This window comes from Streptomyces sp. NRRL S-87, assembly GCF_000719335.1.
In the GTDB taxonomy this organism is placed as follows: Bacteria; Actinomycetota; Actinomycetes; order Streptomycetales; family Streptomycetaceae; genus Streptomyces.
The window spans coordinates 1-55,550 of record NZ_JOGB01000039.1; the positions used below are offsets into that span (position 1 = coordinate 1).

Below are 55,550 nucleotides of genomic sequence, written 5' to 3' on the forward strand. Positions count from 1 at the left end.
CAGGGCGAAGCCCCAAAGCCCTCGGGGTGGGCCTGCCGCAGGGCCTGCAGGCCGCCCCTGTCAAGCGCCGAGGGGACCCACACACCACGGGACCCACCCTCGAAGCGAGCCGCCCGAAGCCCCCGCCCCACCCCACGCAGCCACCCCACCCGCCCCCGGCACCACCCACAGCCCGAGGTACCCCGAGACCCCCAAGGCCCCAAGGCCCGCAAGGCCCCCAAGGCCCGCAAGGCCCCCAAGACCTCCAGCATCGGTATCCGGACAGCAAGTAGCGCTGGGCGGCCATCTTCGCCACCGCCCCCTGCCGGTAGCCCACCTTCCGCGGGACGCTCCCCCTCGCGCACGCCCCCCACGGCTCAGCGAAGGAGACCCCGTGTCCTCCCAGTCCCCCGCCTTACGCACGGGCACGACCCCCCGCGGCCGGACCCGAGCACTGCTCGCCCCCGCCGCCCTCACCGCCCTCACCGCCCTCACCGCGCTCACGGCCCAGCCGGCCCTGGCCGTCACGAACAGCCACGCCTCGACCTACCCGAGCACCCCAGCACCCGCAGCGGTCCCCACCGCAGTCCCCACCGCGCTCAGCACCGCCGGCACGGGATACAGCCAGTACAGCGGCACCGTCACGCTCGGCACGTTCTTCAACGGCACCCTGTACGAGCTCCACGACAAGACCCGCGGCGGCCAGAAGACGTACGACATGCGCGGCAGCAGCCCCGGAGCGGCGGTGCTGTTCACCGACCCCGACAACACCTGGGGCGACGGCACCGCCCGCAACCGCCAGACCGCCGCCGTCGACGCCCACTACGGCGCCGCCGTGACCTGGGACTTCTACCGGGCCGCGTTCGGCAGGAGCGGCCCCCGGGGCGACGGCAGGGGCGTGAACTCCCGCGTCCACGCGGGCCTGGGCGGCGGCAACGCGTACTGGTCCGACGCGTGCGGCTGCGTCACGTACGAGGACACCCCCGACGGGCGCCCGTTCATCTCGCTCGACATCGTCGGACACGAGATCGCCCACGGACTCACGGCCGCCACCGCGAACCTCCTCTTCTCGGGAGAGCCCGGCGGCCTGAACGAGGCCACCTCCGACATGCTCGCCACCGCCGGGGAGTTCTTCGCCGACAACCCCGCCGACCCGGGCGACTACCTCATCGGCGAGCAGATCCACGGCAGCGCGCTGCGCAGGATGGACCGCCCCAGCAGCGACGGCCACTCCCCCGACTACTGGTCCAAGGACCTCGGGGGCATGGACCCCCACTACTCGTCCGGGCCGGCCGTGCACTTCTTCTACCTGCTCGCCGAGGGCAGCGGACCCAAGGTCATCAACGGCGTGGCGTACGACTCCCCGACGTACGACGGCTCGAAGCTGCTGGGGATCGGGCGCGATGCCGCGACCCGGATCTGGTACCACGCCCTGACCACGTACATGACCTCGACGACGAACTACGCCCGGGCCCGCAGCGCGACCCTCGCCGCCGCGGCCGCGCTCTACGGCACCGGTTCGCCGCAGGTCAACGCAGTGGCCGCGACCTGGGCCGCGGTCAACGTGAAGTAGCCAGGAAGCCGGGCCCCCTCGGACGGCGCGAACCCCGGGACTCCCGCCGGACGGCCCGAACCCCAGGCCCCCGCCCCGCGGACGGCCCGAACCCCATCCCCCCGTCCCACGGACGGCCGGAGAGCCCAGGCCCCCCGTCTCACGGGCCGCGCGAGGACGGCACCGCGCGGCCCGTGACACCATCGGTACGTGCTCGACATCGGCTACTCCCTCTCCTCGCGCTTCCCGGACCCGCCGCAGACCGACTACCGGTCCGCCGACATCCGGTCGCTGCGCCACGACCTCTTCTGCGGCGACGTCTACCTCGCTGACACCAAGGAGGACCGCGAGCTGTCCACAGCCTGGGGATGGGTGCCGGTGCTCGACTTCGCGTGGGCGCTGTGCGACATCGTCGAGCAGCTCGACCAGGACCCGCGCGGCAGCCGAGCCGCCCGGAGCCAGTACGCCGAACTGGACTTCACCGAGTCCGCCGACCGCATGCTCTTCGAGCGCCGCTTCGGCTGGGTGGACGTCGAGGCCGACTGGATGCCGGCCGAGGAGCCCCCGCTGACCTTCGGCCACGCCCTCCTGCGCCGCGAGGCCCGCGACTTCCTGCACGACCTGATCGCGGACCTGACCGACATGCACGAAGGCCTGGCCGACAACCCCCACCTGTGGGCGCTCCAGGCCAAGTTCCCCCGGGTGCCCTGAGCGAACCCATCCAGCACGAGCCGGCCCTCCCCAGCCCGGCCCCAGCCGCTCAGCCCAGCTCAGCCCGGCCCCATCCCGAACACCCCGCCCTACACCCGCCCCCCGCCCCCATCCCCTACCCCCTACCCCTCCACCCGCACCCCCAGCTGTGCCGCGAACGCCGGCGCCAAGTGGATCAGCTGTCCGGGGCTGATCACCGCACCCGCCAACCGTTCGATGCCCCGGGCGATGTCCAGCTCCGCCGCCTCCCGCAGGTCGACGTCCGCCATGCGGGCGCCAGTGAAGTCGGCCCGCCGCAGCGTGCAGTCACGGAACTCGACCCGCGTCAGCTCCGCGTTCCCGAAGTCCGGCTCCACCAGCACGCAGCCCTCGAAGACGACGTCCTTCAGGGTGGCCATCCGCAGGTTCAGGTAGTCGATCTTCCCGCCGCGGACGACCACCCGCTCCAGCGTGGCGCCGTGCAGCTGCGTCCCGCCCAGTCGCGCGTCCACGACCTCCACGTCCCGCAGCGAGGCCCGGGACAGGTTCGTCCCCACCCCCCGCACGCCCTCCAACACCGAGTCGAGTACCCGCGCGCTGCCCAGACCCGCCTCGTCCAGCGCGCACCCCCGCAGCGCGCAGTCCATGAACCGCGCCCCGATCCCCTCCTGCCCGGCGAAGTCCTCGTCCAGGAACTCCAGCCCGTCGTAATCCCCGTCCGGCTGCAGCTCCCCGCCGTCCCACCGGCGCAGCTCGGGCAGGACCAGTTCCGGCCGCCGCGCGCCCCTCACCGCACCGCGACCCCCACCACCCGCACCACGCCCGCCACCACGGCCACCACCCGTACCACCACTGCGCACCATGCCCTCATGGTGGCCCGCCCCACTGACAGCCCGCCCCCGGCCGTGTCACATCCGGGCCCCCGTGGCTGTCTTCTCTGCGCACGCACCACCCGGAGACCGGACCAGTGCCAGGGAGGCAGCACATGCAGCAGCTCACCGTCATCGGCGGCGGATTCGCCGGACTCACCGCCGCCGTCAGCGCCGCGGAGGCGGGCGCCCGCGTCACCCTCTACGAGGCCCACCGCACGCTCGGCGGCCGCGCCCGTACCGCCCAGGGCCCCTACCGCGTGAACGAGGGCCCGCACGCCTTCTACCGGTGCGGCCCGCACTGGTCCTGGCTCACCGCCCGCGGCCTGACCGGCCCGCTCGCCCGGGTCCCCCTGCGCGACGCGGCCGGGCTGCGCCTCCACCACGGCGGGCGGCTCCGCGGCCTGCCCCCGCGGGCCCTGCTGCGGTTGGCGCTCCGCCCGGTCGCCGACGCGCCGGTCGACCGCGACTTCCACTCCTGGGCCGCCGGGCTGGTCGGCGCCGACGGGGCCCGGGCCGTCGCGAACCTCCTCGCCGTGGCCCTCTTCCACCACGACGTCGGCTCGCTCTCCGCCGCCTTCGTGCAGGAGCGGCTGCGCCGGGTGGCGAAGCTGCCGCCCGAGGCCGTCTTCCCGCGCGGCGGCTGGCAGTCGGTCACCGACCGGATGGCGGACCGCGCCCGCTCCCTCGGCGTCCGCATCGAGACCGGCGCACGCATCGAGGCACTGCCGAAGGGCGGCGGACCGGTGGTGGTCGCCACGTCGCTGGCCGCGGCCCGGACCCTGCTCGGGGATCCGGCGCTGACCTGGCAGAGCGGCCGTACGGTCCTGCTCGACCTCGCGCTGCGCGAGCGCCGCGGGGACCCGTACGCGATCTCCGACCTCGACGAGCCGGGGTGGTTCGAGCGGTTCACCGCCCAGGACCGCTCCCTCGCCCCCGCCGAGCAGTCGCTGGTGCAGGCGCAACTGCCGATCGCCCCGGGGCAGGACCGGGCCGTGGCCGTCGCCCGCGCCGAGCGGGTGCTCGACCTCGGCTTCCCGGGCTGGCGGGAACGCTCGGTGTGGCGCCGCGAGGCCGTCGCGGACGGCCGGACCGGCGCGCTGGACCTGCCCGGAACCACCTGGCGGGACCGGCCCGCCATCGACCGGGGCGACGGGGTCTACCTCGCCGGCGACCAGGTGTCGGCGCCCGGGGTGCTCAGCGAGGTGTCGTTCAACAGCGCGATCGAGGCCGTAGCCCTCGCCATGCGCAGCACCGCACGGACCGGCACGGCCGGATCCACCGCCCCCACCCGAACCACCCGAACCACCCGAACCACAGGAACCACCACGATCACCGAACCCACCGGCACTTGACCTCAAGCGCAGTTGAGGCTGTTGGCTCGTCACCGCACCACCCACCCACCACCCACAGCCACCCACCACCCACCACCCATCCCCCTCCCCACCCCGCACCCCCCTCTCCCCCCAACAGCCACCAGCACCGGGAGCACCCCATGCACGCCATCCGACTACACGCCTTCGGCCCTGCCGAGAACCTCACCTACGAAAAGACCGACGACCCGGTCCCCGGCCCCGGCCAGGTCCGCATCGCCGTCGCCGCCGCCGGCGTCCACCTGCTCGACACCGCGCTGCGCGAGGGCTTCCAGGGTCCGCTCCCCGCCCTACCCGAACTCCCCACCATCCCCGGTCGCGAGGTGGCCGGCACCGTCGAGGCGCTCGGCGAGGGCACCGACCCGGCCTGGCTGGGCAAGCGGGTCGTCGCCCATCTCGGCACGGTCCCCGGCGGCTACGCCGAACTCGCCGTCACCGATGCCGCCCGACTGCACGCGATACCGGAGGGTCTGGACCCGGCGGCGGCCGTCGCCATGATCGGCACCGGCCGGACGGCCATGGGCATCCTGCAGTTCACCGCCCTCGGCCCGGATTCGGTGGTGCTCGTCCCGGCCGCCGCCGGCGGCATCGGCACCCTCCTGGTGCAGTACGCCCGCCACGCCGGCGCCACCGTCATCGGCCTGGCCGGCGGCCCCGCGAAGGCCGCCGCCGTGGCGGCCAACGGCGCCGACCTCGCCGTCGACTACAACGCCCCCGACTGGCCCGAGCGGGTACGGGAGTTCCTCGGCGACCGGCACGCCACGGTCGTCTTCGACTCGGTCGGCGGCGAGCCCGGCCGCGCGGCCGTGGACCTGCTCGGCCCCGGCGGACAGCACCTCGTCTTCGGCTGGTCCAGCGGGGGCGTGCACGAAGGCGGCCCGCTGGTCTTCACCGAGCAGGAGCTGGCCGAACGGGGCATCACCTCCCGGTCCGTCCTCGGCCCGCCGATGCTCGCGAAAGCGGGCGGCGGCGACAACCCCGTCCGGGTGCTCGAGACCCGCGCCCTCGCCGAGGCCGCCGCGGGCCGCCTCGTACCGGCCGTACAGCGCTTCCCGCTCGCCGAGGCCGCCGCGGCCCACCGCGCGCTCGAGGGCCGGGCCACCATGGGCAAGGTGGTGCTGGAGCCATGAGGGACGTCTCACCCAACGGGATCCGGCGCCACCGCGCGCCCGCGGCTCCCTACCCTGGCCCCATGATCCGTACCGCCACCCCGGCCGACGTCCCCGTCATCCACGCCATGGTCCGCGAACTCGCGGACTACGAGAAGGCCCTCCACGAGGCGCGAGCCACCGAGGAGCAGCTGCACACGGCGCTGTTCGGCGAGCACCCCGCCGCCTTCGCCCACATCGCCGAGACCGACGACGGCGAGGCGGCCGGCTTCGCGCTGTGGTTCCTCAACTTCTCTACCTGGGTCGGCGTCCACGGCATCTACCTGGAGGACCTCTACGTACGCCCCGAGCACCGCGGAGGCGGACACGGCAGGGCCCTCCTCACCGAGCTCGCCCGCATCTGCGTCGACCGCGGCTACGGGCGCCTGGAGTGGTCCGTGCTCGACTGGAACGAGCCGTCCATCAAGTTCTACGAATCGCTGGGCGCCCGCCCCCAGGACGAATGGACGGTCTACCGCCTCACCGACGAGGCCCTCACCACCCTCGGCACCTCACCCGCCCGGCCCTGACCGGACCTGTCCCTGACCTGAGCCACAGCCCCACCGACGTCCTCGACACACGGACACACAGGACCACAGCACCACCCCACCACAGCACCACAGCACCACAGGCACACAGGCACACAGGCACAGGACCCCGGACACACAGACCGCTTTCCACCCCGCTTCCCCGACAGCGTGCCCGTTGGCACCACACGCCCCACCGGGGTACCAACACCCCCATGAGCACCACGAGCCCCAGCCCCAGTCCCAGCCCCAGCCCCACACCGCAGCCGGTCAACGGCGGGATCTCCTTCTGGTACGCCCAGGACGGCACGCCCCCGCCCCGCGAGCCCCTCCCCGGCGACGCGACGGCCGACGTCTGCGTCGTCGGGGGGGGCTACACGGGCCTGTGGACGGCGTACTACCTCAAACGAGCCGCCCCCGACCTCCGCGTCACCGTCCTGGAGCAGAAGTTCTGCGGCTACGGCGCCTCCGGCCGCAACGGCGGCTGGCTCTACAACGGCATCGCCGGCCGCGACCGGTACGCCCGCCTGCACGGCCACGAGGCCGCCGTCCGCCTCCAGCGGGCCATGAACGACACCGTCACCGAGGTCGTCGAAACCGCCGCCGAGGAGTCGATCGACGCCGACGTCCACCGCGGCGGCGTCCTCGAAGTCGCCTACACCCCCGCCCAGCTCGCCCGCCTCAAGGCGTTCCACGCCACCGAACTCTCGTACGGCGAATCCGACCGCGAGCTCTACGGCGCCCGCGAGACCGCCGCCCGCATCCGCGTCACCGGCGCCGTCGGGTCCTCGTGGACCCCGCACGGCGCCCGCATCCAGCCCGCCCGGCTCGTCCGGGGCCTCGCCGACGCCTGCGAGCGCCTCGGCGTCGTCATCCACGAGTCCACGCCGGTCACCGACGTCGCCCGCGGCCGCGCCACCACCCCGTACGGCACCGTCCGCGCCCCCTACGTACTGCGCTGCACCGAGGGCTTCACCGCCGCCCTCAAGGGCCACAAGCGGGCCTGGCTGCCGATGAACTCCTCCATGATCGTCACCGACCCGGTCCCGACCGCCCTCTGGGACACCATCGGCTGGTCCGGCCGCGAAGCGCTCGGCGACATGGCCCACGCCTACATGTACGCGCAGCGCACCGCCGACGACCGCATCGCCATCGGCGGACGCGGGGTCCCCTACCGCTACGGCTCCCGCACCGACAACGACGGCCGCACCCAGCCCGCCACGGTCGACGCCCTGCGCGAGATCCTCGTCCGCTTCTTCCCGCAGCTCGCCGGCACCGGCATCGCGCACGCCTGGTCGGGCGTCCTCGGCGTCCCGCGCGACTGGTGCGCCACCGTCACCCTCGACCGCGCCACCGGCCTGGGCTGGGCCGGCGGCTACGTCGGATCCGGCGTAGCCACCGCCAACCTCGCCGGCCGCACCCTGCGCGACCTCGTCCTCCAGGACTCCGGCCAGGGCGGCCCCACCGAGCTCACCGACCTGCCGTGGGTGGGACACGCCGTGCGGGGCTGGGAGCCCGAACCCTTCCGCTGGCTGGGCGTCCACGCCCTCTACGCCGCCTACCGCGCCGCGGACCGCCGGGAGGCCGCCACGCACAGCGCGGTGACGGCCCCCCTCGCCCGTGTGGCGGACCGCATCAGCGGCCGCCACTGAGCCGCCTCACAACGGGATCGGACCGCCAAGGACCCGAACCCCACTGAGGCGCCTCACGACGGGATCGGACCACAAGGACCCGAACGCCAGGCCCCGGAAAACAGGGCCTCAGAACACCAGCCCTCAGAACAGCAGGTCGCCCTTCGCCCAGCCCGAGTCGACCTTCACCCGGGCCGCGAAGGCCGCCGCGGCCCGGCCGGTCCCCTTCAGCAGCCACACCGCACCGGTCCGGTCCACGGCCACCGCGTCCGGACGCCCGTCGGAGGTCAGGTCCCCCGGCACCACCAGCGCCCCGTACGCCGACCAGCCCGTCGCCACCTTGACCCGGGCCGCGAACGGCGACGCCGCCCTGCCCGTGCCCTTCAGCAGCCACACCGCACCGGACGCGTCCCGCGCCAGCAGGTCCGCCCTGCCGTCCCCGGTCAGGTCCGAGCCGCCGACCAGGGCGTCGTAGCCCTTCCAGGAACCGGCCAGCTTCGCCCGCGGCTCGAACGGCGCCTTCGGCACCCCCGTACCCCGGTACAGCCACAGCACGCCGGCCTTGTCGCGGGCGACGAGGTCGGCCTTGCCGTCCCCGGTCAGGTCACCGGCACCGGCCAGCAGGTCGTACGCGTTCCACCCGCCGCCGACCTTCTTCGGGTCCCAGAAACCACCACCGTGCTCGGGGTCGGAGAAGTCGAAGTTCCACAGCACACCCGCGGCGTCCCGGGCCACCACCGGACCGCCCGTGCCCTGCACGGTCAGCGGCGCCAGCTTCGCGAGGGCCGTGTACTTGCCCCACTCGTCGCCGATCTCGTCCGCCCGCTCGAACGGGTGCGCGGCCCGACCGGTGCCGATGTGCGCCTTGAGCTTCCCGGCCGGATCGCGACGCAGCACCTGGTACCGCTCGCGCACCGCGGTCCCCCCGCGCACGCCGAACGTGCCGTTGCCGCCCGCGTCACCCCAACCCGAGGTGTAGACGTTGTAGTTCGCGAAGGCGTCGATCTTCCAGGCCGGGCTCTTCGCGTTCGCCGTCAGCCGGTAGGTGATCTTCACGTCACCCGGCCGGACGTTGCATACGAGGCCCTCCCACTTCAACTCGCCCCGCTGGACCACGCAGTCGGTCGCACCCGCACCGGCACGCACCGACACCAGCTCCACCTTCAACTCGTCCGGGTCCCACGGACGGAAGCCCGTGTGCGGACCGAAGCCGAGCGACAGCACGCCCTTGTCGATCGCGTGCACCGAGACGGTGTGCGTCACCGAACCGCCCGCCGGCACGTCCGGCAGCGTCAGCGTCGTCTTGTTCTTCTTGACGTGCTCGGCGGTCAGCACGGTCACGCTGTGCGCCTCGACCGTCCCCTTCACCGGCGAACGGCCCGACAACTGAGCCGCCTTGACCGCCTTCGCGATGCTCGAGCCGCGCGGCGCGTACGCCACGCCGAAGTGCAGCCTGGTCATGTCCTTCACGGACTCGGCCGCCGCGACCGCCGGCCCCACGTACCCGTTGTCCTCACTCACCGGACACAGGTAGACGCCCTTCACCGACGGCGACGCCGTACACCCGTCACCCGTCTTCACGGTCATACCGGCCGGGAGACCGCCCTTCGCCCAGGACGCGTCGGTCAGCGGCGCCTTCGACAGGGCGTACACGAGCGTGCCGTCCGGCGTGCCGCGCAGCAGATCGGGCTTCAGGACGGCCACCGAGCCGTCACCGGGCGGAACGACGTGGTCGAGATACGTGAACGAATAGGCCTCGTCGGCCCGGACCCCGCCCGCCGCGGCGGCCGGCATCGCACCGACCACCCCGGCGGCCACGAGCGCCGCACAGCTGACGAGAACTCCCCCGACGACACCGGGACGCCGCGCGCCCCGGCCTTCCTTGCGATCGCCGCGGTCCGTGCGGTCCGTGCGGTCCGTGCGACCCGTGGGATCCGTGCGATCAGTGCTGCCGATGCCGTTGATGTCTTCGCGCAATTCGCGCTCCACACATGAAGGCGACAGTGTGCCTGCCGCGGCAACGTCATGTTCCCCGCATGACGTGCGCGGACCGTACAACACCGGCTTCTGTTACAAAGTTTCAGCCCCCGCCCACCGGCCGACACCGACGGGCGAGGGTCCGAACAGCACCAACGGGCGCGTCAGAACAGCAGGTTGTACGCCTTGAACCCGCCGGCCGCCTTCACCCGGGCCGCGAGCGGCGCCGCCGCCCTGCCCGTGCCCTTGTGCAGCCACACCACTCCGGCCGCATCACGCGCCAGCAGGTCCGGCCTGCGGTCACCGTCGAGGTCCCCGAAGCCCACCAGCGCGTTGTACGCGTTGTAGCCCGTGCCCACCTTCACGGGCTTCCCGAACGGCGCCGCCGCCCTGCCCGTACCCGGGCGCACCCACAGCGCGCCCGCCCTGTCCCGCACCACCAGGTCGGCCCTGCCGTCACCGGTCAGGTCGTTGCCGCGGACCAGCGCGGTGTACTGCCACCAGCCCGAACCGACCTTCTTGCGCGGCGCGAACGGGGCACCCGGCGTCCCGGTCCCCTGGTACAGCCACAGCACACCCGACCCGTCCCGCGCGACCAGGTCCGCCTTGCCGTCCCCCGTCACGTCGGAGGTCCCGACGAGCGCGTCGTACGCGTTCCAGCCGGTACCGACCTTCACCCGGGACCGGAACACCCCGCCGTCACCGGAACTGCGGTGGTACCAGAGCACCCCCGCCCTGTCCCGGGCCACCGCACCCTGCCCGGTGCCCTGGACCGTGACCGGCGCCAGGGTCGTGATCGCCGTGTACCGGTTCCAGTCGAACGTCCCGCCCAGCGCCGTGTCGAAGAACTCGCCCTTCGCCCGGCCGTCGTACGCGATCACGTCGCCGCGGGAGTCCCGGGCGAACAGCTTGTACCGCTCCACCACCGGAACGTCGCTGCGCACCCCGAACGACGACGCGGCCCACGGGTTCCCGGTACCAAAGCCGTACACCTCGTACGACGCGATCGCCTTCAGCCGCCACGCCGGCGCCTTCGCCCCCGCCGCCAGCGTGTACGACACCGTGTAGTCACCCGGCGCGGTGATCGTGCAGCGCGCCGAGGCGCCGTACGGCTCACCGATCACGTGGTCGCAGGACGGCACCTTCCTGCCGGTCGCCGAGACCGCCGTCACCGCCACCTTGAGCTCGTCCGCGCCCATGTCCCACCAGCGGTAGCCGCGCGCGGGCTCGAAGGAGACCCCGAACTCGGCGGCGTCCACGGCGTGCAGCTGCACCGTCTGCACCACGGAACCGCCGGCCTTCACGTCCGGCGTCGACAGCTTCATCGTGTTGCGCGCCACGTGCGCCGCCGTCAGCGCCGTCACGGTGCGTGCCGCGTGCCGGCCGTCCTCCGGGCGCCCGGCCGCGGTCTGGGCCTCCCTGACGCCCTTGGCGACGCTCGCGCCGCTGGGCACGAACGCCACGCCGTAGTACGCCTTCGTGCCGTCCTTGGCCGAGGCCGCGGCCGACACGTTCGGGCCGTTCACCGCCCAGCCCTCGAAGTCGCACAGGTACACCCCGGCGACCCCGGCCTTCGCCGTGCAGCCGTTCTTGTCCACCGACAGCCCGGCGGGCACCCCGCCGGCCGCCCATGTCGGGTCGTTGAGCGGCTTCCGGCTCAGGGCGAAGACGAACGTGCCCTTCTGCTCCGCGCCGGTCTGCGAGCCGGTCGACATCCGACCCAGCTCGGCCCAGCCCTCGCCGGGCTGCACGTTCCAGTCCTGCACGCCGTCGAAGCGGAAGCTCGGGTCGTCCGCGGCCACCGCGCCCCCGGCCCCCGCCAGCAGCAGCGCCACCGCCCCGCCCACGGCCGTCATCCTGCGCACGAAAAGTCCCCCCATGTCCGGCGGCCCCACGGCCGCCCCCCACGCAACGGCTCCCCGCCGCCGCGCCGGGACGCTAACACGCCACCGACCTGCCCCTTCCCGCCACCCGCCGCATCCCGGAGGCGCTCACGCCTCGCTCTGCACGACACGCAGGCATGACGAAGGCCCCCGGCCGGAGGAGCCGGGGGCCTTCGGGAAGAGCCGCCTGTCGGAATCGAACCGACGACCTCAAGATTACAAGTCAAGCGCTCTAGCCAACTGAGCTAAGGCGGCACGTCCGTGCAGTGTACCCAGGCCCGGCAGTGCCGGTCGTTCCGATTGCCGGCGGGGTGGGCCGTACGGAATCTCACGTACCCGGGTGCTGACAGACGACGGCCGGGCGGGTAGCGTCGCGGGGAAGTCCGCACTGTGGACTAGACCCATCCTTCCTTTACTCGGATCGTCCGGCACGTTCCTGCCGGTGAAGGGACGCATCACCATGGCTTCTGTCACGTTCGACAAGGCGACCCGGCTCTACCCCGGCTCCGACAAGCCCGCGGTCGACCAGCTGGAGCTGGAGATCGAGCACGGCGAGTTCCTCGTGCTCGTCGGCCCCTCCGGCTGCGGCAAGTCCACCTCCCTGCGGATGCTCGCGGGCCTGGAGGACGTCAACGGCGGCGCGATCCGCATCGGCGACAAGGACGTCACGCACCTGCCGCCGAAGGACCGCGACATCGCGATGGTCTTCCAGAACTACGCGCTGTACCCCCACATGACCGTCGCCGACAACATGGGCTTCGCCCTCAAGATCGCCGGCGTCGACAAGGGCACGATCCGCAAGAAGGTCGAGGAGGCCGCGAAGATCCTCGACCTGGAGCCGTACCTGGACCGCAAGCCGAAGGCCCTCTCCGGCGGCCAGCGCCAGCGCGTCGCCATGGGCCGCGCCATCGTGCGCCAGCCGCAGGTCTTCCTCATGGACGAGCCGCTGTCGAACCTCGACGCCAAGCTCCGCGTGTCCACCCGCACCCAGATCGCGGGCCTGCAGCGCCGCCTCGGCATCACCACCGTGTACGTCACCCACGACCAGGTCGAGGCCATGACCATGGGCGACCGCGTGGCGGTCCTCAAGGACGGTCTGCTCCAGCAGGTCGACACCCCGCGGAACATGTACGACCGCCCCGCGAACCTCTTCGTCGCCGGCTTCATCGGCTCCCCCGCCATGAACCTCGTCGAGGTGCCGATCACCGACGGCGGCGTCAAGTTCGGCGACAGCGTCGTGCCGGTCTCCCGCGAGGCCCTGTCCGCCGCGGCCGACAAGGGCGACAAGACCGTCACGGTCGGCATCCGCCCGGAGCACCTCGACGTCGTCGAGGAGGGCGGCCTGGCCGTCACCGTGAACGTCGTCGAGGAGCTGGGCGCCGACGGCTACGTGTACGGCACCGCGCGGATCGGTGGCGGCGAGAAGGACCTCGTGGTCCGCGTGGGCGGCCGCCAGGTGCCGGAGAAGGGCTCCACGGTGCACGTGGTCCCGCGCGGCGGCGAGACGCACGTGTTCTCCACCTCGACCGGTGAGCGCCTCTCCGACTGAGGCCCAGTGAGGCGGTGTTGGACGGGGGCGGCCGCTGCGGCCGCCCCCGTCCGGCGTTCCCGGCCCCGGCCCCTGGCGCCCGGCGCGTGCGGGTCCCGCCGCGGCCCCTCGGACGGATAACCCACCACACCGGGAAGTTTCGAACCCCGCCGTCAACTCCCCATTCGAAAAGCCACGTCGAACCATCCCCCGACAGGGTGACTAAATGTCTCCAAATCTTCACCGAGCGCTACTCTCGCCCTCGTGACCCACTCTGCCCGCCGTATCGGCCGATCCCTCGCCCTGGTCCTGCCCGTCGTCCTGGTCCTGTCCGGGACCCTCGCGGTCACCATGGTCCCCTGGGCCGACAACACCCCGTCCCAGGTCCTCACGGCCTCCGCCGAGAACGTCTCCACCCGCGCCAAGCCCAGCGCCCCGCAGGACGTGCTGCGCGACAAGCTCCTCGGGGAGCTCCAGGAGACGAAGGACCCGGGTGTCGTGCTCACGCACCTCCAGCAGGAGGTCAACAAGCGCCCGTCGCTCTTCGACTACTGCGGTGTGATCGCCCACGCGATCGGCGAGGCCGCGGCGCGCCTCCAGGGACCGACCCTGGCGCAGAAGGCCGCCCGGCCGGTGTGCGACACGTCGTACGCCGCCGGCGTCGCCTCCTTCCGCTGAGCAGACAGACCGAGAGACCCTCCGGGGCCGGACCGCTCCGAGCACGGTCCGGCCCCGCCGTACGCCGTCTCCCCTCCCGCCGTACGCCTCCACCGCCCGCCCGGCGCACACGGCCGTCCCCCCTGCCGTACGCACCGGTACGGTCCCGCATAGGCTGCGGGGCATGACGGACCCCTCAGCCACCGCAGCAGCCCCGACGGCCGCGCTCGCCGCCGCCCCGACCCAGGCGGTCGTCCTGGCCGGCGGCCAGGGCTCGCGGCTGCGCCCGTACACCGACGACCGCCCCAAGCCGATGGTCGAGATCCCGGGCACGGGCGTGCCGATCATCGGCCACCAGCTGGCCTGGCTGGCCGCCGAGGGCGTCACGGACGCCGTGGTGTCGTGCGGGCACCTCGCCGAGGTCCTCCAGGACTGGCTCGCCAAGGCGGATCTGCCGCTGCGCGTGACGACCGTCGTCGAGACCGAGCCCTTGGGGCGCGGCGGCGGCCTGAAGTACGCGGCCGCGCACCTGCCGCATCCGGACCGGCCCTGGTACGCGACGAACGGCGACATCTGGACCCGGTTCTCGCTGCGCGAGATGGCTGCGTTCCACGAGGAGCGGGCGGCGACGGCCACGCTGGCGCTGGCGCGGCCGCGGATCCCGTGGGGTGCGGTGGAGACCAACGAGTTCGGGCACGTGCTGGACTTCATCGAGTCCCCGCCGTCGCCGTTCCTGATCAATGCGGGCGTGTACGTCTTCTCCGCCGAGTTCGCGGGCCTGCTGCCCGACCGGGGCGACCACGAGCGCACGACGTTCCCGCGGCTGGCCCGCGAACGGCGGCTGGCTGGCTTCCCGTTGCCGCAGGGGGCCTACTGGCGGGCGATCGACACGGCGAAGGACCTGACCGAGGCGGCGAAGGAACTGGCCGCCCAGCGGGGCGTGTAGGGCCTGTCGGGTCCCCATCCCCCGGCTGCCCGGCCCTGAGCCGTCGGGCAGCCGGAGCCTTGGGCCGTCGGGCGGGCCGGTCCTGAGCCGTCGGACGCCCCCGGCCGCTCTCCGGGGGCATGGGGCGGGGCGCCCGAGGCATGCGGAAGGGCCCGGCACGTGCGACACGTGCCGGGCTCTCCGTGCGTGCGACGGGCGTCGCGGGTCAGCCGAGGAGGCCGCCCACCAGTCCGCCGCCGCCGGCGGCGCCGCCGGGCTTCTCGGGCTCGGTCGAGCCGCCGCCTCCGGAGGAGGAGGAGCCGCCGGTGCTCGAGCCGCCCGAGGCGCTCGGGCCGCCCGAGCCCGCCGGGGTGTGCGGGGCGCTGGTGCGCGGCGCCTTGGTGCGGTGCCGTCCGGTGCCCGCCGTGGCGGTCGGGGACTCGGCGCCGACCGTGGCGGTCTCGCGCGTGGCCGGGGTGGTGCGGTGGTGCTCGGGCGACTTGGACGGCTCGGCCGAGGGGGAGCCGGAAGCGCTCGGCCGGACCCGCTTGCGGGGCTTGGCACCGGGTTCGGTGGGCAGCGGTGAGCCGGGCAGGTAGTTGCTCGGGGCGTCGCCGGGGCCGGGAACGGTCACGACGGTGGTGGAGCGGACGGCACCGCCGAGGACCGAGCCGATGAGCAGGGTGAGGCCCACGACCACGGTGGCGATGAGGGTGCCGCGGCGCAGCACCCGGCGGCGCAGCTCCCAGAGGGTGGAGCGGGGTCCGAGGGTGCGCCAGGCCTCGCCGGTGAGGCGGCCGTCGATGGAGTAGATGGGGGCGCCGGCGATGAGCAGGGGGCTCCAGGCGGCGAGGTAGATGATGTCCGGGGCGTCGTAGGCGGGGACGGTCTTCCAGCTGACGGTCATGAGCAGGGCCGCCGAGAGCAGCGCGCCGATGCCGGCGGCGAACCGCTGCCAGAGTCCGAAGACGGTCAGTACGCCGACGATGACCTGGAGGAAGGCCACGCTGAGGCCGGCCCCGACCGGGTGGGCCAGGGCGAAGTCGCGCAGCGGCTCGGCGAGGGCCCAGGGGTGGAGGGTGTGGAGCCAGGTCACCATGGAGCCGCGTTCGCCGCCGTCGAAGTAGACGGGGTCGCAGAGTTTGCCCATGCCGGCGTAGATGGAGATGAAGCCGAGGAAGACGCGGAGCGGGAGGAGGACGACGCCGAGGTTCATGCGGCGGTCCGGGTAGTACCCGTGGCGGACGGGTGGTTCGGAGCTCTGGCGGCGGGCGGCGGCGAGTTCGGCGGCGATCTCCTCGTCCGTGTAGGCCGCCCCGTCGCCGTGGGGCGCGGCCCGGTAGCCGGAGTCGTAGCCGCCGTACGCGCCGCCGCCGTAGGGTCCCGGACCGGCGGGGCCGGGGAGCGTGTCGCGTACGGGGGCGAGGAGCTGGGTGTCGTCGTCGTGGTGGCCGCGCTGCTGGCCGATGACGGCGGGGGTCGGCATGGTGTCCTGGAAGAGGTCCACGCGGGGGATGACCTGGGTGGCTCCGGCGTCCTCGCGCAGGGCGCGGGCCTGGTCGGCCTCGCGGACGGCCTGGAGGAGGCCGCCGGTGGCCGCGGCGCCGCCCGGTCCGGCCTTGCCGCTCCACACCACGGGGGTTCGCCGGCGCGTGCCCGCGGCGGCGCCGGTGGTGCCGAGGACGGGCATCCTGGGCGCCGCGGCGCTCTTCGGCCGCGGTGCGGGGGCGAGCTGCACGCGGAAGCTGGCGTGGTTGACGATGACCTGCGCGGGGTCGCACGGCACCTTGACCATGCTCAGCGAGGGCTGGTCGTCGAACCTCGGCGTTCTGGTGTCCACACTCATCTAACCGAGTGATCAGTGTTTAGGACACTGCCTTGACAGCACCGATGTGTCCATGACCCGTCAAGATCCGGCCATTCCTCCCACTGGAGAACGTCTGAGCGACCCCGGCTACCGAATCCACCCCGACAGTTCCCTTCAGGCCCACGGGCGGCCGACCGCCTTGTCGCCCAACCTGCCCGACCCTAGGGTCAATTCATGGACCTGTTGATAACGGGTGGCGCCGGATTCATCGGCTCCCATTTCGTCCGCTCCGCCCTCAGGGGTGAAATGCCGGATATCGGAAACGGCCGCATCACGGTGGTGGACAAACTGACGAGGGCGGGAAATCCGGCGAACCTCCGTGCCGTGTGCGCCGACCCGCGATTCCGTTTCGTGCCGGGGGACATCTGCGACGCCCGGCTGATGGACCGGACAGCGCCCTCAGACACTCCGTCGGACGTTTCGTCCACGTCTCCACCGATGAGGTCTACGGATCCGTCGACGAAGGATCGTGGACGGAGTCCAGCCCGCTGGCGCCCACCTCGCCCTATGCCGCTTCCAAGGCGTCCGCCGACCTCATGGCACTGGCCTACCACCGCACCCACGGCCTCGACGTCGTGGTCTCCCGGGGCTCGAACACGTACGGGTCCCGCCAGTTCCCCGAGAAGCTGATCCCGCTCTTGGTCACCAATCTGATGGAAGGCCTCCCCGTCCCCCTCTACGGGGACGGCCGGAACGTGCGCGACTGGCTCCACGTGTCCGACCACTGCCGGGCCGTCGGCCTGCTCCTGGCAAAAGGCGGGCCCGGCGAGGTGTACAACGTCGGCGGCGGTACCGAACTGACCAATGCGGACATCACCGCCCGCCTTCTGGCGGCCTGCGGCGCCGGATGGGAGATGGTCGACCGGGTGGCGGACCGCAAAGGGCACGACGCGCGCTATTCGCTCGACATCCGGAAGATATCCACCGAACTCGGATACGCCCCGCACCGGAAATTCGACGAGGCGCTGGAGGAGACGATCCGGTGGTACGACCGCAACCGGTCGTGGTGGCGGCCGCTCAAGGCGAGCGCGGCACTGACGTGACGCTCCGCCGGCTCGTCACCGGCGCCGCCGGCATGCTCGGCCGCGACGTCGTCGACGCCCTGCGGGACAAGGGGCACGAGGTCACCGCGGCAACCCGTTCCGACCTCGACATCACGGACCCGGCCGCGGTGGGCCGCAGTACGGGCATCCGACCTGGTCCGTGGCGCTCGCCCACCGGCTCGTGGCGGGGAGGCACCTGCGAGAAGTGGATGCCCCGCACGACCCCCTTCGCCGACACGGAGAGGTTGGCCTGGGCCACGGTCATGCCGTGGCCCACCACGTCGGCGAGGAGGTCGGGCCGGAACCACTCCAGGAACGTCCCCCTGGCATCGGCGTGCAGATCCGGCGTGATCTCCCAGCATCCACTGATCGACAGCTCGGCTGCCCGCACGGCGCTCAGGCCCGGCGGCGGGCCGCCTCGTAGAGGACGACGCCGGCGGCGACGCCGGCGTTCAGGGACTCGGCCCCGCCCGGCATCGGGATGCGGACGAGGAAGTCGCAGGTCTCGCCGACGAGCCGGCCCAGGCCCTTGCCCTCGGAGCCGACCACGATGACGACCGGGCCTTCGAGGGCCTCCAGCTCGTGCAGCTCGTGCTCGCCCTCGGCGGCCAGGCCGACGACCGCGATGCCGGCCTTCTTGTACTCCTGGAGGGCGCGGGTCAGGTTGGTGACCTTGGCGACCGGCGTCCGGGCGGCGGTGCCCGCGGAGGTCTTCCAGGCACCGGCGGTCATGCCGGCCGCGCGGCGCTCGGGGATGACCACGCCGTGGCCGCCGAAGGCGTTGACGGAGCGGACGATGGCACCGAGGTTGCGCGGGTCGGTGACGCCGTCGAGGGCGACGATGAGCGGGTCCTCGCCGTTCTCGAACGCCTCGGCGGTGAGGTCCTCCGGGTGGGCGTACTCGTACGGCGGGACCTGGAGGACCAGGCCCTGGTGGTTGAGCCCGTTGGTCATCCGGTCGAGTTCGGGGCGCGGGGCTTCCATCAGGTTGATGTTGCCGCGGGCCTGGGCGAGGGCGAGGGCCTCGCGGACGCGCTCGTCGTTGTCGATGAACTGCTGGACGTACAGGGTGGTCGCGGGCACGCCGTCGCGCAGCGCCTCGAACACCGGGTTGCGGCCGACGACCATCTCGCTCTGGCCCTTGGGGCCGCCGCGGCGGGGCGCGGGGCGGCGCTTGGCGGCCTGCCGGGCCATGGCGTTGGCGACCCGGTAGGCCTTGTGGCCCTTGCGGTCCTCCGCCTTGGGGGTGGGGCCCTTGCCCTCCAAGGCACGGCGCCGCTGGCCACCGCTGCCGACCGTGGCGCCCTTCTTGTTGGACGTGCGGCGGTTCCTGCGCTGGCTGTTCCCGGCCATGACCTACCTGTTTCGTTTCTACGTTCTACGGCGTACGTACGTCTGTAATGAAGTGTGCCGCCCGGAGGCCCGGGCGGCACATCACGGGCCTGCGGATCAGCGCTGGCCGAGGGTCCAGCGGGGACCGGAGGGGCTGTCCTCGATCACCAGGCCGGACTGGCCGAGCTGGTCGCGGATGGCGTCGGCGGTGGCCCAGTCCTTGCGGGCGCGGGCGGACTCGCGCTGTTCCAGGACGAGGCGGACGAGCGAGTCGACGACGCCGTGGAGGTCCTCGCCGCGGTCGCCCTCGCCGGCCCACTGCGGGTCGAGCGGGTCGAGGCCGAGGACGCCGAGCATCGCGCGGACCTCGGCGAGGCGGGCGACCGCGCCTTCCTTGTCGTCGGCGGCCAGGGCGCTGTTGCCCTGACGGACCGTGGTGTGGATGATCGCCAGTGCCTGGGGGACGCCCATGTCGTCGTCCATGGCGTCGGCGAAGGCCGGCGGCACCTCGTCGGCGGGGTCGACGGTCTTGCCCGCCATCTCGGTCACGCGCTGGCAGAAGCCCTCGATGCGCGCGAAGGCGGACTCGGCCTCGCGCAGGGCCTCCTCGCTGTACTCGATCATCGAGCGGTAGTGCGGGGTGCCCAGGTAGTAGCGCAGCACGATGGGACGCCACTGCTTGGTCATCTCGGAGACCAGCACCGAGTTGCCCAGCGACTTGGACATCTTCTCGCCGGCGAGGGTGACCCAGGCGTTGTGCAGCCAGAAGTTCGCGAAGTCGTCGCCGAAGGCCTTGGCCTGGGCGATCTCGTTCTCGTGGTGCGGGAAGATCAGGTCCAGGCCGCCGCCGTGGATGTCGAAGGCGGAGCCGAGGTACTTGTGGGCCATGGCCGAGCACTCGAGGTGCCAGCCGGGGCGGCCGCGGCCCCACGGCGTCTCCCAGGAGGGCTCGCCGGGCTTGGTGGCCTTCCACATGGCGAAGTCGCGGGGGTCGCGCTTGCCGGTGATGCCCTCCTCCGACGGCTGCTGGAGGTTGTCGAGCTCCTGGTTGGAGAGCTTGAGGTAGTCGGGGTACGAGCGGACGTCGAAGTAGACGCTGCCGTCGGCCTCGTAGGCGTGGCCGCGCTCGATCAGGCCGCGCATCATCTCGACCATCTCGGTGACGTGGCCGGTGGCGCGGGGCTCGTAGGTGGGCGGCAGGCAACCGAGGGCGTCGTAGCCCTCGTTGAAGGCGCGCTCGTTGTCGTAGCCGATGGACCACCACGGGCGGCCCTGGTCGGCCCCCTTCGCGATGATCTTGTCGTCGATGTCGGTGACGTTGCGGATGAAGGTCACGTCGTAGCCGCGGTAGGCGAACCAGCGGCGCATGATGTCGAAGTTGAGCCCGGACCGGATGTGCCCGATGTGCGGGGCGGCCTGCACGGTCGCACCACACAGGTAGATCGAGACGCAGCCCGGCACGAGCGGGGTGAAGTCGCGGATCTGCCGGGCGCTGGTGTCGTACAGGCGAATAGTCACGGCAACAAGGGTAGTGGGCCCCGGGCAGTGCCCGGAGACCCCGGCGCGACCCGGGACGGGTTTGTTGCCGAGTTGCCGCCCCCGGTCCCGGCGGGGCGGCGGCCGCTCCGGGCGGCCCCGGGGGACCGGGCCGCCGCCCCGGATGAGGACGGCCGTCGCGGAGGCCCGGGCTCCGGTCGCGGCGGGCCACGTTTTTCCGTCGGGGCGGCCCGGGCTCCGGTCGCGGCGGGGCCGAGACGGGGGCGCCGACGGCGGCGGACAGCGCCTTCTGCGCCTCCTCGCGCCGCTTGCCGACCTTGGGGCGCACGCCGATGACCTGGACGGCGACGTTGCCGATGGCGAAGCCCTCGGCGCGGACGATCCGGGCGGCCTCGGCGAGCAGGGTGACGCCGGAGGCGCCGGCCCACTCGGGGCGGGAGGTGCCGAAGTGGGCGCCGAGGTCGCCGACGCCCGCGGCGGAGAAGAGGGCGTCGCAGGCCGCGTGGGCGGCGACGTCGCCGTCGGAGTGGCCGGCCAGGCCGAACGCCTCGTCCTCCCACAGCAGACCCGCGCACCACAGCTCGCGGCCCTCCTCGAAGGCGTGCACGTCGGTGCCGATGCCGACCTGCGGCAGCAGGGGCGGCGCGGGCGCGGCGGCGTGGGACGCGGCGGCGTGGGTCGCGGCGGACTCAGTAGGCATCGGTGGCCCTCCTGCGGGCGAGTACGGCCTCGGCGAGCACGAGGTCCAACGGGCGGGTGACCTTGAAGGCCTCCTCGTGGCCGGGCACGAGGAGGACGGTGACGCCGAGCTTCTCCACCATGCCGGCGTCGTCCGTGGCGCCCTCGCCGTTGACGGCGGTCTTCTCGTGGGCGCGCAGCAGGGTGTCGAGGTCGAAGCCCTGCGGGGTCTGCACGGCGCGCAGCCGGGACCGCTCGGGGGTGGCGACGACGGGCTCGGGCTCGCCGGCGGGCCGGGGCTCGACCTCCTTGACGGTGTCCGCCAGGGGCAGGGCCGGCACGACGGCGGGGGCGCCCTCGCGCAGTGCCTCGACGACCGCGTCGACGGTGTCGACGGGGACGAGCGGGCGGGCGGCGTCGTGGACGAGGACGGAGGTGTAGCCGGCCGGCAGGGCGTCGAGGCCGAGGCGTACGGACTCCTGGCGGGTCTCCCCGCCGGGCACGACGAGGACGTCGGTCCGCTCGGGCAGGGCGTGCTCGGCGAGGAGGTTGCGCACCTCGGCGGCGCCGTCGGACGGGGCGACGACCACGACCAGGGAGACCGCCCGGGAGCGGGCCATGGCGCGGACTGCGTGGATCAGCATGGGGGTGCCGCCGAGGGTGCGCAGCGCCTTCGGGGCGCCGGGGCCCAGGCGGACGCCCCGGCCGGCGGCGGGGATGACGGCGGCGGTCCTGCCGTGGCCGTCACCGGGGGCGCCCGCGGCGCGCGCGGCGCCTTCGGGGCGCGTTTCGTCAGACATCAGTTGCTCCGGGCTGTGACAACGGGTGCTGTGACAACGAGTGGGCCAGGTTTGTGCCCTCGGCCGACGTGGGTATGGCCTGAAGGTGCCGGGCGCGAAGCCCTGACCGGGGCCCTTTCCGTGACGACCGGTCGGGTGAACTGCCCGGGCCCGGCATGCCAGGTGGGCGCCCGGCCGTACTCGGCGGCGGAGGCGGGGGGTCGTGTTCCACGGACAGGCCGGTGGACGGGCCTGCCGGGCGGGTGCGTCGTACGGCGTGTCGTGCGGCGAGGGGCGTGTCGTAGAGACAGACATGCCGCAGCGCCCGGCGACAGGGGTTCTGTCATCGGGCACCGCGGCACAACTGCTGCGTCAGGACGCGCGTCAGGACGCGAGGACCTCGTCGAGGAGAGCCTCGGCCTTGTCCTCGTTGGTGTTCTCGGCGAGCGCGAGCTCGCTCACCAGGATCTGGCGGGCCTTGGCGAGCATGCGCTTCTCACCCGCCGACAGTCCGCGCTCACGCTCGCGACGCCACAGGTCGCGCACCACTTCGGCGACCTTGATGACATCGCCGGAGGCGAGCTTCTCCAGGTTTGCCTTGTAGCGACGGGACCAGTTCGTCGGCTCTTCGGCGTACGGCGCGCGCAGCACCTCGAAGACCCGGTCCAGCCCGTCCTGGCCGACCACATCGCGAACGCCGACGAACTCCGCATTGTCCGCAGGCACACGAACCGTCAGGTCGCCCTGGGCGACCTTGAGCACCAAGTAGGTCTTGTCCACGCCTTTGATCTGGCGAGTTTCGATGGCCTCGATCAGCGCGGCCCCGTGATGGGGATAGACCACGGTGTCGCCAACCTTGAACGTCATGTGACAGGTACCCCTTCCGTGGCTATCAAGAGTAACACGAGAATGAGCTGTTCTGAATGGCGTTTCCGCAGGTCAGGGCGTATCTCGGGGCTTGACAACAGCAACCGGAACGTGCTGGGAAGGGGCCCGGGAGGGGGGTATTCGCAGGTGGGAGCCGCTGCGCGCGCGGGCTGAAACGACCACGTTACACCTCCCGGGGGACCTCCAAGGAGTGAGGTACGTCCCGTTTTGCCGGTTTCGAAGCCGCGATACCGAACTACTCCGTTCGATGCCCGACCACCCGTCCGGAGCCAATCCCGAATTGATCACGGCGGGCGATCACGCGCACTGATCGCGAACGGCTCTCCGGTACTCCGCCGCTTTTCGGGGACCGTCCACGAAATTGATCACGGCCGAAATGTGTGGCGAATGTGAAGCACCCTCGGGCCGACGTGGGGGAATGCGCCCCGGGGGTGGTCGCCGGGTCCCGGCGGGGGCTTCCGGGCCGCCGACCGGGCCGACGGGCGGAGGAGGCCGGGGCGGCCGGGGTGGACGGGGCCGGGCGGCTGGGCGGAGGAGGCCGCGCGGCCGCGCGGAGGGTCGGGTGCGGGGGCGGGGCGGCGGCTCGGTAACCTAAGCCCGCTGACACACCCTTAGGGCGGCTTTACCTGTCCAGGCAGAGCCCCCCGTTCCGCCTCCGACCGTCCTTACGTCCAAGGAGTTGCCGCCGCCGTGAGCCGCAGCCTTCGACGCGGCGCCCTTGCCGCCGCCGCCACCGTTCTCTCGATCGGATCGCTCGCCGCCTGCGGCGCGGGCAGTAACGCGCAGACGCTGGAGATCAAGCCGGACAACGCGGCGGTCACCAAGGGCGAGATCCAGGTGCAGAACGCCCTGGTCATCACGCAGCCCGAGCACGACGCCAAGGGCCCGGCGGCCGTCTCCGCGACCCTGTTCAACAACGGCGTGCTGCCCCAGACCCTGGACGCCGTCAGCGTCCCGGGCGGCGGCGGCGAAGTGAAGCTCAAGGCCGCGGACGGCTCCGGCAAGATCGTCGTGCCGGCCGGCGGCTCCGTGGTCCTGGGCGGCAAGGGCAACCCCTCCGCGATCGTCGAGACCCCCCGCGGGTCCCTGAAGGACGGCGCCGCGCAGAAGGTCGTCTTCCGCTTCAGCCGGACCGGTTACGTCCAGCTGGGCGCGTTCGTCGTCCCGGCCAAGAGCTACTTCAGCGACTACGGCCCGACCGAGCTCCCGGAGCTCCCGGCCGCCGGCGCCTCCGCCTCGCCGGCCGCCTCCGGCACGCCGTCGGGCAGCCCGTCCGGCTCCCCCTCCGGCAAGGCCTCCGGCACCCCCGGGGGCCACGGCAGCGGCACCCCGTCGGGCTCGGCCTCGCACGGCGCGGGTCACTGACGCCACGGGCCTCCCGGCCCCGCGGGGCGCCTGACCCCGCGGGAGGACGCCCGTGACCCCGTACGCACACGAAGGCGCCCCGCCCGGTTCGACCGACGCCAGTGTCGGTTCGACCGGGCGGGGCGCCTTCGTGCACGCGCCGGCCGCGGCGGCGGCCGCCGCGGTCTACGGCTCGAACTTGTAGCCGAGGCCGCGGACCGTGACCAGGTAGCGCGGGGCGCCGGGGTCCGGCTCGATCTTGGCGCGCAGGCGCTTGACGTGCACGTCGAGGGTCTTGGTGTCGCCGACGTAGTCCGCGCCCCAGACCCGGTCGATCAACTGCATGCGGGTCAGCACGCGGCCCGCGTTGCGCAGCAGCATCTCCAGGAGGTCGAACTCCTTGAGCGGCAGGTCCACCTTCGCGCCGGCGACCGTGACCACGTGCCGGTCGACGTCCATCCGTACCGGGCCGGCCTCCAGCGCGGCCGGGGTGACCTCCTCCGGCTCCCCGCGGCGGCGCAGCACCGCGCGGATGCGGGCGACCAGTTCCCGCGAGGAGAAGGGCTTGGTGACGTAGTCGTCCGCTCCTATCTCCAGCCCGACGACCTTGTCGATCTCGCTGTCCTTGGCGGTCACCATGATCACGGGTACGTTCGAACGGCCGCGCAGCTGACGGCAGACCTCGGTGCCGGGCAGGCCCGGCAGCATCAGGTCGAGGAGGACGAGGTCGGCGCCGTTGCGCTCGAACTCGTCCAGGCCGTCGGGGCCGGTCGCGGCGATGGCGACCTCGAAGCCCTCCTTGCGGAGCATGTAGGAAAGGGCGTCGCTGAAGGATTCCTCATCCTCGACGACGAGCACTCGGGTCACGGAAGGACCTCCGGGGCAGGGATGGCTGTTTCTTGGTCGGGCTGGGTCCGGGTGGCGGTGACCGGTCCGGAGTCCGGCCGCTTCTTCGGCTCGGCGGCGGCTTCCGGAAGTCGCAGGGTGAAGGTCGAGCCCTGGCCCTCGGCGCTCCACACCGTGACCTCGCCGCCGTGCGAGGCGGCGACGTGCTTGACGATGGCGAGTCCGAGGCCGGTACCGCCGGTGGCGCGGGAGCGGGCCGGGTCGACGCGGTAGAAGCGTTCGAAGATGCGCTCGCGGTCCTTCTCCGGGATGCCGACGCCCTGGTCGGTGACCGCGATCTCGATCAGGTCCCCTCCGGGTGCGGCGACCCGGCGGCCGGCTATGCCGACGCGGGTGCGGGCCGGGGAGTAGTTGACGGCGTTCTCCACGAGGTTGCCGAGGGCCGCCGCGAGCTGGCCGCGGTGACCCCAGACCCGCAGGTCGGCGGTGCCGCCGGCGGCCATGATGATCTGCTTGGCGCTGGCCGTCTGGCGGCAGCGGTCGATGGCCTCGGCGACGAGCGTGTCCACGCGGACCGGCTCGGCGTCCTCCAGCCGCTCGTCGTTCTGGACCCTGGAGAGGTCGATGAGCTCCTGCACGAGGTTCGTCAGGCGGGTGGCCTCGATCTGCATGCGGCCGGCGAAGCGGGTGACCGCCTCGGGGTCGTCGGAGGCGTCCATGACGGCCTCCGAGAGCAGCGAGAGCGCGCCGACCGGCGTCTTCAGCTCGTGCGAGACGTTGGCGACGAAGTCGCGGCGGACCGCCTCGATGCGCCGGGCCTCGGTGAGGTCCTCGACGAGGAGGAGGACCAGGCGCGAGCCGAGCGGCGCCACGCGGGCGGAGACCGCCAAGGCCTCGCCGCGGCCGGTGCCGCGCCGGGGCAGGTCCAGTTCGACCTGCCGTATCTCGCCGTCCCGACGCGTGTCCCGGGCCATGTGCAGCATCGGCTCGACGGCCAGCTTCCCGCCGCGGACCAGGCCGAGGGCGTACGCCGCCGAACTGGCCTTGACGACGCTGTCCGCCTCGTCCAGGACCACCGCGGAGGAGCGCAGCACGGAGAGGACGGTGTCCACACCGGGCGGCAGCACCGCGTTGATGTCGGGGCGCATGGCGCTCCGGGTGGGGCGGGCCTGGTCGCGCTCGCTCCAGCGGAACGCCAGCACGGCGATGACGCCGGTGCACAACCCGGCGATCGCTGCAGCTGCGGCGACCGCCGCGTTCACGTCCATGTGTCCAGGTTAAGCAGGCACGACGGCAGTTCCACAGCCGTTCGGGTGGCACCTCGAACAGTCGTCGCCCAGAGTTCACCATGGCGACCGTGCTGATTCACTTGTGGTGCCGGAGTCCGACGCGTGCGCGGCCCACCGTGGGAGCGTGGGGTCAGACACCCCGGACCCCCGGCAGTACAGGAGAGAGGGACACCATGCGCGACGCGTACCACGAGGAACTGGACTCGATCGGGGACGGCCTGGTCGAGATGGCCCGGCTCGTCGGGTCCGCGATCGGGCGGGCCACCACGGCCATGCTCGACGCCGACCTGAAGCTCGCGGAGAGCGTGATCGCGGCCGACCAGAAGGTCGACGACCTCCAGCACGACCTGGAGGCCCGTGCCATCGCGCTGCTGGCCCGCCAGCAGCCGGTCGCCACCGACCTGCGCATCGTCGTCACCTCGCTGCGGATGAGCGCCGACCTGGAGCGCTCGGGCGACCTGGCCCAGCACGTGGCCAAGCTGGCGCGGCTGCGCTTCCCGGAGACGGCGGTGCCGCGGGACCTGCACGCGACGATCCTCGAGATGGGCCAGCTGGCGCAGCGTCTGATGGCGAAGGCCGCCGAGGTGATCATCACGAAGGACGTCGACCTGGCGCTCCAGCTGGAGACGGACGACGACGAGATGGACCAGCTGCACCGCACGCTGTTCCAGCACCTGATGGACGACCGCTGGAAGCACGGCATCGAGACCGCCGTGGACGTCACGCTGCTGGGCCGCTACTACGAGCGCTTCGCCGACCACGCGGTCTCGGTCGCCAAGCGCGTCGTCTACCTGGTCACGGGCGAGCACGCGGACGAGCTCCAGGCCCCCGTCGAGGCCTGACGCGCCGGGCGCTCCTCTGCGCCGTTGACGCGCCCCCGGGGCTGGGCATGAATGAGGCGAGGCGGTACGCGCGTGCGCTTTCCAGGGACGTGTACGCCTTCCTAGGAGGAACCATGTCCGATTCCCCCGTACCCATCACCCCGGAACAGGAGCAGCAGCCCGCCGCGGAGCCGCTCCGCCTGCCGCTGCTGGCCGCCTGCGGCTGCGGCTCCGGCTGCGGCTGCGGCTGCCAGTCCGGAGCCCCCTGCCAGTGCGGCGGCTGACCCGCGGCCGCGGATGCGCGGGCCCCGTCCGGGGTACCGGACGGGGCCTTCCTGCTGTCCCGCCCCGTAGCGGGGCGGTGACCCGCGCCCGGCTTGACCGCAGTGGCGGCGCGCCCCTTCACGCACCCGGCCCGCCGGCCGCGTATCCGCGCCCGCGCCCACACCCACACCGCGCCCGTGCCCGTGCCCGTGCCCGTAATGGCCGTTAACAGCTGTTCTGGGCACAACGCCCAAGAATCTTGTTACTCGTCCGGATCTCTTGACACACCCCGGCCCGCCCTCGAAGCGTGGAGGGATGACCAGCAACGGAAAGCTCAAGAGAGTGGGCGCGGCGGTCGCCGCCACCGCGGCGGTCTTCGCGCTCGGCGTCGGAGGCGGAACCGCGGCCTTCGGGGCGATCACGCCGCACGACACGTCGTGCACCAACAACGGCGGCCACGACCCGGGCGGCCAGCAGCCGACCTGTTCCGGCGGCGGCCTCACCCAGAACTCCGAGAACCAGAACCCCGCGGGCCACGCCCCGGCCGGCCACAACAAGTGACGAACCAGAAACCCCCTGCCGGCGGACAGTCCGCGGACAGGGGGTTCTTCCATGCACGGTTACTGCACGGGTTGCCGAACGGGTTACTTCTTGCCCTGGTTCTTGACGGCCTCGATGGCGGCGGCGGCGGCCTCGGGGTCGAGGTAGGTGCCGCCGGGGTTCAGGGGCTTGAAGTCGGCGTCGAGCTCGTAGGAGAGCGGGATGCCGGTGGGGATGTTCAGGCCCGCGATGTCGGCGTCGGAGATGCCGTCCAGGTGCTTGACCAGGGCGCGCAGCGAGTTGCCGTGGGCGGCGACGAGGACCGTGCGGCCGGCCAGGAGGTCCGGGACGATGCCGTCGTACCAGTACGGCAGCATGCGGTGGACGACGTCCTTGAGGCACTCGGTCCGCGGGCGCAGCTCCGGCGGGATCGTCGCGTAGCGCGGGTCGCCGGACTGGGAGAACTCGGTGCCGTCCTCGAGGGCCGGCGGCGGGGTGTCGTACGAGCGGCGCCACAGCATGAACTGCTCCTCGCCGAACTCGGCGAGCGTCTGGGCCTTGTCCTTGCCCTGCAGCGCGCCGTAGTGGCGCTCGTTCAGGCGCCACGAGCGGTGGACCGGGATCCAGTGGCGGTCGGCGGCCTCGAGCGCCAGCTGCGCGGTGCGGATCGCGCGCTTCTGGAGCGAGGTGTGCACGACGTCGGGGAGCAGGCCGGCGTCCTTGAGCAGCTCACCGCCGCGGACCGCCTCCTTCTCGCCCTTCTCGTTGAGGTTGACGTCCACCCAACCGGTGAACAGGTTCTTCGCGTTCCACTCGCTCTCGCCGTGGCGGAGCAGGATCAGCTTGTACGGTGCGTCGGCCATGCGTACGAGCCTAGTGGACGGTGTCAGGGCCTGCGCGCCCCCTCCCGGGCCCCCCGTCGATTGACGCCGGGCGTCAATTGGATGGCGCCCGCGGGCGCCCGTCCGTAACGTGCGAACCTCCGTCACGCCGCTTACATCGCCAGGGGGACCCGGATGGCCGCCGCCTCGCTCGCCTCGTTCAGAAGAGCCGCCCGCGAGAGCGTGGCGGGGTTGCCCAGGGAGTTCTGGTGGCTGTGGACCAGCACCCTGGTGAACCGGCTCGGGGCCTTCGTCGCCACGTTCATGGCCCTGTACCTGACCCTGGAGCGGGGCTACTCGGCCTCCTTCGCAGGACTCGTCGCCGCGCTCCACGGCCTGGGCGGGGTGGTGTCCTCGCTGGTCGCGGGCGTGATGACGGACCGGCTCGGCCGCCGCCCGACGCTGATGGCGGCGCAGGCCTCCACCGCCGTCGCGGTGGCCGTCCTCGGCTTCATGGAGCACCCGGTCGCGATCGCCCTCGTGGCGCTGGTCGTGGGCATGACCTCGAACGCCTCGCGCCCCGCGGTGCAGGCGATGATGTCCGACATCGTCGCGCCCGAGGACCGGGTGCGCGCGTTCGCGCTGAACTTCTGGGCCATCAACCTCGGCTTCGCGGTCTCCTCGACCGCGGCCGGCTTCGTCGCCGAGTACAGCTACCTCGCGGGCTTCCTCGGCGAGGCGGCGCTGACGCTGGTGTGCGCCGTGCTCGTGTACGTCAAGCTCCCCGAGTCCCGGCCGGAGCGGTCCGGCACCGGGGCCGGCGACGGGGCGGCGGCCGAGGAGGCGGTCAGCCTCCGGACGGTACTGCGCGACAAGCGCTTCATGGGCGTGGTCGGGCTGTCCTTCCTGATCTCGCTGATCTTCACGCAGGGGTCGGTCGGGCTGCCGGTGGCGATGGGCGCCGGCGGCTTCAGCGCCGGGGACTACGGGATGGTCATCGCGGTCAACGGCGTGCTGATCGTGCTCCTCCAGCTGCCGGTGACGCGCTTCGTCGAGCATCGCGACCCGCAGCGGCTGCTGGTGGTGTCGGCCCTGCTCGCGGGCTACGGGTTCGGGCTGACCGCCTTCGCCGGGTCGATCGGGGCGTACGCGCTGTCGGTGTGCGTGTGGACGCTCGCCGAGATCATCAACGCACCGACGCAGATGGGCCTCGTCGTGCGGCTCTCCCCGGCCCACGGGCGCGGCCGCTACCAAGGCATGTACACGATGAGCTGGTCGGTGGCGGCGCTGGTCGCGCCGCTGATGGCCGGATACGTGATCGACCGCTTCGGGGCGGAGTGGCTGTGGGGATCCACGGCCGTGCTCGGTACGGCGGCCGCGTTCGGGTACTGGGCGCTGATGCGGAGGCTGGCGACGGGATCCGGTACGGGCGCGGGTGACGACGGCGCCGCGGCGGGACCGCCCGTCGCGGCGCCGGCCGGCGCCGGCGCCGACGTTCCGGTCGACGTCACGCCGTAGCGCCCCGGCCCCCCTCGCCGCCGCCGGTGGCGGCGATCAGGGCCGCGATGCCGTCCAGGTGGCGGGCCAGACCGAAGGCGAAGAGCGACTCGGCCGACAGGGCGGCGGCGGCCGGGGAGGCGCGGACGGCGGTGAAGGACGGGAAGCTGCCGTCCGCGAGCAGGGCCGCCATGCGCTCCTCCTGGGCCGCCATCCAGGGGCCGCCCGTGACCCCGCCGGCCCGGGCCGTCTGCTGGGCGGCGGCGAGGTCCACCGCGTAGCCGCGGACGTGGCCGAAGAGGGCCACCGCCGCGTGCAGCCGGGACGCGGCGTCCAGGCCGGTCCCCTCCAGCGCGGCCAGGGACCACTCGACGTGCCGCATCCCGCCCGGCGCGAGCAGGGGCCGGTCGAGGTTGAGGGCGGCGGCCAGCCAGGGGTGCGCGTGGTAGAGCCGCCACTGGGTACGGGCCGACAGCTCCAGCCGCGCCCGCCAGCCGGTCGGTGGGACGGCCGGCAGGGCGTCCGACGCGAAGGCGGCGTCGGCCATCATCGCGACGAGCTCGTACTTGTTCTCGACGTGCCGGTACAACGACATGGCCGAGACCCCGAGTTCGGTCGCCAGCCGGCGCATCGTCAGGGCCCCCAGCCCCTCGGCGTCGGCGACCGCGAGGGCGGTCGCGACCAGCCGTTCCCGGGCCGCGGACTCCGCGGCCGCGGCCGACCCGGCGGGCGTCCGGGCCCCGCGCGATGCCGCCGCGGCCCCGGGGCCGGCCGGCGCCCCGGTGCCGGCCCCCACCGCCCGGCCCGCCGGCGGCGCCGCGCACACCACCGTGCCGACCCCCGGCACCGCCCGGACCAGACCCTCCTGCCGCAGGGCGGCGAGCACCTTGCTGGCGGTGGCCATGGCGACCCCCCACCGCTGGGTGATGGCCCGGGTGGACGGCACCCGGTCGCCGGGCCGCAACTCCCCCTCCTCGATGCGCCGCCGCAGCTCGGCGGCGATCCGTACGTACGGCGGGTCGGCAACGGGCATGGTGCACTCCTCACTGCACTAGTGCAGTCGAGGGTAGTGCACTAGTCATCCTTCCTCAATCACCTCCTGTTTTAAGGCTGTTGAGGTCCGTACGTTGTACGCACCGAGCCGGGCACGACCGAGCCGGCGGACCCCGGCACCCGGCCGGGACCCGAGGAGAGGAACGACCATGAACGCCACCACCGCCACCACGGGCACCACCGGCACCGCCGCCACCACCAGCGCTGCCACCACCGCCGCCAGCACCGCCACGCCCGCCGCCACGACCCGCGGCACCGTGCTCGTCTCCGGCGCGAGCGTCGCCGGCCCCGCCCTCGCGTACTGGCTCCGCCGGTACGGCTTCACCCCCACCGTCGTCGAGCGCGCCGACCGGCTGCGCGAGGGCGGGTACGCCGTCGACTTCCGCGGCGAGGCCCTCGACGTCCTGGCCCGGATGGGCCTGCTGGAGCAGGTCAGGGCGCTGGACACCGAGATGGGCGACGCGCAGATGGTGGACGCGGCGGGGCGGCCGTACGCGACCCTGCCCGCCGCGGTCTTCGCCGGCGACCTGGAGGTCATGAAGGGGGACCTGACCCGACTGCTGTACGAGGCCACCCGGGACGACGTCGAGTACGTCTTCGGGGACTCGGTCGCGGGCCTGGCGCAGGACGAGGAGGGCGTGCTCGTCACGTTCGAGCAGGGTCCGGCCCGCCGCTTCGACCTCGTGGTCGGCGCGGACGGCCTGCATTCGCGGACCCGGGCCCTGGCCTTCGGCCCCGAGGAGCAGTACGTGCGCCACCTCGGCATCTGGACGGCCGTGTTCAGCCTGCCCGACCACCTCGGCCTGGCCGGCACCGGCCGGCTGTACGCGGCCCACGGCAAGGCCGCGAACATGTTCGGCGCCCGCACGCCCGGCGAGGCCCGGGCCGCCTTCCACTTCGCCGCGGACGGCCTCGTGTACGACCGGCACGACCGGGCCGCCCAGCAGCGGCTGGTCGCCGAGCGGTTCGCCGGCGAGGGCTGGGAAGTGCCGTGGCTGCTCGCGGAGATGGAGCGGGCCGAGGACTTCTACTTCACCTCCAACGCCCAGGTGGAGATGGACCGCTGGGCCGCGCGCCGGGTGGTGCTGCTCGGCGACGCCGCCTACTGCGCGGGCCCGACCTCGGGCCGGGGCACCTCGCAGGCACTGATCGGGGCGTACCTCCTGGCCGGCGAACTCGCGGCGGCCGACGGCGACCACGCGGCGGCGTTCGCGGCGTACGAGCGCGGGATGCGCGGCTACGTCGCCGAGCACCAGGCGCTGGGCCGGGAGGGTGCGGAGCGGTTCTTCATGCCGGCGCCCACCCAGGAGGTGCTGGACGCGCTCGCCGCGCAGGCCCCCGAGCACGCGCGGACCGAGCCGGTCCGGCTGCGCGACTACGCCTGAGCCCGGCGTCCCGTCGCGTAGGAGGGGCCCGGCGCCCGTCACGTCACGCGCGGGGCCCGGCGCCCGGGCAGGTCACGGGCGGGCCCGGCCTCCCGTCCGGCGGCCGGAGGCCCGGCGTCAGGTGCGGGCCGGGCGCTCCGTCAGGTGCTTGAAGGCGTCGAGGTTGCGGGTGGACTCGCCCCGCGCGGTGCGCCACTCGTACTCGCGCCGGATGGCGGAGGCGAAGCCGAGCTCGAGGAGCGTGTTGAACGCCCCGTCCGCGCCCTCGAGGACCGCGCCCAGGATCCGGTCGAGCTCCTCGGGGGTGACCACGGCGAGCGGCAGCCGGCCGGTGAGGTAGACGTCGCCGAGCCGGTCGACCGCGTAACCCACCCCGTACAGCTTGAGGTTGCGCTCCAGCAGCCAGCGGTGGACCCCGGCCTCGTTCTCGTCCGGGTGCCGGATCACGAAGGCGTTGACCGAGAGCGAGTGCTGGCCGACCCGCAGCGAGCAGGTGGTCGAGAGCTTGCGGGTGCCGGGCAGCTTGACGACGTACGAGCCGGGCTCGGGCCGCTCCCACTCCAGCTCGGCGCCGTCGAGGGTGCTCTCGATGATCTGCGCGACCTGCGCGACGTCAGCCATGGTGGGAGCGTACGCGACGGCGATGGTCGTGCATCGCCGCGGTGTACACGTCGGCCGTACCGCTCGCGGCCGTGTCCCAGCCGAAGAAACCGGCGTGCCGCGCGGCCTCCCGTCCCATCCGCTCGGCCAGGGAGGGGTCGTCGGCGAAGAGCTTCAGGCGCGCGGCGTAGTCGGCCGGGTCGTGCCCGCGTACGAGGAACCCGGTCACCCCGTCGTTGACCGCCACCGGCAGCCCGCCGACCTCGGCGGCCAGCACCGGCGTCCCGGCGGCCTGGGCCTCGATCGCCACCAGTCCGAAGGACTCGTTGTACGAGGGCATGACGAGCACGGACGCGGCCCGGAACCAGTCGGCCAGCTGGTCCTGCGCCACCGGCGGGTGGAAGTGCACGAGGTCCGCGATGCCGAGCCGGGCCGCCAGCTTCTGCAGCCCCTCCGGCTTGGCCAGCCCGCTCCCGCTGGGCCCGCCGACCACCGGAACGACCAGGTGGCGGCGCAGCGCCGGCTCGCGGTCGACCAGCTCGGCGACGGCGCGCAGCAGGATGTCGGGGGCCTTGAGGGGTTGGATGCGCCCGGCGAACAGCGGGACGAGCGCGTCCTGCGGCAGGCCGAGGCGGGCCCGGGCGGCGGCGCGGCCGTCGCCGGGGGTGAAGCGCTCGAGGTTCACGCCGGGGTGGACGACGGCCACCTTGCCCGGGTCGGCGTCGTAGTGCCGCACCAGCTCGTCGGCCTCCTCGCTGGTGTTGGCGATGAGGCGGTCGGCGGCGGCCACGATCTGGGTCTCGCCGATGACGCGGGCGGCCGGTTCGGGGGTGTCGCCCTCCGCGAGGGCGGCGTTCTTGACCTTGGCCATGGTGTGCATGGCGTGCACCAGCGGCACGCGCCAGCGCTCGGCGGCCAGCCAGCCGACGTGCCCGGAGAGCCAGTAGTGGGAGTGGACCAGGTCGTAGTAACCCGGCCGGTGGCCCGCCCAGGCCTGCATCACGCCGTGGGTGAAGGCGCACAGCTGGGCCGGCAGCTCCTCCTTCTTCAGGCCCTCGTAGGGACCGGCGTCGATGTGCCGGACGAGGACGCCCGGGGCCAGCTCGACGACGGGCGGCAGCCCGCCGGCGCTGGCGCGGGTGAAGATCTCCACCTCGATGTTGATCTCGGCGAGGCGGCGGGCCAGCTCGACGATGTAGACGTTCATGCCGCCCGCGTCGCCGGTGCCGGGCTGGTGCAGCGGCGAGGTGTGCACGCTGAGCATCGCCACGCGGCGCGGCTTGCGGTGGTGGCCGATCCCGGCGCCGACGCCGCCGGGCAGGCGGAGGCGGGGCTGGGCGACGCCCCCGAGGGGCTGGCGGTCCGGCGTGCTGGCGCGGCGGCCGCGGAACCGGGACACGTACTGGCTCACGCGTGCGGTCCTCTCGCTCGGGAGTGGAGTGGGGGCGACGGTCGGGATCGGTCCGGCTGGGTGGGCCGGTCCGGCGGGCGCTCCGGCGGCCCGGGGTGGTGGGCCGTGGCACGCCTGCGGGAGGACGCCGGGGCTGCCCTCGCTGGATGCAACCGCCCTCGTTGCCGTCGCATTCCACTTTGCAGAACTTTTATTCCCCGCGCAGGCCGGGGGCGGCCAGGGGGGCCTGCGCGGGCGAGGGCCCCGGACCGCAGGACGAGAGCGCCGGACCGCAGGGCGAGAGCGCCGGACCGCGGGGCGAGAGCGCCGGGCCCGTGGGGCCGAGGTCCCTGCGGGCGCCGGGGGCGAGGGGGCCGGGCGGGCTCTCGTACCCTCGTGGCATGGCCCCCCGCACCCCTCCCCCGAGCCGTCCCGTGGGCACGGTCACGCGCGGGACCACCAACCCGAACCGGCTGCGCCGCATGGACCGCTGGATCGCCGCCGTCCACGGCCCGGCCCTGCGCCGTGCCGAAGCGCCGGTCGCCGTCGACCTCGGCTACGGCGCCGCGCCCTGGACCGCGGTCGAGCTGCTGGCCCGGCTGCGCGCCGAGGCACCGCACGTGCGCGTCGTCGGCATCGAGATCGAACCGGCCCGGGTCACCGGCGCCAGGCCGTACGAGCGCGAGGGCCTCGTCTTCCGGCACGGCGGCTTCGAGGTCCCGCTGGACGGCGGCGAGCGGCCCGCGCTGATCCGGGCCGCGAACGTGCTGCGCCAGTACGACGAGGAACAGGTGACCGAGGTGTGGGGGCGGCTGTGCGCACGGCTGGCCCCGGACGGAATCCTGGTCGAGGGCACCTGCGACGAGATCGGCCGGCGGCACGTGTGGGTCGCGTTGGGGCCCGAAGGGGCGCGCACGGTGACGTTCGCAACCCGGCTGGGCTCGTTGGACCGGCCCTCGGACCTCGCGGAGCGGCTGCCGAAGGCGCTGATCCACCGGAACGTGCCCGGGGAGCCGGTGCACGCGTTCCTGCGGGACTTCGACCGGGCCTGGGCGGCGGCCGCCCCGTACGCCTCGCTGGGTGCGCGGCAGCGCTGGATCCGTACGGCCAGGTCACTGGCGGCGGACTGGCCGCTGACGGACGGTCCGCGGCGTTGGCGGCAGGGGGAGTTGACCGTCCGCTGGGACGCGCTGCGGCCGGCGGGGACGGCGTAGTCCCCCGCCCGCGACGGCGTCGGACGCCCCGAACGGCGGGTCCGCAAGCGGCCATCCGCGGGACACGCCGGAAGAGGCCACCGGGGTGGCGTGGACCCGGGACCCGGCCGCCTCGTAGCCTGCTCCCCGGGACGCCGGGGGCGCTTCGCCCGGGCGTCGCCGGCAAGGGGTGTCGGAATTCGCCGACTCGTGGCACCATCCCGAGTGACGACCACAAGTTACTGACGGTAAATCAGTTCGGCACAGCGGAAACCGCAGTAGAAGCACGTCGAAGCAGAGGCCGAGGGTCCTAGGGGGGACCGTGGAACCAGGGGGGACCGTGAACCGACGGCGCCGAGGCATCAGCGCGCTCACACTCATCTGCGCGATGGCCATCGCATCGGCCCCCGGCGCCGCCTTCGCCGCGCCGGCGCCCGAGCCGGGCCCGTCGAAGTCCCTCGAAGAGGTCCGCAAGGAGATAGAGGCCCTCTACCACCAGGCCGGCACCGCGACGGACGCGTACAACCTCGCGGAGGAGCAGGCGCAGCGGCAGTCCGACCAGATCGTCGCCATCGCCAACCAGGTCGTCGCCACCCAGCAGCGCATCGCGGACCTCAAGAACCGCGCGGGCGCGGCCGCCCGGGCCCAGTACCGCACCGGCGGTCTGCCGCCGAGCGCGCGGCTCGCCCTGAGCGGCAGCCCGCAGCAGTTCCTGGACGGGGCGGACCGGCTCCGGCAGGGCGAGAAGGCCACGATGGGCATGCTCGGCGAACTGAACGCCCACCAGACCGACTTGCAGCGGTACGCGGCGGAGGCCAGCGCGCACTGGCAGACGCTGGAGGCCAACCGCAGGGCGAAGGAGACCGCGAAGAAGGAGATCGAGGCCAAGATCGCGGCGGCCAAGGCGCTGGAGGACCGGCTCGTCGCCGAAGAGAAGGCCCGACTGCTCCAGTTGGAGAAGGACGACGCCAACAAGAAGCAGGCGAAGTGGCTCAAGTCCGGCATCCTCAAGGAGATCGACGGCAAGGCCACGCCGGCCGGCAAGGCCGCCATCGCGTTCGCGACGAAGCAGATCGGCAAGCCGTACGTCTGGGGCGCCGAGGGCCCGGACGGCTTCGACTGCTCGGGGCTGACCTCGCAGGCCTGGCTGGCGGCGGGCAAGCACATCCCGCGCACCTCGCAGGAGCAGCTGCGGCTGCTCCCGAAGGTCGCGATCAAGGACATGCGGCCCGGTGACCTGATCATCTACTTCGACGACGCGAGCCACGTGGCGATGTACGTCGGTGACGGCGCGATGATCCACGCGCCCCGCCCGGGGCGGCACGTGACGATCGCGGGCGCGGGCTCGATGCCGATCAAGGCCATCGTCCGGCCCGACGCGTAGCCGGGGGCGGCGCACCGCCGCCACCGCCGCGCCTACCGCCGGCACCACTGGTGCCGGCACAGCTGCCCCTGCCTGCCTGCTGCCGCCTCCCGCCACCGCCTCCCGCCGCCGACCGCCCCACCGCCCGCCGCGGGGCGGGGCTCCGGTACGGGCGCGCGTGGAGGTTTCGTGAGGGGGCGGCGCAGGCCCTGTATCGTCCCTTGGACGCCCACCGTCGCACGGCGTGACCTTCGTCATCACCGAGCGCGGGCGTTCCCCCGGGAAACGGGCATATGACGGTGTCCCTTTTCACGACGGCATTCCCCATCGCCACCGGTACCGCTATGGTCCCCGTCGGAACCCTCGGGGGGAGGGAAGGAACCAGGACGATGCCCGTACCCGTACCGCGGCAGAGGGACACCCCGGCCGTGGAGAGCGGTCACGCCGTGCTGCCCACCCCCGCGTCGCACGCCACGCAGCCCCTCACCCTGCTGGTCATCGAGGACGACCCGGTGGGCGGCCTCACGGTCCCCGAGATCCTCGACGCCGAGGGCCAGCGGATCCGCATCCGCACGGCCCGCAACCTGACCGAGGCGGAGCGGCTGCTCACGCCCGACGTGCACTGCATCCTGCTCGACCTGAGCCTGGGCCTGGTGGCGGACCGCGCGTCCGTCCCCGTCCACGTGCCCGCGGGCGGCGGCACGGGACCCGGTCCGGGTGCCGTTGCCGTCGTGACGGACGCAGCGCCGGACACCGGGACCGCCGCCGGCGCGGTGGCCCGTACCGCACCGGCCAACGGAGCCGTACCCGCGCCCGGCACCGGACCGGGCCACGGCACCGGACCGGCCGCGGACGCCGAGCCGGGACCCGAGCTGGCCGTCCTGCACCGGGTGCTGCGACTGGCCCCGCGCCACGCCGTCCTCGTCCTCACCTCGGAGGCGGACGCCGAGCGGGCCGCCGAGGCCGTCCGCGTGGGTGCCCAGGACTACCTCTTCCGCGACGAGCTCGACGGACGCCTGCTGAGCCGGGCGATCCGGTACGCGGTGGAGCGCAAGCGGGCCGACATCGCGCAGTACAAGCTTGCAGAATCGAAACTGCGGGCCCAGGAGAACGCCCGCCTCGAGCGCGGCCTCCTGCCGATCCCCCTGCTCCAGGGCTCCGACCTGCGCTTCGCCGCCCGCTACCGGCCCGGCCGCAGCCGGGCCCTGCTCGGCGGCGACTTCTACGACGTCGTCCGCACCCCCGACGGCACCGTCCACGCCATGATCGGCGACGTCTGCGGGCACGGACCGGACGAGGCCGCCCTCGGCGTCGAGCTGCGCATCGCGTGGCGCGCGCTGACCCTGGCCGGGCTGTGCGGGGACGAGCTGCTCGCCACGCTCCAGGAGGTCCTGGAGGTCGAGCGGGACAACGAGGAGATCTTCGCGACCCTCTGCACCGTGGACATCGCCCCCGACGGCCGCCGCGCGGGCCTGTGCCTGGCCGGTCACCCGGCCCCGCTGGCCGCCCGGCCGGGCGGTCCGGCGCGGCTGCTGCCGTACGACGACAGCGGCCCGGCACTCGGGCTGCTGCCGCGCGCCCGCTGGCCGCGCCGGCAGGTGGAGTTGGGCGGGACGTGGAGCCTGATGCTCTACACGGACGGCCTGATCGAGGGCCGGATCGGCGAGGGCCGCGAGCGCCTCGGGCAGGACGGCATGGTCGAGATGATCAACCGCCGGCTGGCCGAGGGGCTGTCCGGCGAGGCCCTCCTGGAGGCGGCCGTGACCGAGGCGCGCCGGCTCAACGGCGGCGAACTGACGGACGACGTGGCCGTGGTGCTGCTGGACCGCGCGGCGGAGCGGCACCGCGCCGGAACGTCCTAGCCGGGAGCGGTCCGGCGGACCAGCGGCGGACAGCCCCCTGGACGGCCCTCGACGGCCCCCGGAAGGCCCCTCGGCCGTCCCCTCCGGAGACGGCCTAGCGGCCGCCGTTGTACGGGCCGTACGGGCCGTCGCTGCTGCTGCCGCGGCGGCGGCCGGTGCCGCTCACCCGGCGCAGCGCGGGGCGTACGTCGACGAAGAACACGATGGTGGCGATCAGGCCCGCGATCTGCAGGAACATCATGCCGAGGAACAGGTCGACCAGGACCGTGACGCCGAGGATCACCAGCCAGAAGGGCTTGGTCTGCTTGTCGGCGGCCCGGTACGCGTCCTCGCGCGCCATCGCCGCGAGGACCAGCCCGGCCACCGCCGGGATCAGCGTGCCGTAGAACAGCGCGATCTGAAGGGCCGTGTCGAACCCCTGCATCAACATGCCGCCCACCGCCTCCTAGCGAATCTCCGACGGACCCAACCTACCCGCACAACGGGCCGGACACCCGGTTCGGTGCCCGGCCCGTCGCACTCGAGTACTCCCGGCCCCGGTTCGCGCCGGACTACTCCGCGGACTCGGGGGACCCGGCCGACCCGGCGGCCGACTTCTTGGCCGCCGGCTTGCGCGGGGCGGCGGTCCGGCGCGCCGCCTTCGGCTTCTCCTCGGAACCGGTCTCGTCCTGGTCCCCGGCCGCGGCCTCCTGCTCGGCCGGAGCCTCGACGACGGCGGCGATGTCAACGATCTCCTCGGCCACCTCGCCGCGCCAGGTCCTGACCGCCTGCTCGCCGCGCTCGGCGACCTTCTCGTACGTCTCCTTCGCCCGGACCGCGTACTCGGCGGCGAGGCCGAGGCTGCGCAGGGCGATGTCCTGGGCCTGCTCGCCCAGCTTCTTCAGGTCGGCGTCGAAGGTGCCGACGACCTCGGCGACCTTGGCGGTCACCGCGGCCTGGGCCTCCTTGGCCCGGTCCTGGACGACCTTGGGGTCGGTGTTGCGTACCGCCTCGATACGGGCCGGGGCCTCGGCCCGCAGCTGCTCGATGAGGCCGGGAACCTTCCTGGCCTGCTCCACGGCGATGTCGGCCGTGCCGGCGGCGAAGTAGAGGGGAGTGGGGTCGGCGAGGGTCTTACGCAGGTCATCGGCGATGGCCATCGGTGGTCCTCCCGGATCACGGTGCGGTGCACCGCGCGTGGCGCCCGGGGCATCGGGCCCCGGGGGCGTGCGGTGCGGTCGGTGCTACGGCGTCTTCGCGGGTGCGTCCTCGAGAGCGTTCTCCTTGCGGAACGACTCGTAGATCTGCAGGAGCACCTGCTTCTGGCGCTCGTTGATCGACGGGTCGGCGAGGATGACGGCGCGCGTCTCCACCTCGTCCGGTTCCCGCTCGTCGAGGATCCCGGCCCGTACGTAGAGCGTCTCGGCGGAGATCCGCAGCGCCTTGGCCAGCTGCTGGAGGATCTCGGCGCTGGGCTTGCGCAGCCCGCGCTCGATCTGGCTCAGGTACGGATTGGACACCCCCGCCGCATCGGCCAGCTGCCGCAGCGACAGCTGTGCCGTCCGGCGCTGCTCACGCAGGTATTCGCCGAGATTTCCGACGTTGAGTGTCCCCATGTCCCGATCCTCCCCCACGCCGCTAACTTTTGCAAGCAGCCTGCTAGCACGAGTGTCGCCCCCTCGGGATCCGGCAGCCCAGCGCTCCGAGGACCGCGGCCCCGGACGGCGGCGGGTCGAGACGTGAACACCGGGCAGGGCCGGGCATCACGACGCGGGGGCGCGCCAGGCGGAGGCCAGGAGGAGGGCGCCGGGGACGATGCCGCCGGTGATGGCCGTGAGCCAGGCGGGGGCGTCCAGGGCGGCCAGGACGAGGGCGACGGCGCCGCAGGCCGTGAGCGCGGCGCCGAGGGCGTGGAGCGCCGGGCGCCGCCAGGCTGCCGCGAGCCCGAAGAAGTGCACGCCGACTACGAGGGCGATCCAGCCCACGAAGGCGTGCGGGGCGTGCAGGACGCGGCTGATGACCAGGAGCCCCGCCACGAGGAACGCGACCTCCGCCGCCACGACGTACCAGTAGCGGCGCCCGAAACCGCTACGGGGAGCGGGGACCGCGCCGCCGGGGGCGGTGCGGCCCCGGCGGGTCACGAGGAGGCCGGCGAAGCCCGCGACCGCGAGGACGCGGAGCGGGACGGCGAGGTGCTGGGGCAGGGCACCGGCGTTCGCCTGGATGAACACCGTTCCGAAGGCGCCGCCGATGAGTCTGCCGGTGAACTGACTGGTCATGATCATCAGCTTGTCATGGCGGCGTCGGAGTCAGCTGAGGGGGAGGCGGCCCACGATCTGGTCACCGCTGAGTTCGCCGGTCTTCTCGAAGCCCAGGCGGAGGTAGAACTCCTCGGGTCCCGTGGGGCCCGGGTGCCAGGTGACGGTGAGGGCGGTGCCGCCGCGGCGGCGGATCTCGGCGGCGACCGACTCGACGGCGAAGCGGCCGTACCCGCGGCCCTGCCGGTCAGCCGCGATGTTCAGGCGCCAGAGGCCGTCGCGGGGCGCCTCCCCCGGGTTGAACTCGGCGCCGAAGAACGCCATCAGGAAGCCGACGAGCTCCTCGCCGTCGAAGATCAGGCGCGGCCAGGCCAGGTCGGGGTGGACGTAGGCCTCGGCCAGGGAGCGCACCACGGGCGCCACCGCGTGCTGCTGGTCCGGGCGGACCGAGAGGGCGAGCGCGGCGTCGATGTTGTCCGGGGTCACCGGCTCCAGTCGCGGGCCGGGCCCCGCGTCGGGTCGTGCTGTCATGATCGCGACTGTAGGGGCCGGGACGGGCGGACCGCATGCGGATATCCGGGCCGGGCCCGCCCCTGCGCTCCCCCGGGCACCGACGCCCTCGGGGTGCCGCACGTCACCGGGGCGCCGTACGTTCACAGGGCGCCGCACGTCACCGGGGGCCGGAGCCGGGCATCCACTCCGTCGTCGAGGGGCCGACCACCTAGCGGGCGGAGGGCGGTTCGGGCGCCCGCCGGCCCACGACCACGGTCGCCCCGAGTTCGTCGTCGGCCACGACCCGCGTCCGCAGTCCCGCCCGCTCGAAGGCGGCCGCGGTCAGGTCGGCCTGGTGCTCGCCGGTCTCGATCAGAAGGTGCCCGCCCGGCGCGAGCCAGGCGGGTGCCTGCGCGACGACCCTGCGCTGTACGTCCACCCCGTCCGCGCCCCCGTCCAGGGCGACCAGCGGCTCGTGCTCGCGCGCCTCGGGCGGCAGCAGTCCGATCTCCCCGGTCGGCACGTACGGGGCGTTCGCCACCAGGACGTCCACCCGTCCGCGCAGCTCCGCCGGGAGCGGCCCGTACAGGTCGCCCTCGAAGACCCGGCCGCCGAACGGGGCGAGGTTGACGCGCGCGTACCGGACCGCCGCCGGCCCGACGTCCGCCGCGTACAGCCGCACGCCGGCCGCGCCGGCTCCCGGGTCCCCGGTCCGGCCCCGGTCCGCGGTGCCGTCCCCGACCCGCTCCCCCGCCCGGTCCGCGATGCGGGCCGCGACCGCGCCGCCCAGCGCGCCGACCCCGCAGCACAGGTCGAGCAGGACCGCGCCCGCGCCGGGCGCCAGCCCGGCGGCCACCGCCACGAGGAACTCGCTCCGGCGCCGCGGCACGAAGGCCCCCGGCCCCACCGCCCAGCGCCGCCCGCAGAACTCCGCCCAGCCCAGCACGTGTTCCAGCGGATGGCCGGCGGCCCGGCGCGCCACCATCGCGGCCAACGCGCCGTCGGCCGGCCCGCGGTCCCCCGGACCGCCGGCGGCCCGTCCCCTGTCCGCCGGCCCCTCCGCGGCGGCCTCGAGCAGCAGCCGGGCCTCCTCCTCCGCGAAGACGCAGCCCGCGGAGCGCAGCCGCCGCACCACGTCGTCGTACACCACGTCGCCGTACGGGGGTTCGGCCGCGGAGACGCCGGGCACGTCAGCCGCCCAGCCCGGCGAGGTCCAGCGCCGCGATGCGCTCCGGGTCCGCCAGGATGTTGATCTCGACGATGCGGCCGTCGACGATCGTCAGGTCCATGAGCGACTGCGGCCGCCCGTTCGGTGCGGCCATCGCGCCCGGCATGCCGTTGACCAGCACCGGCACCGACACCGCGCCCAGCTTCGAGAACATGAGCGCCTGCTGCGCCACCGCCGTCGCCCCGCGTACCAGCTGCGCCATGCCGCCGGCCACCGCCCCGAGGTCCACGCGCAGCACCACGTCCGGGTCGAGGACGGTCAGCAGGCCGTCGAAGTCCCCGTCGCGCGCGGCCGCGAGGAAGGCGCCGACGACCTCCCTGCGCCTGCTCGTGTCCGTGTCCGGCTTCGGGGTGCCGCCCTGCACCCGCCGGCGGGCCCGGCTGGCCAGCTGCCGGGTCGCGGCCGGGGTCTTCTCCACGATCGGGGCGATGTCCTCGAACGGCACCGCGAACATGTCGTGCAGCACGAACGCCAGCCGTTCCGCCGGCCCGAGCCGGTCCAGGACCACGAGCAGGGCGTACCCGACGGAGTCCGACAGCAGCGCCTGCTGCTCGGGGTCGGCCCCGTCCTCGCGGCTGACCACCGGGTCGGGCAGCCGCTCGGGGAAGGCGTCCACGGATTCCTCCCGGCGGGCCTTGCGGGAGCGCAGCTGGTCGAGGCACACCCGGCCGACGACCGTGGTGAGCCAGCCGCCGAGGTTCTGCACGCCGCTCACGTCGGTCCGGTCCAGCCGGAACCACGCCTCCTGTACGGCGTCCTCCGCCTCGCTCAGGCTGCCCAGCATCCGGTAGGCCACCGCACGCAGGTGCGGCCGGCTCTCCTCGAACCGGGCCGCCAGCAGATCACTGTCGTTCTGGGGCACCGCAGGCTCCATCCGTCGTCCTCGTCGGCCGTCTCACCCGTATGACGCACCGGACGTGCCGATTGTGACACCCCAAGATCAACGCCGGGGTGTCGGTCAGAAGAGGTCCGGGCACCAGGGCCGCAGGGCCGTGCGGAACACGTCGTCCGCCAGCGCCGCCGCACCCGGCCGCTCCTCCGAGATCCGCCCCAGCAGCGCCAACCGCGCGGCCGACACGTCACCCAGGTAGAGCGCGCTCAACTCGGCGATGCCCAGGCGCAGGTCGGGCGCCCCGTCGGTCGGGACGCAGACGGGCCGCTCGCCGGTCGCGTCGAGCCGGTAGCGGCCGCCGGCCGGGCCGTCGGGGTCCGCGACCTCGAGGACGAGGACGCCCGGGTGCTCGTACGTCCGCGCCTCCAGGGCCCGTACGACGTCCAGCAGGCGCACCCACAGCCAGTCGGCGCTCGTCACGATCGACGCGGCCCGCCGGTTGGGCAGCAGGTCGGGGACGAGGTCGTCGGGGGCCCGGTAGCCGGTGCGGACCCTGCGCACCCAGTCGATCGAGCACAGGAAGTGCCACAGCGCGCGCTCGGCCGCCGGGGTGACGGCGATCAGGTCGTGCACGGCCAGGCTCTGGTCGGGGGTCTTGGCGTCGGTCCACTTCTCGTCGGCCGGCGCGTAGACCGCCAGTCCCTCCGGCTCGCCGTCGGCCGACCGGTAGACGGCGTGGAACCTCTCCTTGTACGGGCGCCAGCTGACCGACTCCAGACCGGTGGCCAGCTTCCACCAGCGCTCGTCGCGGTCGATCACGCCCGGCCGCCGGGCCCGCAGCCGCTCGTGGAGCTGCGGGCCGATCTCCCGCACCTCGGCGGCCTCGGCCAGGTCGACGCGGCCGCCGTCCTGCGGGCCCGCCCAGCGGCGGTCGAGGCCGGCGCGCAGGGTGTCGATCTCCCACTCGCACAGGGAGGTCGCCGGCGCGAAACCGTACCGCCCGTAGATCGGGTACTCGGCGGCGATCAGGGTGGCGGCCACCTCGCCGCGCTCGCGCGCGGCCGCGAGGTCGGCGGCCATCATGCGGCTGAGGATGCCGCGGCGCCGGTGGGTGGGGGCGACCACGACCCCGGAGACCGCGGTCGTGGGGATGCTCGCGCCGCCGGGCACGGTCAGCCGCTGCGCGAAGGAGCGGAAGGTGGCCACGCACCGGCCGCTGTGGGTGTCGTACGCGCCCTGGCAGCGGTCCAGGCCCGCGTACTTGACCCGCTGCGCGACGTCGTCGTCGGTCGGGACCGCCGGCGTCAGGAAGCCGGTCAGCGTCGTCCGGGCCCAGTCCTTGACGTCGGATTCGGTGATCGTGCGGATCTCAACGGTCATTCCGTCACGCTAGGCGGCCCCGGATCGGCCCGTCACGCGAATTTCCCCGTCCGGCGGCGGCGGCCGCCGGACGGATCCGGCCGACCTCAGGCCAGCAGGTCGTCGACCTGCGCCTCGCCGTCCCGGTACCGGCGGGTGATCTCGGCGCCGCAGTCGTCCGCCGTCCGCTGGAGGGCCTGGCGCCGCCGCGACACCTGCTGCTCGTACCGGACCAGCCGGCCCATGCCCTCGTGCAGCTCCTCGTCCGTCCGGGCGCCGAGGTCCGACAGCTCGACGTCCGCGAGCATCTCGGCGGCCAGCCGCCGGTACTCCTCGCTGTGCGGGGTGCCCAGGGTGACGTGCCGGGCCGAGGCGCTGCGCCGGGAGGGGGCGTCGGCGAGGATCTCCGAGAGCCGGTCGACCACCGCGGCCTCCACGGCCACCGGCGCCGCCGGGTCGGTACGCCGGCCCAGCTCGGCCCGCAGGATGTCGATCCGCCCCTGCAGCAGCCGCCGTACGTAGCTCAGGTCCGCCTCGTCGCGCAGCGCCTCCCGGCGCACGGTGCGCAGCTCCGGCAGCCGCAGCAGGGCCAGGTCGTGCCGGGGGACCTCGGGCAGCCTGCCGCCGCCCGCCGGTCGGTCGCCCGGCCGGTCACCGGGCCGTTCGCCGATGCGCTGCGCCGGCGGACGCGCGGCCGTCGGGACGGGTCCGGAGGGTTGCCCGGTACCAGAAGTGCTCATCACGATTCATGTCCCCTCGCTCGGGCGCACGGCCTGCGTGCATCGTGCCACTCTCCGTGGGGGCGGTGCAGGCGCACGCCACCCGATCGGCCCCGGACGGGTGCACGCCTGCTACACAAGTGGTATGCGAGCAGTGGTTCAGCGCGTCGACGGCGCGAGCGTGGTGGTGGCGGGCGAGACGGTCGGGGAGATCGTCGGCGAGGGGCTGTGCGTCCTGGTGGGGGTGACCCACGACGACACCCCGGAGAAGGCGGCGCAGCTGGCGCGCAAGCTGTGGTCCGTACGGATCCTGGAGGGCGAGAAGTCCTGCTCGGACAACGGGGCCCCGCTGCTGGTCGTCTCGCAGTTCACGCTGTACGGCGACGCCCGCAAGGGACGCCGGCCCACGTGGAACGCGGCCGCGCCCGGACCGGTGGCCGAGCCGCTGGTCGACGAGGTGGTGGCGCAGCTGCGGGCACTGGGCGCGACCGTGGCGACGGGCCGGTTCGGCGCGGACATGCGGGTCTCGCTGACGAACCACGGCCCGTTCACGGTGCTGCTGGACGTCTAGGAACGGCACCGGGCAGACGTCCGCCCGCCCTGGCCGGCCCGGCCCCGAAGCCACGGGCCGTGCCCGAAGCCACGGCCCGGCCCTCCGAACCACCGGCCGCCCTACGGCTCGACCACGACCTCCTGGGCCGCGGCCGTCGTACCGGCCAGCAGCTCCGCGTCCACCGGAACGTTCCGCTTCAGCAGTCCGAGCGCGATGGGACCGAGCTCGTGGTGGCGCACCGAGGTGGTGACGAAGCCGAGCTGGCGGCCCTCCGGGCCGTCCGCCTTCAGCCGCAGCGGCGCGCCGTGCGGCGGCAGCACCACGTCGCTGCCGTCGAGGTGCAGGAAGACCAGCCGGCGCGGCGGCTTCCCCAGGTTGTGGACGCGCGCCACCGTCTCCTGGCCCCGGTAGCAGCCCTTCTGCAGGTGCACCGCGGTACCGATCCAGCCCAGCTCGTGCGGGATGGTCCGGTGGTCGGTCTCCAGGCCGAGCCGCGGGCGGTGCGCCTCGACGCGCAGCGCCTCGTACGCCAGCAGTCCGGCGGCCGGCCCGTGCGCCGCGGCGAAGGCCTCCAGGTCCGCACGCGGGAGGAAGACGTCGCGGCCGTGCGCGGTCTCCCGTACGACGAGCTCCTTGCCGACCTCGGCGATCGAGCCGGCCGGCAGGTGGACCACGGCGAGGTCGGCGGTCCGGTCGGCGACTTCCACCCGGTAGAAGAACTTCATCGACTCCAGGTAGGCGATCAGCGCCTCCTGCGTGCCGGGCTCGACGTGCGCCCAGACGGTGTCGCCGTCGTCGACGAGGTAGAGCGCGTGCTCGATGTGGCCGTTCGCGGACAGGATCAGGGCCTCGGTGGCCAGGCCCGCGGGCAGCTCGCTGACGTGCTGGGTGAGCAGCAGGTGCAGCCAGCTCAGCCGCTCCGGTCCGGTGACGGCGACGACGCCGCGGTGCGAGAGGTCGACGAACCCGCGGCCCTCGGCGAGGGCGCGCTGCTCGCGGAAGAGGTCGCCGTAGTGCGCGGCGACGGCTTCGTCGGGGCCTTCCCCGGGGACGGCACCGGGCAGCGAGAGCAGAGGGCTGGCGAGGGTGGTCATACCGCCGATCCTACGACCGCCCGCCGGCGTCCGGTCGGGCCGCTGCCGCCGGCCGGCCTTCGGGCGGGCCGACGCCGCCCGTTCGACTCCGCGGGCCTACCGACCGCTCGACTCCGCGGGGGCGGCCGCCGCGGCGCCGTGCTTCGCCGCGCAGTCCCGGCAGCGGCCGAAGATGGCGAAGTGCTTCATGTCCGTCTCGAAGCCGAACTCGGCGCGCAGCTTGGCGGTGAAGTCCGCGGCCACGTCGACGTCGGCCTCGATGACCTCCGTGCAGTCCCGGCAGACCAGGTGCAGGTGGTGGTGCCGGTCGGCGAGGTGGTAGGTCGGGGCCCCGTGCCCGAGGTGGGCGTGCGAGACCAGGCCGAGCTCCTCGAGGAGCTCCAGGGTCCGGTAGACGGTGGAGATGTTCACGCCCGAGGCGGTCTTGCGCACCTCGCCCAGGATCTCGTCCGGGGTGGCGTGTTCGAGCGCGTCGACGGCCTCCAGGACAAGCTGGCGCTGCGGGGTCAGGCGGTAGCCGCGCTGCCGCAGGTCGCTCTTCCAGTCGGTGCTCACCACGGCCCCAGTGTAAGCGCGCCCCAGGGCACGCCGAAGGGGACCGCGGCGGGCCGCGGTCCCCTTCGGGTCGCCGGGCCCGGGGCCCGGCGGGAGCTCAGCGCACGGCTCAGCGGAAGAAGGCGATGCCGTCGTCCGGCATGTCCGGGAGGTTGCGCGCCATCTCGGCGACCTCCTCCGGGGTGACGACCTTCTTGAGCTGCGCCGACATGTACGGGCGCAGCGGGACCTCCGGGGTGGTCTTCTCGCCGACCCACATGAGGTCGCCCTTGACGTACCCGTACAGGCGCTTGCCGCCGTTGTACGGGCCCGAGGCGGCGGTGCGGGCGACGGCGTCCGTGGCCAGGTCGATCTGCGGCTTCCGGTCGGCCAGCTCGCCGTACCAGACCTCGACGACGCCCTGGTCGCGGATCATGACGATCTCGACCTTGCGGTCCTTGTCGATGCGCCAGTAGCCGGTCTCCGACTCCAGCGGGCGGACCTTGTTGCCCTCGCTGTCGAGGACCCAGGTGCGCGAGGTGTACTCCAGGAAGTCCCGGCCGTCGTGGCCGAAGACGACCTCCTGGCCGAAGTTGCACTTCTCTTCACCGGGGAAGTCGAAGACGCCCGCGCCTTCCCAGGTACCGAGGAGGAAGGCGAGCGGAACGAGTTCCGGCTTGAGGTCGGACGGGATCTGGATCATGAGTGGCTCAGGCGATCTCTGGGTGTCGACGGGGTTTCCGGGGTGGGGTTTCCGGGGTGGTCAGCGCTGACCCTGGTACAGCTTCTTCACGGCCAGGCCGGTGAAGGCGAGCACGCCGACGCAGACCAGGACCAGCAGGGAGGTGAAGAATGCCTCAAGCACGGGGTGCTCCTCGGACGATCGGTTGGGTCCCCCGGCGCTGCAGCCGGAAGGCGGCCGGAGGGAAGGCCGGTCCCAGCCTATCGGGCCGGGCCGGGACGCTCTCTGCGAGGTTGCCCGTACGGGTGTCCGACGCGTGCGGGAGCCCCGTACGGACCTGGTCCCCGCGCTGCCCGAGCAGCTGGTCCCGCAGCACGACCGTCCGGTGGAACGGCGCTATTCGTCGCGGCGCCGCTTTCCGTCCAGTTCGTCCCACCACTCGTCGGACTGCGGGTCCCCGGACGGGTCGTCCCACCAGCGGTCGTCCGGGCCGCGCCGGTTCGCGATCATCGCGGCCACCGGCGGGATGACCATGGCCACCACGCACATCCCCACGGCGGCCGGCACCGACCACAGGCGCACGAATCCCCAGGCGGAGACGAAGAGGACCAGGCATCCGCCCATCAGCAGGAAGTAGGCGCGTCTGCGCCGGGCGTACATGACTCCAGCGTACGGACCCCGCGGCGGCCCCGGAACGGCGCGAAGGGCCGCACCCCGATCCAGTGGCGTCCAACCCCCTGGGGTGCGGCCCTCCGGCCGGTACACGTGGCTGCCCCGCGGCAGCCGGCGGCGGTCGTCAGACCGCGATCGCGACGTCCGTCAGGCTGCCGGTCTCGGTGACGACGACCTTGCGGTCGGCCTGGGCGCCCGGAACCAGGGCGCGCAGCGTCCACTCGCCGGTGGCCGCGTAGAAGCGGAACTGGCCGGTGGCCGAGGTCGGGACCTCGGCGGTGAACTCACCGGAGCCGTCCAGCAGGCGCACGTAACCGGTGACGGGCTCGCCGTCCTTGGTCACCTGGCCCTGGATGGCCGTCTCGCCCGGCTTGAGCGTGCTGACGTCGGGGCCGCCGATCGGAGCTCCACACATGTTCTCTGTCCTGTCCTAGAGGTATAAGGGGGGTCCTGCGTGCCCGGTGTTACTTGTTGGCGCCGATCTCGATCGGCACGCCGACGAGGGAGCCGTACTCGGTCCACGAGCCGTCGTAGTTCTTGACGTTCTCGACGCCGAGGAGCTCGTGCAGCACGAACCACGTCAGCGCGGAGCGCTCACCGATGCGGCAGTAGGCGATGGTGTCCTTCGCCAGGTCCACCTGCTCGTCGGCGTACAGGGCCTTGAGCTCGTCGTCCGACTTGAACGTGCCGTCGTCGTTGGCGTTCTTCGACCACGGGATGTTGCGGGCGCTGGGCACGTGGCCGGGACGCTGCGACTGCTCCTGCGGGAGGTGCGCCGGGGCGAGGAGCTTGCCGGAGAACTCGTCGGGCGAGCGGACGTCGACCAGGTTCTGGGCGCCGATGGCGGCCACGACGTCGTCGCGGAAGGCGCGGATGGAGGTGTCCTGGGCCTGGGCCTTGTAAGAGGTGGCCGGGCGGTTCGGGACCTCGGCGCCGTCGACCAGGTCGCGGGAGTCGAGCTCCCACTTCTTGCGGCCGCCGTCGAGGAGCTTGACGTCCTGGTGGCCGTACAGCTTGAAGTACCAGTAGGCGTACGAGGCGAACCAGTTGTTGTTGCCGCCGTAGAGGACCACGGTGTCGTCGTTGGCGATGCCCTTGCGGGAGAGGAGCGCCTCGAAGCCCTCCTGGTCCACGAAGTCGCGGCGGACCGGGTCCTGGAGGTCCTGCTTCCAGTCGATCCGGACGGCGTTCCTGATGTGGTTCTTGTCGTAGGCGGACGTGTCCTCGTCCACCTCCACGACGACGACCTTCGGGTCGTCGAGGTGGGCCTCGACCCAGTCGGCGTCGACGAGTACGTCGCTGCGGCTCATGGTGTTCTCCTCCGGGGCAGTGTGCGGCGGGTGGTGCAGGGAGTGCTGCGGGTGCTGCGGTGCGCGGGTCGGCGGCCGCCCGGAGACCGGGTGTCCGGATGCCGGGATGCGGGGAGGCACGCCGGGGCCGGGCAGGGCGGGGCGGTCGCGGATTCGCGCGGGATGCCGTCGTCGTGCGACGGCCGGGCAGGAGCGGCGCCGGCGCTCGCGGGGAGCGGGGCCTGCTCGCTCACCTCGAGCGACAGAGCATGGCGGCGACGCGGCACAGGTCTACTGCCCGCCGCTTCGTGAGTTCCGCCTGTCGCTTCATAGGCAGGAATCGTAGGGAGGTTCCGGGCGGACTGTCACCGGTGTGTCATATACCGAGACAGGATCGTCCGAATGTCAGGACGGTAGGCGACTTCCGAAGGCCCCGGAAGCCGTGCGGGACCGCGGCGGGACCGCGCTGGGGCCACTTCGGCTGCGGTGCGGACGCGGGTGTCTCAATATGTGGCCGGGTGTCCGGTGGGCGACCGGTCAGGGGCGGTTCCCGCGGCGTCTCAGCGGGCGCCGAGCTCGACGTCCGTGCCCTTCAGGACCGCCCGGACGCCCGCGCCGTCCGTCGTGACGGACGCGAGGGAGAGGCCCTTCGGGAGGGCGTCGACGGTGCGGTCGAAGTCGGTCTTGCGGCGGATCAGCTCCTCCAGCCCGGGGAAGCCCTCACCGGGGACGTGCTCGGCCCGCACCCGCACCACGTTCCCGCCCACCAGCCTGACGGTCGAGACCACGCTGCGCGACAGGGTCCGGCCGAAGACGCCGACGGTCGCGGTGACCTTCACCTTGCCCGGCGCGCCGCCGTACGAGACGGTCACGCCCTCCTGGGCGGCCGCGGTCAGGTCGGCGTACGACAGGAACGCGGTGCCGTCCGCGCGGCCGGCGGTCCCGCCCTCGTAGTCCCCGCGCAGCCGTACGTCGTGGAAGCTCGCGTCGAGCTCGGTGACGCGGACGGGGTGGCCGCCGGACTTGGTGTCCACCCCCCGCAGGTGCGCGTCGACCCGCTCCAGCCGGTGGTCGACGAGCTGGGTCAGGAACGGGAAGCCCCTGATGTCCACCTCGGTCCCGCCGGCCCGGCCCTGGCTGAAGCGGACCCGGTCCGCGAGCTCGCTCTCCGCGCGGCCCTCCGCGATGCGGTCGGCGGCGACGAGCAGTCCGGCGAGGACCGCCAGTCCGATCAACACGATGCGCAGTGCCCGCACTGGTCTTGTTCCCCCCTGTGGTGCCCGTACGGGCCCGAACGGCCGGTGCGGCCGCGGCCGGTCCGGCCACGACCGGGGCGACCGGCCGGACCCGCGGTCGGGCCCGGCGGCGGTCGCCCTCCGGTACTACGAACGTTCCCCGGCCCGCGGTTCCCCGGATGCGGTGGGATCGGGGGCGCGGTGTGCGGGTCCCCTCGGTGCGTGACCGTCGTGACCGTCGTGACCGTCGCGACCCGCAGGCCCTGACGGCAGGCCCACCTCTGGGGCAAGGGGGCTCCCCCACACCCCACACCCCACACCCCACGCACCACGGGACCCACGCGCTCCGGGCGCGCGGGTCAGCCGGCGACCACCCGGCCGACCAGGTGGACGGCGGGCGCGGCCAAGGCCAGCGGCAGCGCGACGCCGGCCGTCATGTGGACGAACTTCGACGGGTAGTCGTACGCCGCCACGCGCAGGCCGGCCAGGGCGCACGCGCCCGCCGCGAGGCCGATCAGCGCCCCGCCCGCGCCGGTCCCCGCGAACCCGCCCACGAGCAGGCCGACGCCGGCCGCGGCGGCCAGCGAGACGCCCACGGACGGCGCCGCGGGCAGCGGCAGGGCCCGCACGACCGCGGCGACCGCCACCGCGGCGGCGCCGACCGTGACCGCACCGTGGTCCGCGGCGAGGTAGCCGGCGCACACGACCGCCAGGGCCGCCGAGGCGACGCTGGCCATCAGGCCGTACATGCGCTCGTCGGGATCGGCGTGCGAGCGCAGCTGGAGCACCAGGGTGAGCAGCACCCAGACGCCCAGGGTGCCGAGCACGGCCGCGGGGCCCCGCCCGGTGGCGAGCACCGCGCCGTCGGCGACAAGGCCGCCGAGGAACGCGAGCGCGATGCCCTGGCGGGCCGGCCACATGCCGTTGAGCCGGAACCAGCCGGCCGCGGTGAGGCCCTGGAGGGCGACGAGCGGGAGCAGCAGCGCGTACTGGCCGAGGCCCGCGGCGACCGCCATCAGGCCCCCGAGCGCAGCCGTGATCAGGGCGGACTGCGGACCCGGGTCGATGATCGGCGAACGGCCTTCGGCGCGGGCCTGGCGCGGGTCGCGCACCCGCACGCTGCCGAGGGTGACGGGGGCCGAGTACTCACCCGTCTCGGCGCCGCCGGGCGGGCCCGGCTGCGGTGCGCCGCCGGCGCCGGGCGCCGCGGGGTCCGGGTCTGTGCCGACCGGGGCCGGCTGCTGCGGGCGCGCGCCGTGGCGGCCCCGCGGGGCCTCCTCGTCGCGGACGGGCGGCAGGTACGCGGTCTCCGCCACGGCGTCCGCGGCGTCCACGGCGTACGGCGCCGGGCCGTCCTCGCGCACGGGCGGGAGGTAGGCGGTCGCGGCGGCGTCGGCCGCGCCGAACGGGGCGTCGTCCCGGACCGGCGGCAGGTACGCCGTCTCCGCGGCGTCGCCGGCGGCGGCGACCGGGGCCTGCCCCGTGCCCGCGTCGGGCCACGGCGCGGCGGTGGGAGCGGGGGCGACCTGACCGGTGCCCGCCTCCGGCCACGGAGCCCCGGCCGGGGTGTGCCCCGTACCGGCCTCGGGCCACGGCGTGGCGACGGGAGCGGAAGCGACCTGGCCGGTGCCCGCCTCCGGCCACGGCGTGGCGGCCGGCGCGGGGGCGACCTGGCCCGTGCCCGCCTCGGGCCACGGCGTCGCGGCGGGAGCGGGGGCGACCTGACCGGTGCCCGCCTCGGGCCAGGGCGCGGCGGTCGGCGGGGCCGCGGCCGGGCCCGTCCCGGCGTCGGTCCAGGTCGACGGGCCCGGGCCCGGAGCGCCCGCGCCCGTGCCGGCCTCCGGCCAGGCGGCCGGCGCGGCGGCGGTGCCGGGCGCCGGGGTGTGCCGCGCCCAGGACGGGGCCTGCGGCGCCTGGGGGTCGGCCGGCTGCGGCCACGGGCCGGACTGCTGGGCGTGCGGGTCGTGCGGGGTGAGCGGGTCGTGCGGGGTGTGCGGGTCGTGCTGCTGCGGGACCGCGCCCCTTCCCGCGTCGGGGTACGCCGCGGGGTCGGCGGCGTGGCCGCCCGGGGCCCCCTCGGGCCGGAAGACCGGCTGGTAGGTGGTGTCCCAGGTCTCCGACGACCAGGTCTGGGTGGAGAACGGGTCCTGCGGCCCGCCCGCGTACGGCTCCGGGGCGGGCTGCCCCGTGTCGGGGTGCCCGTGGTGCTGCTCGCTCATCTCGCCCCTCACCCGCCCGCGAACGGCGGGAGGACCTCGACCGTGCCGCCCTCGGTCAGGCGCACGGAGTCGTGCGGCCGGGTGCCCACCGGGTCGTGGTCGACCAGGAACGAGCACCGCTTCAGCACCTGCACCAGCTCCCCGGGGTGCCGCTCGCGCGCGGCGTCCAGCGCCTCCGCGAGCGTCTCCGCCGCGTACGGCTCCTCCGCGGTCCCGGCCGCGGCCTTGGCCGCCGCCCAGTAGCGGATGGTTCCCGCTGCCACAGCAGCTCCTTTCGTCGGGGGTCCATCATGCCGTCTCGTACCCGTGAGCCAGTCCGCCAGGCGGCCCAGGAGCGCCTCGTCGGCCGCGTTCTCGGCGTGCCCCATGCCCCGCTCCAGCCACAGCTCCGCCGGGCCGGCCGCGGCGAGCATCCGCGGGTGGTCGAGCGGGAAGTAGGGGTCGCGGTCGCCGTGCACGATCAGCAGCGGGACCGGCGCGATCAGCGGCACCGACGCGTACGGGGCGAGCGGTACGGGCGACCACTCCCGTGCCGAGATCCGCGTCCCCAGTCCCGCGCGGGCCACCAGCCGCCCGGCCGGGGTCGTCACCACCCAGTGCAGCCGCCGCATGGGCGCGGTCCCCCGGTAGTACCACCGGGCGGGGGCGCTCACGGCGGCCACGGCGGCCGGCCGTGCTTCCGCACGCCCCCCGTGCTCCCGGAGCCCGCCCGACCCCCCGAGCGGAGCGGGGCCCGCCGTGAGGGCCGCGTGCCGCAGCACCACCGAGCCGCCCATCGAGAAGCCGACGGTGGCCACCCGGGCGTGCCCCCGTTCGCGCGCCCAGGCCACCACGGCGGCCAGGTCCAGCACCTCGCGGTCGCCCAGCGTGGAGCGCCCCCCGGAGCGGCCGTGGCCTCGGAAGGAGAAGGTGACGACCGCCGCGCGCCGGGCCATCACCGCCGCCGCGCGCCGCACCGCGGGCCGGTCGCAGGAACCGCCGAACCCGTGCGCCACCACGATCGCTCCGTTCTCCGCAGGCCCGGATCCGGGCTCGTACCGGGCCTCGATCGGCACCCCGTCCGCCGTGACCAGCGTGGTGCGGACCACACGGTCGGCTCCCGGCACGCCCTCTCGCGCGGTACTCATGTGGGCTATTCTGCTGCGCAGAGGATCCGGGCAACGTTGCCCCCGGGTCCTTTTGTGCTTTCAGCACGTTGAACACAGCACGAACACCGGCAGCCGGTGGAACCCTGGTTCCACACCGGTCCGGTCGCGGGCCCCCGGGCGCGGGGTCCGTACCGCAGTACCGTCAGAAGCAGTGCGCACAGTCCTC

General features: G+C 73.8%; 51 protein-coding genes, 1 tRNA gene and 6 pseudogenes. 21 read left to right on the forward strand and 37 right to left on the reverse strand.

The window, feature by feature from the left end:
* Positions 1–577: 577 nt before the first annotated feature.
* Positions 578–1,552, forward strand: a pseudogene (locus IF43_RS0123700) (M4 family metallopeptidase); the annotation flags it as partial.
* Positions 1,553–1,741: 189 nt separating this feature from the next.
* Positions 1,742–2,242, forward strand: a complete 501-nt coding sequence (locus IF43_RS0123705; protein ID WP_030204129.1) for a hypothetical protein — start codon at positions 1,742–1,744, stop codon at positions 2,240–2,242.
* Between the two features lie 122 nt (positions 2,243–2,364).
* Here IF43_RS0123705 and IF43_RS0123710 read toward each other — a convergent pair whose 3' ends face one another.
* Positions 2,365–3,084: a pentapeptide repeat-containing protein gene (locus tag IF43_RS0123710; protein ID WP_078910390.1), complete on the reverse strand. Its 720-nt coding sequence runs from the start codon at positions 3,082–3,084 to the stop codon at positions 2,365–2,367.
* 122 nt (positions 3,085–3,206) lie between these two features.
* Here IF43_RS0123710 and IF43_RS0123715 point away from each other — a divergent pair, with 122 nt between their 5' ends.
* The 4 genes from IF43_RS0123715 to IF43_RS0123730 all read left to right on the forward strand — a co-directional run bounded on the left by IF43_RS0123715 (position 3,207) and on the right by IF43_RS0123730 (position 7,790).
* Positions 3,207–4,445 carry an FAD-dependent oxidoreductase gene (locus IF43_RS0123715; RefSeq protein ID WP_078910391.1) on the forward strand — a complete coding sequence of 413 codons (1,239 nt, stop codon included), beginning with the start codon at positions 3,207–3,209 and terminating at the stop codon, positions 4,443–4,445.
* A 140-nt stretch (positions 4,446–4,585) separates the two neighbouring features.
* Positions 4,586–5,593, forward strand: a complete 1,008-nt coding sequence (locus IF43_RS0123720) for a zinc-binding dehydrogenase (protein WP_030204136.1) — start codon at positions 4,586–4,588, stop codon at positions 5,591–5,593.
* Between the two features lie 62 nt (positions 5,594–5,655).
* Positions 5,656–6,141: a GNAT family N-acetyltransferase gene (locus tag IF43_RS0123725; protein ID WP_030204138.1), complete on the forward strand. Its 486-nt coding sequence runs from the start codon at positions 5,656–5,658 to the stop codon at positions 6,139–6,141.
* A 212-nt stretch (positions 6,142–6,353) separates the two neighbouring features.
* Complete coding sequence (locus tag IF43_RS0123730) at positions 6,354–7,790, forward strand: FAD-binding oxidoreductase (RefSeq protein ID WP_051795956.1); 1,437 nt, start codon at positions 6,354–6,356, stop codon at positions 7,788–7,790.
* Between the two features lie 123 nt (positions 7,791–7,913).
* Here the strand turns inward: IF43_RS0123730 and IF43_RS38245 are convergent, their stop codons facing one another.
* From IF43_RS38245 to IF43_RS0123745, 3 genes are all read right to left on the reverse strand, one after another.
* On the reverse strand, positions 7,914–9,746 hold the full coding sequence (locus IF43_RS38245) for a VCBS repeat-containing protein (protein WP_051795959.1): 1,833 nt from the start codon (positions 9,744–9,746) through the stop codon (positions 7,914–7,916).
* A gap of 164 nt (positions 9,747–9,910) precedes the next feature.
* A complete protein-coding gene (locus IF43_RS38250; protein ID WP_234332513.1) occupies positions 9,911–11,602 on the reverse strand; it encodes a VCBS repeat-containing protein in 1,692 nt (563 codons plus the stop codon).
* Between the two features lie 208 nt (positions 11,603–11,810).
* Positions 11,811–11,884: transfer RNA gene (locus tag IF43_RS0123745), tRNA-Thr, on the reverse strand.
* Between the two features lie 205 nt (positions 11,885–12,089).
* Here IF43_RS0123745 and IF43_RS0123750 point away from each other — a divergent pair.
* From IF43_RS0123750 to IF43_RS0123760, 3 genes are all read left to right on the forward strand, one after another.
* On the forward strand, positions 12,090–13,178 hold the full coding sequence (locus IF43_RS0123750) for an ABC transporter ATP-binding protein (RefSeq protein WP_030204146.1): 1,089 nt from the start codon (positions 12,090–12,092) through the stop codon (positions 13,176–13,178).
* A 243-nt stretch (positions 13,179–13,421) separates the two neighbouring features.
* On the forward strand, positions 13,422–13,835 hold the full coding sequence (locus IF43_RS0123755; protein ID WP_030204152.1) for a hypothetical protein: 414 nt from the start codon (positions 13,422–13,424) through the stop codon (positions 13,833–13,835).
* Positions 13,836–13,998: 163 nt separating this feature from the next.
* Positions 13,999–14,760 (forward strand): nucleotidyltransferase family protein, encoded by a 762-nt coding sequence (locus IF43_RS0123760; RefSeq protein WP_051795963.1) that lies wholly within the window; start codon positions 13,999–14,001, stop codon positions 14,758–14,760.
* 205 nt (positions 14,761–14,965) lie between these two features.
* Here IF43_RS0123760 and IF43_RS0123765 read toward each other — a convergent pair whose 3' ends face one another.
* Positions 14,966–16,585, reverse strand: coding sequence for a DoxX family protein (locus IF43_RS0123765; RefSeq protein WP_030204156.1), 1,620 nt, complete (start codon positions 16,583–16,585; stop codon positions 14,966–14,968).
* Positions 16,586–16,780: 195 nt separating this feature from the next.
* Here IF43_RS0123765 and IF43_RS36815 point away from each other — a divergent pair.
* Together IF43_RS36815 and IF43_RS43565 are read left to right on the forward strand one after the other, a co-directional pair.
* Positions 16,781–17,649: pseudogene (locus IF43_RS36815) on the forward strand (dTDP-glucose 4,6-dehydratase).
* Positions 17,646–17,771 (forward strand): annotated as a pseudogene (locus tag IF43_RS43565) (NAD-dependent epimerase/dehydratase family protein); the annotation flags it as partial. The pseudogenes IF43_RS36815 and IF43_RS43565, both read left to right, overlap by 4 nt.
* Positions 17,772–17,845: 74 nt before the next feature.
* On the opposite strand, the pseudogene IF43_RS39785 reads toward IF43_RS43565, so the two are convergent.
* The 6 genes and pseudogenes from IF43_RS39785 to IF43_RS0123795 form a co-directional block, all read right to left on the reverse strand.
* Positions 17,846–18,040: pseudogene (locus tag IF43_RS39785) on the reverse strand (dTDP-4-dehydrorhamnose 3,5-epimerase family protein); the annotation flags it as partial.
* 5 nt (positions 18,041–18,045) lie between these two features.
* Positions 18,046–19,002, reverse strand: a complete 957-nt coding sequence (gene rlmB / locus IF43_RS0123780) for a 23S rRNA (guanosine(2251)-2'-O)-methyltransferase RlmB (RefSeq protein WP_030204160.1) — start codon at positions 19,000–19,002, stop codon at positions 18,046–18,048.
* 96 nt (positions 19,003–19,098) lie between these two features.
* Positions 19,099–20,499 (reverse strand): cysteine--tRNA ligase, encoded by a 1,401-nt coding sequence (gene cysS, locus IF43_RS0123785; protein ID WP_030204163.1) that lies wholly within the window; start codon positions 20,497–20,499, stop codon positions 19,099–19,101.
* Between the two features lie 232 nt (positions 20,500–20,731).
* A pseudogene (gene ispF / locus IF43_RS39790) lies at positions 20,732–21,178 on the reverse strand (2-C-methyl-D-erythritol 2,4-cyclodiphosphate synthase); the annotation flags it as partial.
* Positions 21,168–21,956 carry a 2-C-methyl-D-erythritol 4-phosphate cytidylyltransferase gene (ispD, locus tag IF43_RS0123790; RefSeq protein ID WP_030204165.1) on the reverse strand — a complete coding sequence of 263 codons (789 nt, stop codon included), beginning with the start codon at positions 21,954–21,956 and terminating at the stop codon, positions 21,168–21,170. The gene ispD and the pseudogene ispF, both read right to left, overlap by 11 nt.
* A gap of 363 nt (positions 21,957–22,319) precedes the next feature.
* The gene (locus IF43_RS0123795; protein WP_003953493.1) at positions 22,320–22,802 is read right to left on the reverse strand and encodes a CarD family transcriptional regulator; all 483 of its coding nucleotides are present in this window, start codon (positions 22,800–22,802) and stop codon (positions 22,320–22,322) included.
* A 711-nt stretch (positions 22,803–23,513) separates the two neighbouring features.
* On the opposite strand from IF43_RS0123795, the gene IF43_RS0123800 reads away from it, so the two are divergent.
* Positions 23,514–24,188 (forward strand): hypothetical protein, encoded by a 675-nt coding sequence (locus tag IF43_RS0123800; RefSeq protein ID WP_030204167.1) that lies wholly within the window; start codon positions 23,514–23,516, stop codon positions 24,186–24,188.
* Between the two features lie 165 nt (positions 24,189–24,353).
* Here the strand turns inward: IF43_RS0123800 and IF43_RS0123810 are convergent, their stop codons facing one another.
* Positions 24,354–25,034 carry a response regulator transcription factor gene (locus tag IF43_RS0123810; protein WP_007265514.1) on the reverse strand — a complete coding sequence of 227 codons (681 nt, stop codon included), beginning with the start codon at positions 25,032–25,034 and terminating at the stop codon, positions 24,354–24,356.
* Complete coding sequence (locus IF43_RS0123815; protein ID WP_030204169.1) at positions 25,031–26,281, reverse strand: cell wall metabolism sensor histidine kinase WalK; 1,251 nt, start codon at positions 26,279–26,281, stop codon at positions 25,031–25,033. Before IF43_RS0123815 ends, IF43_RS0123810 begins: the two co-directional genes overlap by 4 nt.
* Before the next feature lie 194 nt (positions 26,282–26,475).
* Here IF43_RS0123815 and phoU point away from each other — a divergent pair, with 194 nt between their 5' ends.
* From phoU to IF43_RS0123830, 3 genes are all read left to right on the forward strand, one after another.
* Complete coding sequence (phoU, locus tag IF43_RS0123820; protein WP_030204172.1) at positions 26,476–27,144, forward strand: phosphate signaling complex protein PhoU; 669 nt, start codon at positions 26,476–26,478, stop codon at positions 27,142–27,144.
* Positions 27,145–27,257: 113 nt separating this feature from the next.
* Positions 27,258–27,407 carry a hypothetical protein gene (locus IF43_RS42190; RefSeq protein WP_199922773.1) on the forward strand — a complete coding sequence of 50 codons (150 nt, stop codon included), beginning with the start codon at positions 27,258–27,260 and terminating at the stop codon, positions 27,405–27,407.
* 295 nt (positions 27,408–27,702) lie between these two features.
* A complete protein-coding gene (locus IF43_RS0123830) occupies positions 27,703–27,948 on the forward strand; it encodes a hypothetical protein (protein WP_030204173.1) in 246 nt (81 codons plus the stop codon).
* A gap of 83 nt (positions 27,949–28,031) precedes the next feature.
* Here IF43_RS0123830 and IF43_RS0123835 read toward each other — a convergent pair whose 3' ends face one another.
* The gene (locus tag IF43_RS0123835) at positions 28,032–28,790 is read right to left on the reverse strand and encodes a phosphoglyceromutase (RefSeq protein ID WP_030204175.1); all 759 of its coding nucleotides are present in this window, start codon (positions 28,788–28,790) and stop codon (positions 28,032–28,034) included.
* A gap of 153 nt (positions 28,791–28,943) precedes the next feature.
* On the opposite strand from IF43_RS0123835, the gene IF43_RS0123840 reads away from it, so the two are divergent.
* Positions 28,944–30,266 carry an MFS transporter gene (locus tag IF43_RS0123840; protein ID WP_037889774.1) on the forward strand — a complete coding sequence of 441 codons (1,323 nt, stop codon included), beginning with the start codon at positions 28,944–28,946 and terminating at the stop codon, positions 30,264–30,266.
* Here the strand turns inward: IF43_RS0123840 and IF43_RS0123845 are convergent.
* Positions 30,256–31,278 carry a TetR/AcrR family transcriptional regulator C-terminal domain-containing protein gene (locus IF43_RS0123845; RefSeq protein ID WP_030204179.1) on the reverse strand — a complete coding sequence of 341 codons (1,023 nt, stop codon included), beginning with the start codon at positions 31,276–31,278 and terminating at the stop codon, positions 30,256–30,258. The two genes, IF43_RS0123840 and IF43_RS0123845, sit on opposite strands and share 11 nt — an antisense overlap.
* A gap of 169 nt (positions 31,279–31,447) precedes the next feature.
* On the opposite strand from IF43_RS0123845, the gene IF43_RS0123850 reads away from it, so the two are divergent.
* The gene (locus IF43_RS0123850) at positions 31,448–32,683 is read left to right on the forward strand and encodes an FAD-dependent monooxygenase (RefSeq protein WP_078910394.1); all 1,236 of its coding nucleotides are present in this window, start codon (positions 31,448–31,450) and stop codon (positions 32,681–32,683) included.
* A 117-nt stretch (positions 32,684–32,800) separates the two neighbouring features.
* Here the strand turns inward: IF43_RS0123850 and IF43_RS0123855 are convergent, their stop codons facing one another.
* Positions 32,801–33,304 (reverse strand): YbjN domain-containing protein, encoded by a 504-nt coding sequence (locus IF43_RS0123855; RefSeq protein ID WP_030204183.1) that lies wholly within the window; start codon positions 33,302–33,304, stop codon positions 32,801–32,803.
* Positions 33,297–34,604: a D-inositol-3-phosphate glycosyltransferase gene (gene mshA, locus IF43_RS0123860; protein ID WP_030204184.1), complete on the reverse strand. Its 1,308-nt coding sequence runs from the start codon at positions 34,602–34,604 to the stop codon at positions 33,297–33,299. Before mshA ends, IF43_RS0123855 begins: the two co-directional genes overlap by 8 nt.
* Positions 34,605–35,074: 470 nt before the next feature.
* Here mshA and IF43_RS0123865 point away from each other — a divergent pair, with 470 nt between their 5' ends.
* From IF43_RS0123865 to IF43_RS0123875, 3 genes are all read left to right on the forward strand, one after another.
* On the forward strand, positions 35,075–35,887 hold the full coding sequence (locus IF43_RS0123865; RefSeq protein ID WP_030204186.1) for a hypothetical protein: 813 nt from the start codon (positions 35,075–35,077) through the stop codon (positions 35,885–35,887).
* A 367-nt stretch (positions 35,888–36,254) separates the two neighbouring features.
* Positions 36,255–37,250: a C40 family peptidase gene (locus tag IF43_RS0123870; protein ID WP_051795966.1), complete on the forward strand. Its 996-nt coding sequence runs from the start codon at positions 36,255–36,257 to the stop codon at positions 37,248–37,250.
* Positions 37,251–37,618: 368 nt separating this feature from the next.
* Positions 37,619–39,091 (forward strand): PP2C family protein-serine/threonine phosphatase, encoded by a 1,473-nt coding sequence (locus tag IF43_RS0123875; protein ID WP_037889781.1) that lies wholly within the window; start codon positions 37,619–37,621, stop codon positions 39,089–39,091.
* A 94-nt stretch (positions 39,092–39,185) separates the two neighbouring features.
* Here the strand turns inward: IF43_RS0123875 and IF43_RS0123880 are convergent, their stop codons facing one another.
* The 9 genes from IF43_RS0123880 to IF43_RS0123920 all read right to left on the reverse strand — a co-directional run bounded on the left by IF43_RS0123880 (position 39,186) and on the right by IF43_RS0123920 (position 45,979).
* Entirely contained in the window at positions 39,186–39,521 is a 336-nt protein-coding gene (locus tag IF43_RS0123880) for a DUF2516 family protein (protein ID WP_030204190.1), read from the reverse strand.
* Positions 39,522–39,642: 121 nt separating this feature from the next.
* Positions 39,643–40,230, reverse strand: coding sequence for a hypothetical protein (locus IF43_RS0123885; RefSeq protein WP_030204191.1), 588 nt, complete (start codon positions 40,228–40,230; stop codon positions 39,643–39,645).
* Positions 40,231–40,314: 84 nt separating this feature from the next.
* Positions 40,315–40,686, reverse strand: coding sequence for a helix-turn-helix domain-containing protein (locus IF43_RS0123890; RefSeq protein ID WP_037889784.1), 372 nt, complete (start codon positions 40,684–40,686; stop codon positions 40,315–40,317).
* Positions 40,687–40,833: 147 nt separating this feature from the next.
* Positions 40,834–41,349 (reverse strand): hypothetical protein, encoded by a 516-nt coding sequence (locus tag IF43_RS0123895; RefSeq protein ID WP_234332511.1) that lies wholly within the window; start codon positions 41,347–41,349, stop codon positions 40,834–40,836.
* 30 nt (positions 41,350–41,379) lie between these two features.
* Positions 41,380–41,859, reverse strand: a complete 480-nt coding sequence (locus IF43_RS0123900) for a GNAT family N-acetyltransferase (RefSeq protein WP_030204196.1) — start codon at positions 41,857–41,859, stop codon at positions 41,380–41,382.
* 190 nt (positions 41,860–42,049) lie between these two features.
* The gene (locus tag IF43_RS0123905) at positions 42,050–42,967 is read right to left on the reverse strand and encodes a putative protein N(5)-glutamine methyltransferase (RefSeq protein ID WP_037889811.1); all 918 of its coding nucleotides are present in this window, start codon (positions 42,965–42,967) and stop codon (positions 42,050–42,052) included.
* Positions 42,968–43,010: 43 nt separating this feature from the next.
* A complete protein-coding gene (locus IF43_RS0123910) occupies positions 43,011–43,922 on the reverse strand; it encodes a sigma-70 family RNA polymerase sigma factor (RefSeq protein ID WP_030204199.1) in 912 nt (303 codons plus the stop codon).
* Between the two features lie 84 nt (positions 43,923–44,006).
* Positions 44,007–45,260 (reverse strand): GNAT family N-acetyltransferase, encoded by a 1,254-nt coding sequence (locus IF43_RS0123915; protein ID WP_030204202.1) that lies wholly within the window; start codon positions 45,258–45,260, stop codon positions 44,007–44,009.
* Positions 45,261–45,346: 86 nt separating this feature from the next.
* Positions 45,347–45,979: a hypothetical protein gene (locus tag IF43_RS0123920; protein ID WP_030204203.1), complete on the reverse strand. Its 633-nt coding sequence runs from the start codon at positions 45,977–45,979 to the stop codon at positions 45,347–45,349.
* Positions 45,980–46,103: 124 nt separating this feature from the next.
* Between IF43_RS0123920 and dtd the strand changes: the two genes are divergently transcribed.
* Positions 46,104–46,529 (forward strand): D-aminoacyl-tRNA deacylase, encoded by a 426-nt coding sequence (dtd, locus tag IF43_RS0123925; protein WP_030204209.1) that lies wholly within the window; start codon positions 46,104–46,106, stop codon positions 46,527–46,529.
* A gap of 101 nt (positions 46,530–46,630) precedes the next feature.
* Here dtd and IF43_RS0123930 read toward each other — a convergent pair whose 3' ends face one another.
* The 11 genes and pseudogenes from IF43_RS0123930 to IF43_RS0123975 form a co-directional block, all read right to left on the reverse strand.
* Positions 46,631–47,605: a folate-binding protein YgfZ gene (locus IF43_RS0123930; RefSeq protein WP_030204211.1), complete on the reverse strand. Its 975-nt coding sequence runs from the start codon at positions 47,603–47,605 to the stop codon at positions 46,631–46,633.
* Between the two features lie 96 nt (positions 47,606–47,701).
* Positions 47,702–48,163, reverse strand: coding sequence for a Fur family transcriptional regulator (locus tag IF43_RS0123935; protein WP_030204214.1), 462 nt, complete (start codon positions 48,161–48,163; stop codon positions 47,702–47,704).
* A 106-nt stretch (positions 48,164–48,269) separates the two neighbouring features.
* Positions 48,270–48,842 carry an FABP family protein gene (locus tag IF43_RS0123940; protein ID WP_030204216.1) on the reverse strand — a complete coding sequence of 191 codons (573 nt, stop codon included), beginning with the start codon at positions 48,840–48,842 and terminating at the stop codon, positions 48,270–48,272.
* Between the two features lie 375 nt (positions 48,843–49,217).
* Positions 49,218–49,481 (reverse strand): DUF3099 domain-containing protein, encoded by a 264-nt coding sequence (locus IF43_RS0123950; protein WP_030204219.1) that lies wholly within the window; start codon positions 49,479–49,481, stop codon positions 49,218–49,220.
* Between the two features lie 136 nt (positions 49,482–49,617).
* Positions 49,618–49,908: a DUF1416 domain-containing protein gene (locus IF43_RS0123955; protein WP_030204220.1), complete on the reverse strand. Its 291-nt coding sequence runs from the start codon at positions 49,906–49,908 to the stop codon at positions 49,618–49,620.
* Positions 49,909–49,957: 49 nt separating this feature from the next.
* A complete protein-coding gene (locus IF43_RS0123960; protein WP_030204221.1) occupies positions 49,958–50,803 on the reverse strand; it encodes a sulfurtransferase in 846 nt (281 codons plus the stop codon).
* 229 nt (positions 50,804–51,032) lie between these two features.
* A complete protein-coding gene (locus IF43_RS43915) occupies positions 51,033–51,113 on the reverse strand; it encodes a putative leader peptide (protein ID WP_369405192.1) in 81 nt (26 codons plus the stop codon).
* Between the two features lie 229 nt (positions 51,114–51,342).
* Positions 51,343–52,038, reverse strand: coding sequence for a DUF2993 domain-containing protein (locus tag IF43_RS0123965; protein WP_030204222.1), 696 nt, complete (start codon positions 52,036–52,038; stop codon positions 51,343–51,345).
* Between the two features lie 338 nt (positions 52,039–52,376).
* Entirely contained in the window at positions 52,377–54,236 is a 1,860-nt protein-coding gene (locus IF43_RS42985; protein WP_051795969.1) for a hypothetical protein, read from the reverse strand.
* A gap of 8 nt (positions 54,237–54,244) precedes the next feature.
* Positions 54,245–54,499, reverse strand: coding sequence for a MoaD/ThiS family protein (locus IF43_RS42990; protein WP_234332514.1), 255 nt, complete (start codon positions 54,497–54,499; stop codon positions 54,245–54,247).
* A gap of 42 nt (positions 54,500–54,541) precedes the next feature.
* Positions 54,542–55,363: pseudogene (locus IF43_RS0123975) on the reverse strand (alpha/beta hydrolase); the annotation flags it as partial.
* Positions 55,364–55,550 lie beyond the last annotated feature (187 nt).

Bases quoted from the DNA above. Each gene is read 5' to 3' on its own strand.
- IF43_RS0123710 (WP_078910390.1), bottom strand. From the start codon at position 3,084: ATGGTGCGCAGTGGTGGTACGGGTGGTGGCCGTGGTGGCGGGCGTGGT.
- IF43_RS0123715 (WP_078910391.1), top strand. From the start codon at position 3,207: ATGCAGCAGCTCACCGTCATCGGCGGCGGATTCGCCGGACTCACCGCC.
- IF43_RS0123720 (WP_030204136.1), top strand. From the start codon at position 4,586: ATGCACGCCATCCGACTACACGCCTTCGGCCCTGCCGAGAACCTCACC.
- IF43_RS0123725 (WP_030204138.1), top strand. From the start codon at position 5,656: ATGATCCGTACCGCCACCCCGGCCGACGTCCCCGTCATCCACGCCATG.
- IF43_RS0123730 (WP_051795956.1), top strand. From the start codon at position 6,354: ATGAGCACCACGAGCCCCAGCCCCAGTCCCAGCCCCAGCCCCACACCG.
- IF43_RS38250 (WP_234332513.1), bottom strand. From the start codon at position 11,602: ATGACGGCCGTGGGCGGGGCGGTGGCGCTGCTGCTGGCGGGGGCCGGG.
- IF43_RS0123750 (WP_030204146.1), top strand. From the start codon at position 12,090: ATGGCTTCTGTCACGTTCGACAAGGCGACCCGGCTCTACCCCGGCTCC.
- IF43_RS0123760 (WP_051795963.1), top strand. From the start codon at position 13,999: ATGACGGACCCCTCAGCCACCGCAGCAGCCCCGACGGCCGCGCTCGCC.
- IF43_RS0123765 (WP_030204156.1), bottom strand. From the start codon at position 16,585: ATGAGTGTGGACACCAGAACGCCGAGGTTCGACGACCAGCCCTCGCTG.
- rlmB (WP_030204160.1), bottom strand. From the start codon at position 19,002: ATGGCCGGGAACAGCCAGCGCAGGAACCGCCGCACGTCCAACAAGAAG.
- ispD (WP_030204165.1), bottom strand. From the start codon at position 21,956: ATGTCTGACGAAACGCGCCCCGAAGGCGCCGCGCGCGCCGCGGGCGCC.
- IF43_RS0123795 (WP_003953493.1), bottom strand. From the start codon at position 22,802: ATGACGTTCAAGGTTGGCGACACCGTGGTCTATCCCCATCACGGGGCC.
- IF43_RS0123815 (WP_030204169.1), bottom strand. From the start codon at position 26,281: ATGGACGTGAACGCGGCGGTCGCCGCAGCTGCAGCGATCGCCGGGTTG.
- phoU (WP_030204172.1), top strand. From the start codon at position 26,476: ATGCGCGACGCGTACCACGAGGAACTGGACTCGATCGGGGACGGCCTG.
- IF43_RS42190 (WP_199922773.1), top strand. From the start codon at position 27,258: ATGTCCGATTCCCCCGTACCCATCACCCCGGAACAGGAGCAGCAGCCC.
- IF43_RS0123830 (WP_030204173.1), top strand. From the start codon at position 27,703: ATGACCAGCAACGGAAAGCTCAAGAGAGTGGGCGCGGCGGTCGCCGCC.
- IF43_RS0123835 (WP_030204175.1), bottom strand. From the start codon at position 28,790: ATGGCCGACGCACCGTACAAGCTGATCCTGCTCCGCCACGGCGAGAGC.
- IF43_RS0123840 (WP_037889774.1), top strand. From the start codon at position 28,944: ATGGCCGCCGCCTCGCTCGCCTCGTTCAGAAGAGCCGCCCGCGAGAGC.
- IF43_RS0123845 (WP_030204179.1), bottom strand. From the start codon at position 31,278: ATGCCCGTTGCCGACCCGCCGTACGTACGGATCGCCGCCGAGCTGCGG.
- IF43_RS0123850 (WP_078910394.1), top strand. From the start codon at position 31,448: ATGAACGCCACCACCGCCACCACGGGCACCACCGGCACCGCCGCCACC.
- IF43_RS0123855 (WP_030204183.1), bottom strand. From the start codon at position 33,304: ATGGCTGACGTCGCGCAGGTCGCGCAGATCATCGAGAGCACCCTCGAC.
- IF43_RS0123865 (WP_030204186.1), top strand. From the start codon at position 35,075: ATGGCCCCCCGCACCCCTCCCCCGAGCCGTCCCGTGGGCACGGTCACG.
- IF43_RS0123870 (WP_051795966.1), top strand. From the start codon at position 36,255: ATGGCCATCGCATCGGCCCCCGGCGCCGCCTTCGCCGCGCCGGCGCCC.
- IF43_RS0123875 (WP_037889781.1), top strand. From the start codon at position 37,619: ATGCCCGTACCCGTACCGCGGCAGAGGGACACCCCGGCCGTGGAGAGC.
- IF43_RS0123880 (WP_030204190.1), bottom strand. From the start codon at position 39,521: ATGTTGATGCAGGGGTTCGACACGGCCCTTCAGATCGCGCTGTTCTAC.
- IF43_RS0123885 (WP_030204191.1), bottom strand. From the start codon at position 40,230: ATGGCCATCGCCGATGACCTGCGTAAGACCCTCGCCGACCCCACTCCC.
- IF43_RS0123890 (WP_037889784.1), bottom strand. From the start codon at position 40,686: ATGGGGACACTCAACGTCGGAAATCTCGGCGAATACCTGCGTGAGCAG.
- IF43_RS0123895 (WP_234332511.1), bottom strand. From the start codon at position 41,349: ATGACCAGTCAGTTCACCGGCAGACTCATCGGCGGCGCCTTCGGAACG.
- IF43_RS0123900 (WP_030204196.1), bottom strand. From the start codon at position 41,859: ATGACAGCACGACCCGACGCGGGGCCCGGCCCGCGACTGGAGCCGGTG.
- IF43_RS0123910 (WP_030204199.1), bottom strand. From the start codon at position 43,922: ATGGAGCCTGCGGTGCCCCAGAACGACAGTGATCTGCTGGCGGCCCGG.
- IF43_RS0123915 (WP_030204202.1), bottom strand. From the start codon at position 45,260: ATGACCGTTGAGATCCGCACGATCACCGAATCCGACGTCAAGGACTGG.
- IF43_RS0123920 (WP_030204203.1), bottom strand. From the start codon at position 45,979: ATGAGCACTTCTGGTACCGGGCAACCCTCCGGACCCGTCCCGACGGCC.
- dtd (WP_030204209.1), top strand. From the start codon at position 46,104: ATGCGAGCAGTGGTTCAGCGCGTCGACGGCGCGAGCGTGGTGGTGGCG.
- IF43_RS0123930 (WP_030204211.1), bottom strand. From the start codon at position 47,605: ATGACCACCCTCGCCAGCCCTCTGCTCTCGCTGCCCGGTGCCGTCCCC.
- IF43_RS0123940 (WP_030204216.1), bottom strand. From the start codon at position 48,842: ATGATCCAGATCCCGTCCGACCTCAAGCCGGAACTCGTTCCGCTCGCC.
- IF43_RS0123950 (WP_030204219.1), bottom strand. From the start codon at position 49,481: ATGTACGCCCGGCGCAGACGCGCCTACTTCCTGCTGATGGGCGGATGC.
- IF43_RS0123955 (WP_030204220.1), bottom strand. From the start codon at position 49,908: ATGTGTGGAGCTCCGATCGGCGGCCCCGACGTCAGCACGCTCAAGCCG.
- IF43_RS0123960 (WP_030204221.1), bottom strand. From the start codon at position 50,803: ATGAGCCGCAGCGACGTACTCGTCGACGCCGACTGGGTCGAGGCCCAC.
- IF43_RS43915 (WP_369405192.1), bottom strand. From the start codon at position 51,113: ATGAAGCGACAGGCGGAACTCACGAAGCGGCGGGCAGTAGACCTGTGC.
- IF43_RS42985 (WP_051795969.1), bottom strand. From the start codon at position 54,236: ATGAGCGAGCAGCACCACGGGCACCCCGACACGGGGCAGCCCGCCCCG.